At 57.0% G+C, this 56,966-nt stretch carries 62 protein-coding genes and 1 riboswitch (2 of these 63 cut by a window edge); of the genes, 54 read left to right on the top strand and 8 right to left on the bottom strand.

Features of this window, described 5'->3' with window-relative positions:
• Together speB and C7445_RS04520 are read left to right on the top strand one after the other, a co-directional pair.
• Positions 1-204 carry the end of an agmatinase gene (speB, locus tag C7445_RS04525; protein WP_134158844.1) on the top strand. Its footprint begins 684 nt before the window's first position, so the window shows 204 of its 888 coding nt (coding positions 685-888); its start codon lies beyond the left edge, outside the window; the stop codon is at positions 202-204.
• Positions 205-258: 54 nt separating this feature from the next.
• Positions 259-669: a YwiB family protein gene (locus C7445_RS04520; protein ID WP_208320836.1), complete on the top strand. Its 411-nt coding sequence runs from the start codon at positions 259-261 to the stop codon at positions 667-669.
• Positions 670-694: 25 nt separating this feature from the next.
• Here the strand turns inward: C7445_RS04520 and C7445_RS04515 are convergent, their stop codons facing one another.
• A complete protein-coding gene (locus C7445_RS04515) occupies positions 695-1,525 on the bottom strand; it encodes a glycosyltransferase family 2 protein (RefSeq protein WP_208320835.1) in 831 nt (276 codons plus the stop codon).
• A 69-nt stretch (positions 1,526-1,594) separates the two neighbouring features.
• Here C7445_RS04515 and pxpB point away from each other — a divergent pair, with 69 nt between their 5' ends.
• From pxpB to rho, 9 genes are all read left to right on the top strand, one after another.
• Positions 1,595-2,314: a 5-oxoprolinase subunit PxpB gene (gene pxpB, locus C7445_RS04510; protein WP_243834941.1), complete on the top strand. Its 720-nt coding sequence runs from the start codon at positions 1,595-1,597 to the stop codon at positions 2,312-2,314.
• Positions 2,289-3,332, top strand: a complete 1,044-nt coding sequence (locus C7445_RS04505; protein WP_134158842.1) for a 5-oxoprolinase subunit C family protein — start codon at positions 2,289-2,291, stop codon at positions 3,330-3,332. Before pxpB ends, C7445_RS04505 begins: the two co-directional genes overlap by 26 nt.
• Before the next feature lie 15 nt (positions 3,333-3,347).
• Entirely contained in the window at positions 3,348-4,112 is a 765-nt protein-coding gene (locus C7445_RS04500; protein ID WP_134158841.1) for a 5-oxoprolinase subunit PxpA, read from the top strand.
• Between the two features lie 19 nt (positions 4,113-4,131).
• The gene (locus C7445_RS04495) at positions 4,132-4,920 is read left to right on the top strand and encodes an enoyl-CoA hydratase/isomerase family protein (RefSeq protein WP_134158840.1); all 789 of its coding nucleotides are present in this window, start codon (positions 4,132-4,134) and stop codon (positions 4,918-4,920) included.
• 223 nt (positions 4,921-5,143) lie between these two features.
• Entirely contained in the window at positions 5,144-5,665 is a 522-nt protein-coding gene (rpoE, locus tag C7445_RS04490; RefSeq protein WP_134158839.1) for a DNA-directed RNA polymerase subunit delta, read from the top strand.
• A gap of 99 nt (positions 5,666-5,764) precedes the next feature.
• The gene (locus C7445_RS04485) at positions 5,765-7,381 is read left to right on the top strand and encodes a CTP synthase (protein WP_134158838.1); all 1,617 of its coding nucleotides are present in this window, start codon (positions 5,765-5,767) and stop codon (positions 7,379-7,381) included.
• Positions 7,382-7,507: 126 nt separating this feature from the next.
• Complete coding sequence (locus tag C7445_RS04480; protein ID WP_006445927.1) at positions 7,508-7,870, top strand: response regulator; 363 nt, start codon at positions 7,508-7,510, stop codon at positions 7,868-7,870.
• A gap of 167 nt (positions 7,871-8,037) precedes the next feature.
• A complete protein-coding gene (gene fsa / locus C7445_RS04475) occupies positions 8,038-8,685 on the top strand; it encodes a fructose-6-phosphate aldolase (protein WP_134158837.1) in 648 nt (215 codons plus the stop codon).
• Positions 8,686-9,084: 399 nt separating this feature from the next.
• Positions 9,085-10,380 carry a transcription termination factor Rho gene (gene rho, locus C7445_RS04470; RefSeq protein ID WP_134158836.1) on the top strand — a complete coding sequence of 432 codons (1,296 nt, stop codon included), beginning with the start codon at positions 9,085-9,087 and terminating at the stop codon, positions 10,378-10,380.
• Positions 10,381-10,497: 117 nt separating this feature from the next.
• Here the strand turns inward: rho and C7445_RS04465 are convergent, their stop codons facing one another.
• Positions 10,498-10,683 carry a hypothetical protein gene (locus C7445_RS04465; protein WP_134158835.1) on the bottom strand — a complete coding sequence of 62 codons (186 nt, stop codon included), beginning with the start codon at positions 10,681-10,683 and terminating at the stop codon, positions 10,498-10,500.
• Between the two features lie 250 nt (positions 10,684-10,933).
• Between C7445_RS04465 and rpmE the strand changes: the two genes are divergently transcribed.
• The 6 genes from rpmE to C7445_RS14515 all read left to right on the top strand — a co-directional run bounded on the left by rpmE (position 10,934) and on the right by C7445_RS14515 (position 15,573).
• Complete coding sequence (rpmE, locus tag C7445_RS04460) at positions 10,934-11,143, top strand: 50S ribosomal protein L31 (protein ID WP_134158834.1); 210 nt, start codon at positions 10,934-10,936, stop codon at positions 11,141-11,143.
• Between the two features lie 132 nt (positions 11,144-11,275).
• Positions 11,276-12,346 carry a peptide chain release factor 1 gene (prfA, locus tag C7445_RS04455; RefSeq protein WP_134158833.1) on the top strand — a complete coding sequence of 357 codons (1,071 nt, stop codon included), beginning with the start codon at positions 11,276-11,278 and terminating at the stop codon, positions 12,344-12,346.
• Positions 12,343-13,257 carry a peptide chain release factor N(5)-glutamine methyltransferase gene (gene prmC / locus C7445_RS04450; protein ID WP_134158832.1) on the top strand — a complete coding sequence of 305 codons (915 nt, stop codon included), beginning with the start codon at positions 12,343-12,345 and terminating at the stop codon, positions 13,255-13,257. The genes prfA and prmC overlap by 4 nt, the downstream gene beginning before the upstream one ends.
• A gap of 119 nt (positions 13,258-13,376) precedes the next feature.
• A complete protein-coding gene (spoIIR, locus tag C7445_RS04445) occupies positions 13,377-14,069 on the top strand; it encodes a stage II sporulation protein R (RefSeq protein WP_134158831.1) in 693 nt (230 codons plus the stop codon).
• A gap of 43 nt (positions 14,070-14,112) precedes the next feature.
• Positions 14,113-15,201: an L-threonylcarbamoyladenylate synthase gene (locus tag C7445_RS04440; RefSeq protein ID WP_134158830.1), complete on the top strand. Its 1,089-nt coding sequence runs from the start codon at positions 14,113-14,115 to the stop codon at positions 15,199-15,201.
• A 207-nt stretch (positions 15,202-15,408) separates the two neighbouring features.
• Entirely contained in the window at positions 15,409-15,573 is a 165-nt protein-coding gene (locus tag C7445_RS14515; protein ID WP_166668993.1) for a hypothetical protein, read from the top strand.
• Positions 15,574-15,734: 161 nt separating this feature from the next.
• On the opposite strand, the gene C7445_RS04435 is transcribed toward C7445_RS14515, so the two are convergent.
• Positions 15,735-16,505: a hypothetical protein gene (locus C7445_RS04435; protein WP_134158829.1), complete on the bottom strand. Its 771-nt coding sequence runs from the start codon at positions 16,503-16,505 to the stop codon at positions 15,735-15,737.
• Between the two features lie 185 nt (positions 16,506-16,690).
• Here C7445_RS04435 and C7445_RS04430 point away from each other — a divergent pair, with 185 nt between their 5' ends.
• Positions 16,691-17,428 (top strand): YoaK family protein, encoded by a 738-nt coding sequence (locus C7445_RS04430; RefSeq protein WP_243834960.1) that lies wholly within the window; start codon positions 16,691-16,693, stop codon positions 17,426-17,428.
• Between the two features lie 11 nt (positions 17,429-17,439).
• Here C7445_RS04430 and C7445_RS04425 read toward each other — a convergent pair whose 3' ends face one another.
• Complete coding sequence (locus C7445_RS04425; protein WP_208320834.1) at positions 17,440-18,342, bottom strand: C40 family peptidase; 903 nt, start codon at positions 18,340-18,342, stop codon at positions 17,440-17,442.
• A gap of 178 nt (positions 18,343-18,520) precedes the next feature.
• On the opposite strand from C7445_RS04425, the gene C7445_RS04420 reads away from it, so the two are divergent.
• The 27 genes from C7445_RS04420 (at position 18,521) to fabZ (ending at position 41,132) form a co-directional block, all read left to right on the top strand.
• Positions 18,521-19,066, top strand: coding sequence for a manganese efflux pump MntP (locus C7445_RS04420; protein WP_243834959.1), 546 nt, complete (start codon positions 18,521-18,523; stop codon positions 19,064-19,066).
• A 106-nt stretch (positions 19,067-19,172) separates the two neighbouring features.
• Entirely contained in the window at positions 19,173-19,667 is a 495-nt protein-coding gene (locus C7445_RS04415) for a low molecular weight protein arginine phosphatase (protein ID WP_134158825.1), read from the top strand.
• Positions 19,642-20,295 carry a TIGR01440 family protein gene (locus C7445_RS04410; protein WP_134158824.1) on the top strand — a complete coding sequence of 218 codons (654 nt, stop codon included), beginning with the start codon at positions 19,642-19,644 and terminating at the stop codon, positions 20,293-20,295. Before C7445_RS04415 ends, C7445_RS04410 begins: the two co-directional genes overlap by 26 nt.
• 150 nt (positions 20,296-20,445) lie before the next feature.
• Positions 20,446-21,657 carry a serine hydroxymethyltransferase gene (locus C7445_RS04405; RefSeq protein WP_243834958.1) on the top strand — a complete coding sequence of 404 codons (1,212 nt, stop codon included), beginning with the start codon at positions 20,446-20,448 and terminating at the stop codon, positions 21,655-21,657.
• Positions 21,658-21,726: 69 nt separating this feature from the next.
• Positions 21,727-22,356, top strand: coding sequence for a uracil phosphoribosyltransferase (upp, locus tag C7445_RS04400; protein ID WP_134158823.1), 630 nt, complete (start codon positions 21,727-21,729; stop codon positions 22,354-22,356).
• A gap of 84 nt (positions 22,357-22,440) precedes the next feature.
• Positions 22,441-23,583 carry a non-hydrolyzing UDP-N-acetylglucosamine 2-epimerase gene (wecB, locus tag C7445_RS04395; protein WP_134158936.1) on the top strand — a complete coding sequence of 381 codons (1,143 nt, stop codon included), beginning with the start codon at positions 22,441-22,443 and terminating at the stop codon, positions 23,581-23,583.
• Positions 23,584-23,897: 314 nt separating this feature from the next.
• Entirely contained in the window at positions 23,898-24,245 is a 348-nt protein-coding gene (locus C7445_RS04390; RefSeq protein WP_243834940.1) for a hypothetical protein, read from the top strand.
• Positions 24,242-24,643: a hypothetical protein gene (locus C7445_RS04385; RefSeq protein WP_040288645.1), complete on the top strand. Its 402-nt coding sequence runs from the start codon at positions 24,242-24,244 to the stop codon at positions 24,641-24,643. The genes C7445_RS04390 and C7445_RS04385 overlap by 4 nt, the downstream gene beginning before the upstream one ends.
• An 8-nt stretch (positions 24,644-24,651) precedes the next feature.
• Complete coding sequence (gene atpB, locus C7445_RS04380) at positions 24,652-25,416, top strand: F0F1 ATP synthase subunit A (protein WP_134158822.1); 765 nt, start codon at positions 24,652-24,654, stop codon at positions 25,414-25,416.
• 146 nt (positions 25,417-25,562) lie between these two features.
• The gene (gene atpE, locus C7445_RS04375; RefSeq protein ID WP_006445901.1) at positions 25,563-25,811 is read left to right on the top strand and encodes an ATP synthase F0 subunit C; all 249 of its coding nucleotides are present in this window, start codon (positions 25,563-25,565) and stop codon (positions 25,809-25,811) included.
• An 80-nt stretch (positions 25,812-25,891) separates the two neighbouring features.
• Complete coding sequence (atpF, locus tag C7445_RS04370; protein ID WP_134158821.1) at positions 25,892-26,386, top strand: F0F1 ATP synthase subunit B; 495 nt, start codon at positions 25,892-25,894, stop codon at positions 26,384-26,386.
• Positions 26,380-26,943, top strand: coding sequence for an ATP synthase F1 subunit delta (atpH, locus tag C7445_RS04365; RefSeq protein ID WP_134158820.1), 564 nt, complete (start codon positions 26,380-26,382; stop codon positions 26,941-26,943). Before atpF ends, atpH begins: the two co-directional genes overlap by 7 nt.
• Positions 26,940-28,448, top strand: a complete 1,509-nt coding sequence (gene atpA, locus C7445_RS04360; RefSeq protein ID WP_134158819.1) for a F0F1 ATP synthase subunit alpha — start codon at positions 26,940-26,942, stop codon at positions 28,446-28,448. Before atpH ends, atpA begins: the two co-directional genes overlap by 4 nt.
• 106 nt (positions 28,449-28,554) lie before the next feature.
• Positions 28,555-29,415, top strand: coding sequence for an ATP synthase F1 subunit gamma (gene atpG, locus C7445_RS04355; protein WP_134158818.1), 861 nt, complete (start codon positions 28,555-28,557; stop codon positions 29,413-29,415).
• A gap of 38 nt (positions 29,416-29,453) precedes the next feature.
• The gene (gene atpD / locus C7445_RS04350) at positions 29,454-30,860 is read left to right on the top strand and encodes a F0F1 ATP synthase subunit beta (protein WP_134158817.1); all 1,407 of its coding nucleotides are present in this window, start codon (positions 29,454-29,456) and stop codon (positions 30,858-30,860) included.
• Between the two features lie 33 nt (positions 30,861-30,893).
• Positions 30,894-31,340, top strand: a complete 447-nt coding sequence (gene atpC, locus C7445_RS04345; protein WP_134158934.1) for an ATP synthase F1 subunit epsilon — start codon at positions 30,894-30,896, stop codon at positions 31,338-31,340.
• Positions 31,341-31,452: 112 nt separating this feature from the next.
• Complete coding sequence (locus tag C7445_RS04340; protein WP_134158816.1) at positions 31,453-31,716, top strand: DUF1146 family protein; 264 nt, start codon at positions 31,453-31,455, stop codon at positions 31,714-31,716.
• A gap of 158 nt (positions 31,717-31,874) precedes the next feature.
• A complete protein-coding gene (locus C7445_RS04335; RefSeq protein ID WP_134158815.1) occupies positions 31,875-32,756 on the top strand; it encodes a YwmB family TATA-box binding protein in 882 nt (293 codons plus the stop codon).
• Between the two features lie 65 nt (positions 32,757-32,821).
• Positions 32,822-34,117, top strand: coding sequence for a UDP-N-acetylglucosamine 1-carboxyvinyltransferase (gene murA, locus C7445_RS04330; RefSeq protein WP_134158814.1), 1,296 nt, complete (start codon positions 32,822-32,824; stop codon positions 34,115-34,117).
• 213 nt (positions 34,118-34,330) lie between these two features.
• Positions 34,331-35,365 carry a SpoIID/LytB domain-containing protein gene (locus C7445_RS04325; protein ID WP_243834939.1) on the top strand — a complete coding sequence of 345 codons (1,035 nt, stop codon included), beginning with the start codon at positions 34,331-34,333 and terminating at the stop codon, positions 35,363-35,365.
• Between the two features lie 75 nt (positions 35,366-35,440).
• A complete protein-coding gene (locus C7445_RS04320) occupies positions 35,441-36,130 on the top strand; it encodes a M23 family metallopeptidase (RefSeq protein WP_134158813.1) in 690 nt (229 codons plus the stop codon).
• Between the two features lie 281 nt (positions 36,131-36,411).
• Entirely contained in the window at positions 36,412-36,720 is a 309-nt protein-coding gene (gene spoIIID, locus C7445_RS04315) for a sporulation transcriptional regulator SpoIIID (RefSeq protein ID WP_134158812.1), read from the top strand.
• Between the two features lie 94 nt (positions 36,721-36,814).
• Positions 36,815-37,834 carry a rod shape-determining protein gene (mreB, locus tag C7445_RS04310; RefSeq protein ID WP_134158811.1) on the top strand — a complete coding sequence of 340 codons (1,020 nt, stop codon included), beginning with the start codon at positions 36,815-36,817 and terminating at the stop codon, positions 37,832-37,834.
• A 48-nt stretch (positions 37,835-37,882) separates the two neighbouring features.
• Positions 37,883-39,094: a flagellar basal body rod C-terminal domain-containing protein gene (locus C7445_RS04305; RefSeq protein ID WP_134158810.1), complete on the top strand. Its 1,212-nt coding sequence runs from the start codon at positions 37,883-37,885 to the stop codon at positions 39,092-39,094.
• A 125-nt stretch (positions 39,095-39,219) separates the two neighbouring features.
• Complete coding sequence (locus C7445_RS04300) at positions 39,220-40,008, top strand: flagellar hook-basal body protein (RefSeq protein ID WP_134158809.1); 789 nt, start codon at positions 39,220-39,222, stop codon at positions 40,006-40,008.
• A 125-nt stretch (positions 40,009-40,133) separates the two neighbouring features.
• Positions 40,134-40,673, top strand: a complete 540-nt coding sequence (locus C7445_RS04295; RefSeq protein WP_134158808.1) for a CDP-alcohol phosphatidyltransferase family protein — start codon at positions 40,134-40,136, stop codon at positions 40,671-40,673.
• A 15-nt stretch (positions 40,674-40,688) separates the two neighbouring features.
• Complete coding sequence (gene fabZ / locus C7445_RS04290) at positions 40,689-41,132, top strand: 3-hydroxyacyl-ACP dehydratase FabZ (RefSeq protein WP_134158807.1); 444 nt, start codon at positions 40,689-40,691, stop codon at positions 41,130-41,132.
• Positions 41,133-41,225: 93 nt separating this feature from the next.
• On the opposite strand, the gene C7445_RS04285 is transcribed toward fabZ, so the two are convergent.
• Positions 41,226-42,026, bottom strand: coding sequence for a sigma-70 family RNA polymerase sigma factor (locus C7445_RS04285; protein ID WP_134158806.1), 801 nt, complete (start codon positions 42,024-42,026; stop codon positions 41,226-41,228).
• Positions 42,027-42,177: 151 nt separating this feature from the next.
• Between C7445_RS04285 and C7445_RS04280 the strand changes: the two genes are divergently transcribed.
• The gene (locus C7445_RS04280; protein ID WP_243834938.1) at positions 42,178-42,729 is read left to right on the top strand and encodes a hypothetical protein; all 552 of its coding nucleotides are present in this window, start codon (positions 42,178-42,180) and stop codon (positions 42,727-42,729) included.
• 10 nt (positions 42,730-42,739) lie between these two features.
• Here the strand turns inward: C7445_RS04280 and C7445_RS04275 are convergent, their stop codons facing one another.
• Positions 42,740-43,414, bottom strand: a complete 675-nt coding sequence (locus C7445_RS04275; protein ID WP_243834937.1) for an IMPACT family protein — start codon at positions 43,412-43,414, stop codon at positions 42,740-42,742.
• 655 nt (positions 43,415-44,069) lie between these two features.
• On the opposite strand from C7445_RS04275, the gene C7445_RS04270 reads away from it, so the two are divergent.
• The 6 genes from C7445_RS04270 to C7445_RS04245 all read left to right on the top strand — a co-directional run bounded on the left by C7445_RS04270 (position 44,070) and on the right by C7445_RS04245 (position 52,258).
• Positions 44,070-46,607 carry a beta strand repeat-containing protein gene (locus C7445_RS04270; protein WP_134158805.1) on the top strand — a complete coding sequence of 846 codons (2,538 nt, stop codon included), beginning with the start codon at positions 44,070-44,072 and terminating at the stop codon, positions 46,605-46,607.
• 223 nt (positions 46,608-46,830) lie between these two features.
• Positions 46,831-48,282, top strand: a complete 1,452-nt coding sequence (locus C7445_RS04265) for a glycosyltransferase (RefSeq protein WP_134158804.1) — start codon at positions 46,831-46,833, stop codon at positions 48,280-48,282.
• Positions 48,283-48,638: 356 nt separating this feature from the next.
• Positions 48,639-49,355, top strand: coding sequence for a glycosyltransferase family 2 protein (locus tag C7445_RS14955; protein WP_208320833.1), 717 nt, complete (start codon positions 48,639-48,641; stop codon positions 49,353-49,355).
• Positions 49,356-49,557: 202 nt separating this feature from the next.
• Positions 49,558-49,643: riboswitch (cyclic di-GMP riboswitch) on the top strand.
• Between the two features lie 46 nt (positions 49,644-49,689).
• Entirely contained in the window at positions 49,690-50,445 is a 756-nt protein-coding gene (locus C7445_RS04255; protein WP_134158802.1) for a hypothetical protein, read from the top strand.
• Positions 50,446-50,825: 380 nt separating this feature from the next.
• Positions 50,826-51,236 (top strand): DUF5684 domain-containing protein, encoded by a 411-nt coding sequence (locus tag C7445_RS04250; RefSeq protein ID WP_243834957.1) that lies wholly within the window; start codon positions 50,826-50,828, stop codon positions 51,234-51,236.
• Between the two features lie 77 nt (positions 51,237-51,313).
• Positions 51,314-52,258 (top strand): aminopeptidase, encoded by a 945-nt coding sequence (locus C7445_RS04245; RefSeq protein ID WP_166669000.1) that lies wholly within the window; start codon positions 51,314-51,316, stop codon positions 52,256-52,258.
• Positions 52,259-52,314: 56 nt separating this feature from the next.
• On the opposite strand, the gene C7445_RS04240 is transcribed toward C7445_RS04245, so the two are convergent.
• The gene (locus tag C7445_RS04240) at positions 52,315-53,568 is read right to left on the bottom strand and encodes an MFS transporter (protein WP_134158801.1); all 1,254 of its coding nucleotides are present in this window, start codon (positions 53,566-53,568) and stop codon (positions 52,315-52,317) included.
• A gap of 357 nt (positions 53,569-53,925) precedes the next feature.
• Complete coding sequence (locus C7445_RS04235; protein ID WP_134158800.1) at positions 53,926-55,365, bottom strand: MFS transporter; 1,440 nt, start codon at positions 55,363-55,365, stop codon at positions 53,926-53,928.
• Positions 55,366-55,490: 125 nt separating this feature from the next.
• On the opposite strand from C7445_RS04235, the gene C7445_RS04230 reads away from it, so the two are divergent.
• Positions 55,491-56,375: a LysR family transcriptional regulator gene (locus tag C7445_RS04230; RefSeq protein WP_134158799.1), complete on the top strand. Its 885-nt coding sequence runs from the start codon at positions 55,491-55,493 to the stop codon at positions 56,373-56,375.
• A gap of 265 nt (positions 56,376-56,640) precedes the next feature.
• On the top strand, positions 56,641-56,966 hold the 5' portion of the coding sequence (locus C7445_RS04225; protein ID WP_134158798.1) for a LacI family DNA-binding transcriptional regulator. Its footprint extends 724 nt past the window's final position; 326 of the gene's 1,050 nt are visible here — the first part of the coding sequence; its start codon is at positions 56,641-56,643; its stop codon lies beyond the right edge, outside the window.

Below are 56,966 nucleotides of genomic sequence, written 5' to 3'. Positions count from 1 at the left end.
CCCGCGACAGCACCCGGCACAGGCACCGCAGAGCACGGCGGCATCTTTGCTCCGGAGGGCTTTCGCGCCATCCAGTACATGAGGTCGCTCAACGTCGTGGGCTTCGATCTCGTCGAGGTTGCGCCGCAGATCGATCCGACCGAACAGACGCAGATTCTCGCGTCCAAGTTGATTCGCGAGGCCCTGCTTGCGTTCGTATCGTGATGTGCGATGTATTGGTCAGCTGACCACGAGGATGCGGCAAAGCGGGTTTGCCGGGTGGTGTGGCGTCGTCACAGTGGCGCGACGGTGGAGGGCGAGGACGGATCGGAGTCAAAAGTGATCGAATCGGCTGTTTGGTATCAGCGCCGAGGCGTTCACTTCTTGCGCTGGCAGGAACGTGAGCAGGCAGGGGGATCTATCACGCTGCGCATTGAGCCAGACAGCGTGACTTGGATACGCCATGGGATGGTCGCGTGGACACACGTGTTTCGCGCCGGCGATCTCGCCGCGTCGCAGATGGCCGTCGGCGCGGGCGCCCTTGCCGTCGAGACGTTCACAGAACGCCTCACCATCGAGGTATTCCCCGTTGGCGGCACGATTCATCTCGTCTATCGCATGCGCATGGCAGGGCAGGGTGAACAGCCAGAACGTATAGAACTCGTGATCCGCTGGGAACGGCAGAGTTGATCCGTTCCCAGCCCATGGTGAATCTCTACGCCTTTGGGTGAAGTGTCTTCACATCCAACCAGCCTTCCGGATGTTCCTCCCATTCAATCTCGTATTCGTCTCCCCATTCGCGCATCATCCGTTCGTACATCTGGCGCTTGATGGCCTGAAATCGCCTGCGGTCACTCGGGTGTGTCATGTTGTGGCCATGTTGGCGGATGTTGTACAACTCTGCGTCGATATATGCGAACCGGCTATGTGCAATCAACTTCAAGAGGAGCAGCTTGTCCTCCAGGTAGCGGCCATGGCCCGCCGGATCGTTCTCGAAGCCCCCGACAGCGCGCACGTCCTCGGTGCGCAAGAAGCGGGGCACGAGATTCGGCCCGTACCGGAAAAAGTCGTACTTGTCCACAAACGCCCGTCCTTTTTGCACGCGATCTCGCCGCAAGTCACCGTCTTCCGTCTGAATCCAATACACCCCGTCCGCGCAGACGAGCGACACGTCCTCACCTTCCTGCTCCATCTTTGCCAAGCAGAGGCGAATGGCGTCTGGCGAAAACCAGTCGTCACTGTCGAGGATGACAAAGTAAGGCGTCCTCACTTGCTCTAACCCCGCTTGCAAGGCGTTGCCAAGTCCGCGGTTGTCTGTCAAGGCCAATACCTCCAGGCGTTCGTCTGCCTGGGCCAAATCCCTTGCCACCGCCAGTGTGTCGTCCGTCGAGCCATCGTCGATCACGATGCAACGCCAGCGTTTTTCCGTCTGCTCCCGTACGCTGGCCACGGCCGTTGGCAACAAATCCGCTCGGTTGTACACCGGAATCAGCACGGTTACCTGCGGCGTGCCGCCCTCCACCAAGTTTCTTCTCGTCTCCGACATCGTTCTCCACCCTTCTGCGCCTTGGATTCGCTAGAATGAGTGTAAACGATGGAGACAGGGGCGTGTACGGTGATTCGGACATGGGACGTCAGATGTGCGTGGATGGGCGATACGGCCCTGCTCCTTCGCCTGCAAGACGCCATGCCAAGTGGGATGGTCAGAGCCATGCCAGTTCTGCTTGCCATCGACAGCGCATTGCGAAATCGGCTCGCAGGGGTGCCGGGTGTGCGCGATTGCGTGTTAGCTTACCGTTCGCTTGCCATATATTTCGATCCGGACGTCATTGCGCCAGATGAACTTCGCGCTCGCGTCGACGCCGCGCTGCACGACGTGGATGCAGACTGTGCGAACGAGCAGGGATCTGCTGCAATCGCCATCCCGGTCTGCTATGGCGGACCGTTTGGGCCGGATTTGGAGGAAGTCGCGCGATTGCTCAAACTCGCTCCCGAAGAGGTCGTATGCCTGCACACGGCGGGATCGTACGAAGTGGCGATGATTGGTTTTGCCCCTGGATTCCCGTATTTGACAGGCCTTCATGCGCGCATCGCCGTTCCGCGGAAAACGACGCCGCGGGCGCGGGTGGCGGCGGGATCAGTTGGCATTGCCGGAGCACAAACGGGCATTTATCCGTTTGCGACGCCCGGGGGCTGGCAGATCATCGGCCGCACACCGCTGCCTTTGTTCGATCCGGAGCGCCGCCCCCCGGCCTTGCTGGAGCCGGGCATGCGCGTGACGTTTCGGGCTATCGACGAGGAGGAATACGATGGGATTCGCCGCGCGTACACATGATGATCGGCCATTGGCTGAGGCCATCGTGGAGCAGCCAGGGCTCTTCAGCACGGTCCAGGACGAAGGGCGGACGGGCTTCCGGCGCTTTGGCGTGCCCCTTGGGGGCGCGCTTGACACGGCGTCAGCCGCATTGGCCAACGCCTTGGTGGGCAACCAGTCTGAGGCAGCCGTGATCGAATGCACGGGCGTGGGGCCGGAGTTGTATTTTCCTGAGTGTACTGTTGTCGCGGTGTGCGGCGGCGAGTTTGCGCTGTTTGCGACAGATGGTACGCCGTTGCCGACGGCACGCGCGGTCTGGCTGACTGCGGGCAGCAGGTTGCGCATCGGTGCGGCCTCTCGCGGTTATCGGGCGTATCTGGCGGTGCACGGCGGATGGCAGACCGCGAGCGTGCTTGGCAGCCGCAGTACACTCGCCCGCTATGGAATCGGCAAGCCGCTGGCGGCAGGAGATAGACTTTTGTATCACCCTGTCGCACGCGATAAGCCCGAAACCGCGTGGCGAGAGGCGACCACGGGCGTCTATGTCGCGAAATGGTCGGCGGGATCGTGGGAAGACACGCGGGGGCAAGCACCTTTGGAACCTATTTGGGTGCGGGCGGTTGCTGGAGAGCAGGCAAGCGCATTCACGCAGGCGGCCAAGCGGGCCTTTTGGCACGAGCCCTTTCGCGTGGATGTCAAATCGGATCGCATGGGTGTGCGCCTGCTTGGACAAACCGTCGCGGCGCCTGTGGGGGAGATGACATCGGAGCCGGTGGTCCCCGGCAGTGTGCAGGTGCCGCCCTCTGGCCAGCCCATCGTGCTCTTGCGCGAGTGTCAAACTGTAGGCGGTTACCCCAAAATCGCGACCGTCTCAAGTGTCGATCTCGACCGCTTGGCGCAAGCAAGGCCTGGTTCCGTTGTCCGCTTTGGCGAGGTATCATTCCGCGACGCCGTCACACTCTATCGCCGTCACCGTCGTATGCTGCGCGCTTGGTTGGGCCAGGTACGCGCGCAAGCCGTGGCATTGATCACGGTGTGAAAGAGGGGGAACAGCTTGCCTGCTGTGGATTTGAACGCCGATCTCGGCGAGCGTTTTGGCGTCTATGACTTAGGGGCAGACGAGCAGTTGATGGGTTGCGTGACGTCGGCCAATCTCGCTTGTGGTATGCATGCGGGCGATCCGCAGGTGATGTGGAGGAGCGTCAAGCTCGCAAAAGACGCCCGGGTCGCTATCGGCGCCCACCCCGGCTACCCCGATTTACAGGGATTTGGGCGGCGCGACATGGCGCTGACGGCCAGTGAAGTGTACGTGTATGTGCTGTACCAAATCGGGGCACTCTCGGCATTTTTGCGCGCTGCGGGCGCGACGCTGCACCATCTGAAACCGCATGGCGCCTTGTACAATCGCGCCGCTGTCGATCCGGAGATCGCCCGCGCCATCGCACAGGCCGTCGCAGATTTCGATCCGGCGCTGGTGTTGTATGCACCGTTTGCGAGTTGTTTGGCAAGGGCTGGATTGACGTGTGGCCTCACCGTTGGTCACGAAGTTTTTGCGGATCGGCGCTATGAGGCGAACGGGCAACTGACACCACGGCGGCATCCGGATGCGCTGATTGAAAATTTGGAGGAAGCCTGCGAACAGGTGCTCACCATGGTCTGCGCGGGAAAGGTCCGTGCGCGAACGGGGGAGTGGCTGGAGGTGAGTGCGGACACGGTTTGTCTTCATGGCGATGGTCCACAGGCCGTTGCCTTTGCCAAGCGCATCCGCGAACGGCTCGCGGAGGCGGGCGTGCAGGTAAGGCCGTTTGCAAGATCTTGAGTGAAGGGATGGGGAAGAGATGGGAGAATCGTTGATTGATTGGCGCGTGGAAGGTGAGGTTGGCGTATTGACGCTGGATCGGCCGCAGTCGCGCAATGCGCTTAGTCGAGCCGTGTTGTCTGAGTTCGGAGCACGTCTCGCGATGCTGGTCGGCAACACCGATGTGCGTGCACTCGTCATTCGCGGGGAAGGCAAGATGTTCTGTGCGGGTGCGGACATCGCCGAGATGCAGGGCCTGTCACCTGCGGAGGCAGAGTCGTTTGCACGGCTCGGGCAACGGATTTTTTCCGCGCTTGAGCAGTTGCCCATTCCGGTCGTCGCGTTGGTACACGGCGGCGCCTTTGGCGGGGGGCTTGAATTGGCGCTAGCCTGTGATATTCGATTGGCAGCAACAGATGCACAGTTTGCGCTGCCCGAAGTCGGACTCGGCATCAATCCTGGTTTTGGTGGCACGTCGCGCTTGCCGCGCGCCATTGGCCTTGGCCGTGCGCTGCACATGATGTTGCTCGGCGAGCGGATCGACGCAGAGCAGGCATTCAGTTACGGCCTCGTGTCACAGGTGGTGCCGGCAGCGGAGCTCCTGGCGGCGGGCATGGCTCTGGCGCAACGACTCGCCGGGCAGTCCGCGTCCGCGGTGGCGGCCATCAAGCGCCTTGCGTATGCGGGCGTAGGCATGGATCCGGTGCGGGCCCAGGCCTTGGAGGCGTCGCAGTTTGGCCTTTGTTTCGCGGCGCCGGATGCACGCGAAGGGATGGCGGCGTTCCGCGAGAAGCGCAAGCCGCAGTTTGGCAGAACGAAACCAGTTTGACCGGTGCACACAGGGGGCGGTTATGGCACGTCGCGGGCCGATTGTGTAGATGCCCCTATAGTTGGGTAAAATGGCTGCAGATACTGACGGGTAAACCGATTTCACATGCCGATTTGGTGGCGAATGTGCATAGCGCCGCCATCTTGGCTGTGCTATAATCCATGTATTTGTGATGGGTAGGCGTGGTTGGTGTAGCAGCCCGGTGAGAAGGGAAGGTCGTAACATGGCAATTGCGTTGGCGCGGCCGGATCACGAGATTCAACAAATGCCTTTGGTCGAACTCGTGTACGAGATTCTCAAGGCCCGCAAGGAGCCGATATACTTTCGTGAAATCATGAAGGAAATTCAGGACTTGCGCCATATGTCAGACGATGAAGTCAAAGAAGTTATTGCGCGAGTCTTCACAGAGATCAACATCGATGGGCGGTTTGTCTGCATCGGTCATAACATCTGGGGACTCAACCGCTGGTATCCGACCGATAGAACGGCAGAACGGCTTAGCGGCAAGAAGTTTATCCGCAAGACGGGCGATGCCTTCGGTGATGAGGACGAAGACGAAGAAGAATTTGAAGATAGCGTGCTCGATGAAGAGAGCGAGTACGAAGAGGTGCCGGCTGACGACGAAGTTCCGTTCGACGACGCTGTTGACGGAGATGAGGAAGAAGTGCTGGCAGAAGACGAAGACTATGAAGAATCACCGCTGTTCGACGAGGATGAGGATGACGAAGAGGAAGAGGAGGACTGACGTCCTCCCCTACTTCTTCGCTATGCGTTCTGGATGCATCCGGAACGCTGTTTTTGTGTGTCTGTAGGCCATGGGACCAACTTGAGGAGGACGGGTGTGATGAGTGCAAAGTATATTTTCGTGACCGGTGGCGTGGTTTCCGGGTTGGGTAAAGGCATCACCGCCGCCAGTCTCGGCCGGTTGTTGAAAAACCGCGGCCTCAACGTCACGATTCAGAAGTTTGATCCATACATCAACGTCGACCCCGGTACGATGAGCCCTTACCAACATGGCGAGGTGTTTGTCACCGATGACGGTGCCGAGACCGATTTGGACCTTGGCCACTACGAACGGTTTATCGATAACGATTTGAGTCAGGCCAACAACGTCACGAGCGGACGCATCTATTGGTCCGTCATTCAAAAGGAGCGCCGCGGTGATTACCTGGGCGGCACAGTGCAGGTGATTCCGCACGTCACCAACGAGATCAAGGAACGCGTCATGCAGGCTGCGAAACCTGATACCGACATCGTCATCACCGAGATCGGCGGCACGGTCGGCGATATTGAAAGCCAACCGTTCCTCGAGGCTATTCGCGAAATGAAGGGCGAAGTCGGGCGCAACAACGTGCTTTATATCCATGTGACGCTGATTCCATATTTACGCATGGCGAGTGAGGTCAAGACCAAGCCGACGCAGCATAGCGTGGCGTCTCTGCGCAGCATCGGCATCAGTCCGAACATCATCGTCTGCCGCACAGAAGTACCGCTCAGCCAGGACGTTAAACGCAAGATTGCCCTGTTTTGCGATACGGACGAAGACAGTGTGATCGAGGCGCGGGATGCTGATGTTCTGTACGAGGTTCCGCTTTGGCTGCGGGAAGAGGGGCTCGACGATATCGTCCTGCGCCACTTCGGCATCGTCGCGCCGCCAGCCGACATGCGTGAATGGGAGAAGATGGTCGAACGCATCAAGCGGCTGCATCAAAAGGTCGAGATCGCAATCGTGGGTAAATACGTGGCATTGCCAGACGCGTATGCCAGTGTCGTCGCTGCACTCCAGCACGGCGGCTTTGAGAACGACGCGCAGGTACAAATTCGCTGGGTCAACTCAGAAGACGTCACCGTGGACAACGTGGACGAGCTCCTTTCCGGCGTAGGCGGCATTTTGGTGCCGGGGGGCTTTGGGGACCGCGGTATTGAGGGCAAGATTATCGCCTGCCGCTATGCGCGCGAGCGCAACATCCCGTACTTTGGCATCTGTCTTGGCATGCAGATCGCCGTGATTGAGTACGCTCGCAACGTGGCGAAGATGGCGGGGGCGCATACAAGCGAGATCGATCCGCGGACACCGTACCCGGTCATCGACCTGCTTCCTGAACAGAAGGAAGTCGAGGACAAGGGAGGCACGATGCGGTTGGGTGCGTATCCGTGCCGCCTGCTGGACAACTCGAACGCGCGTGTGGCGTACCAATCCGAATGGGCGTCCGAGCGCCATCGCCATCGGTACGAATTCAACAATGACTTCCGGGAGACGTTAGAGTCACACGGCTTGCGCGTCACGGGTACGTCGCCAGACGGACGCCTGGTCGAGATTGTAGAAATTCCGGAGCATCGCTGGTTTGTCGGTGTGCAGTTCCACCCAGAATTCAAATCGCGGCCCAACCGTGCACAACCACTGTTCCGCGAATTCGTGACGGCGAGTCTCCGGTATCAAAACGATCAGCAGCGCCCTTGAGCATGAACGATTGAAGGATGGCCGTCTCGCTTGATCTGGTGTCGTGTGGACAAGCGTGACAGGAGTTCTTTTCGGGCGTGCCGAACATAACTCGTGACGAGTTGAGCTAATGAAGAGGGTGTTTGCATGGCGTACAAGGTACTGGTTGTCGACGACCAGTTTGGCATCCGAGTCCTTCTTCAGGAAGTGTTGCAGCGGGAAGGATATGAAATTTTCCAGGCGCCAAACGGGGTGACTGCACTGCAAATCGCGGAGCAAGAAAAGCCTGACCTCATCCTGCTGGACATGAAGATTCCAGGGATGGATGGGCTCGAAATTTTGCGCAACATCCGGAAGCTCGAGCTGGACTCCAAGGTCATTATGATGACGGCGTACGGCGAATTGGACTTGATTCACGAAGCGATGGAAATGGGGGCCGTCGCGCATTTTACGAAGCCGTTTGACATTGATGAGCTGCGTCGAGCTGTTCGATCGCAGTTGGACAGTTAGCCGGGCGAGTTTTACAATGGACAGGGCTGCTTCGGAGAGATGATTCCGCGTGAACATGGTATGATATATCCGTAGAGAAGTCGTCCGGCGGTTCATCTCGCATGAGGAGAGCGGCCGCAACCACCCTGCGGGCGGCTCCATAAACAGTCTAGGAGAGGATGAGGAGCATGAAGTTTTTCATTGACACCGCGAATGTCGACGAGATCCGTCGCGCGGCTGAGATGGGGATTTTGAGCGGCGTAACGACGAATCCGAGCCTCGTGGCGAAAGAAGGGCGCGACTTCGTTCAAGTCCTGAAGGAAATTGTCGAGATCGTCGACGGGCCCATTAGCGCAGAGGTCGTCAGCCTCGATGCGAAGGGCATGGTGGAAGAAGCTCTCCCACTCGCGGAAATTCATAAAAACATCGTAATCAAGGTGCCGATGACGGTCGAAGGCCTCAAGGCCGTTCACCAATTGGCGCAGCGCGGCATTCGCACAAACGTGACGCTCATCTTCAGTGCGAACCAAGCGCTGATGGCTGCTCGCGCAGGTGCCGCATTCGTCAGTCCGTTCATTGGCCGTTTGGATGATATCAGCGTCGATGGCGTCGAGTTGATTGCCGACATCGCTCAGATTTTTGACATCCACGGCATTGAGACCGAGATCATTGCAGCGAGTGTGCGCCACCCGATGCACGTTACGCAGGCTGCGAAAGCAGGTGCGCACATCGCGACGATTCCGTTTGGCGTGTACGACCAGATGGTCAAACACCCATTGACGGACCGTGGTATCGAACGCTTCCTGGCAGACTGGAGCAAGCTGCAAAAGAAGTAAAATCGACGGGCACCGGATGAGCCGGTGCCCAGTTCTTTGTCTCTTCATCAACGAAATGCGTCCACCGCTTGTGAAACGGCCCGCACCTGTTTATACTACATATAGCCGCAGAATCATTCGATTCCGTGGGGGGATACGCTTCAACTTCCGTGCACCTCATCATCGGCGCACACATACACCTCTCTCATCTCGTTTCCTGATGTGCTGAATCGGACAATGAAAGAGTGTAGATAGAACGCCTCAAACATCGAAAAGCCAATCCGGTCCCCAAAAGTATATGGATACAAACGCTTGCATGCAGACGGCTGTGTACAGAACAGTCGGTTTGTTTGACATAGATGTACAAATGTAGGTCCGATGTTGTGATCAGACAGCGCAAGAAGAATGTGAGGGACGATTTTGGATATCCGTGAACTTGAAGAGAAAAAACTCACAGAGTTATACAAGTACGCGAAGGAATTCCAAATCCCGTATTACGGGACGATGAAGAAAAAAGAACTCATTTTTGCTATTCTCAAGGCGCAAGCGGAGCGCGATGGTTTGATGTTTGCCGCCGGCGTGCTCGAAATCATGCAGGATGGGTACGGTTTTCTGCGGCCAGTAGGTTACCTTCCGAGCCAAGAAGATATCTATGTGGCGGCTTCGCAAATTCGCCGTTTCGACCTCCGCACTGGCGATCTCGTCAGTGGCAAGGTGCGTCCGCCCAAAGAAAATGAGCGGTATTTTGGCTTGCTCCACGTCGAGGCCGTCAACGGCTACAGTCCAGAGGCTGCTGCTGAGCGCCTGCATTTTCCGGCCCTGACCCCGCTTTTCCCCAGCGAGCGAGTTGTCATGGAGACGACGCCCGACAAAATTGCAACGCGGCTGATTGATCTATTTGCCCCTATTGGATTTGGACAGCGCGGGCTGATCGTCGCGCCGCCCAAGGCGGGCAAGACCGTCCTCCTCAAGGAAATCGCCAACAGTATTGCGGCCAATTATCCGGATGCGCATCTGTTTGTTCTCTTGATTGATGAGCGTCCAGAAGAAGTTACGGATATGCAGCGCTCCGTCAAAGGGGAAGTGGTGGCTTCCACGTTTGATGAACTTCCTGAAAATCACATTAAAGTCTCTGAACTGGTGCTGGAACGGGCGCTTCGCCTCGTCGAACACAAGCAAAACGTGGTCATTCTCCTCGACAGTCTGACGAGGCTTGCACGGGCCTATAACCTTGTCGTCCCGCCGTCCGGCCGCACCCTTTCTGGCGGTATTGATCCCGCTGCATTCCACCGGCCCAAACGCTTCTTTGGTGCTGCGCGTAACGTCGAAGAGGGAGGCAGCTTGACCATCCTCGCGACCGCTTTGATCGACACGGGATCGCGCATGGATGACGTCATTTACGAAGAGTTTAAAGGCACTGGCAATATGGAGTTGCATCTCGACCGGAAGCTGGCCGAGAAGCGGGTCTTCCCGTCTCTCGACATCCGCCGCTCGGGCACGCGCCGTGAAGAGGCGTTGATGCCGAAGGAAGAATTGGAGAAAGTGTGGGCCATTCGGAAGTCGATGGGCGACAATCAAGACTTTACAGAGATGTTCCTGCGTAAGTTTAAGCACTACAAGACAAACAAAGAGTTTCTCGACAGCCTGTCCCTCAACCGTCCCGCTGAGCGCAAACCCGCTGCGCAGACGAATCCGCCTGTCGGCGCGCAGAACTGATTGCGTTTGATTGGCCGCGGATATACACGTTCATCCCTTGGCAACTCGCGTCTCTCCACCAAAAGAGCCCACAGGCGGGCAGGCCTGTGGGCAATCCGGGCGGGTGTCAGGCGCTGGTTACTCCCAATCGTCATCCGGCCAGTCGGGCAGGAAGCCGAACGACGGGTTCGCGGTCGACGTCGTTGCGGTTGCAGGAGATGCGACGGGCGCATCATGGTTCGCAGCCGCCGCGTAAGCGGGACTGGCCATGACTAATAGCGATCCAATCACGCCGAGACAAGAAAACACGAATTTGCTCTTCATCTGCATCCATCCTTTGCAATGTTTTGTCGTGCAAATTCAGGATATCGAGCAGCCTGTCTCGTCTCCATTACGTGTAGGAAAACTGCATATCCTGTTGAAGAAGTTCTCCAAAGTTGCATGAGTTTTTGCGATCTGTGAAATGTGAATGCACGTATATTCCAAAAAGCAGATGGCCATATTGCGTGACATATCACTGCATCTTTGTTATAATTCATTGCAGTGTGTTTTAACGAGATAGGGGTGAACAAACATGAAAACGGGTATTCATCCGTCCTACCATACAGTCACCGTGACCTGTGCTTGCGGCGAAACGTTTGAAACGGGTTCGACCAAAGAGGCCATTCGTGTAGAAATCTGCTCGAAGTGCCATCCGTTTTTCACGGGCAAGCAGAAGTTGATCGACGCCGGCGGACGTGTGGACAAGTTCAACAAGAAGTACGGTTTGCAAGCGCAACGGTAATGAGCGTGCAGCGAAAAAGCCATGGTTGGCTCCATGGCCGCCCGGCGACGGCGCGGCGAGCAGCGGAGTTGACTTTGGCTTTTTTGTCATGCACGCATGTTTGCGATCTCGATGAGGCGGGAGGTGATGGCGATGTTCGAGCGCCTGGCAAGCATGGAGGAGCGTTTTGAGCATCTGAGTGATTTACTCTGCCGCCCTGAGGTGATGAATAACCCTGGTGATCTGCGGACGTACGCGAAGGAGCAAGCAGATCTGGCGGAGACGGTTGCGGCGTATCGCCAGTGGAAACAGGTCGTCGGCGCGATCGAAGAGGCCAAGGCGATGCTGCAGGAGAAGCTGGACGACGAGATGCGCGACTTTGTACGTGCGGAACTCGAAGATTTGCAGGCCGAGCGATTGAGGCTTGAGGAGCAGTTGCAAATTTTGCTGTTACCCAAGGACCCGAATGACGATAAGGACGTGTTTCTCGAGATTCGCGCGGCAGCTGGCGGTGAAGAGGCAGCATTGTTCGCCGGTACGCTGTTGCGCATGTACCAGCGTTATGCCGAGGCCAACGGCTGGAAGGTCGAAGTCATCGATGCCAACTACACCGACATGGGCGGCTTTCGCGAAGTCACGATGGCCATTCACGGCAAGGGTGCGTTCTCGAAGTTGAAGTTCGAGAGTGGGACACATCGCGTCCAACGCGTTCCCGTTACCGAGTCTGGCGGTCGCATCCATACTTCGACAGCGACGGTCGCGGTTCTGCCAGAGGTCGAAGAGGTTGAGATCGACGTTCAGGAAAAGGACATTCGCATCGACACGTTTTGCTCCACGGGGCCAGGTGGACAAAGCGTGAACACAACGCAATCGGCCGTGCGGATCACACACTTGCCCACGGGTATTGTCGTCTCGTGCCAGGATGAGAAATCGCAATTGAAAAACCGCGAGAAGGCGATGCGTGTCTTGCGTGCGCGCCTGTATGAAAAGGCTGCGCGCGAGCAGCAGGAGGAACAGGCGGCGGCTCGCCGGAGTCAAGTCGGGACAGGGGATCGCAGCGAACGCATTCGCACGTACAACTTTCCGCAAAGCCGTGTCACCGATCACCGCATCGGCCTGACATTGCACAGGCTGGAGGCCGTGCTCGACGGCGACTTGGACGAAATCATTCAAGGGCTGATTGTCGCGGATCGGGCGGCCATGCTGCAGGCGGAAGAGGCATGACAAAACCAGTGCAAGTCGCGGCGCTCTTGCGAACGCTGGCGGAGCGCTTGTCATCGTCGTCGGCATATGCCCATCTCGCCCCCGGTGAGCGAACCCATCAGGCACAGAGTGAGGCGGAGCAGATCCTGCGCCGCGCAGCTGGTTGGACCCGTCTGCAAATGCTGCAATCCTTGCGCGATGAAGTCACGCCGGAAACAGCGGGAGCGGCGGTGGACATGGCGGTGCGCCGTGCAGTCGGCGAGCCTCTCGCCTATATCCTTGGCAGCGTCGATTTTTACGGGCATACGTTCACCGTCCGTCCGGGGTGTTTGATTCCCCGGCCGGATACGGAGATCCTCGTCGATGCTGCAGTGCAGTTTGTCCGTTCACTGCCGGTTGGGGCGCAGGTCCTCGACTTCGGCACGGGCTCCGGCTGCATTGCCATCTCCTTGCAGCTCGCCTGTCCGCATTTGCGTGTAACAGGAGTCGATCTCGCCTGCGATGCGCTCGCCGTTGCACAAGCAAATGGCGAACGTTTGCAGGCTGACGTCGAGTGGATACTTGCCAACGGGCTGGAATGGTTGATGGCAGAGGCCGAAGTGGGGCGCAGGTGGCATGCCATCGTGTCGAACCCCCCATACATACCCAGTGTGGACGTAGAGGGCCTGGAGCCCTCGGTGCGCGCCTATGAACCGCGCCTTGCGCTCGATGGCGGCGCCGATGGACTTCTGCTATACAGGCAACTGGCCGCTTTGCCGCCAGGTGTATTGGCCGACGGTAAGGCTGGCGTGTTCCTTGAGGTTGGTTGCGGGCAGGCGCCAGACGTGGCGGGCCTATTTGCGCATTGGCAGGCAAACGGCTTTGCCATCGAGGTGATTCGGGATCTCCGCGGGATCGAGCGCGTCGTGACGATTGTGCGCCACACGACGTAAGCAGGCAACAGCATGCCCGAGGGTGCATGCAGGCGACTCTAGTATCTTTTCTACCAGCCTGTTTAACTTCGCTAGCTTCTGACCATACTGACTGCTAGAGAATGCAGGAGGGATGGCAGATGGGAGTTGCGAAGCGCTGGATTGGTTTTTTGATGGCAGCGGCGTTATGTATCGGGGCAGGGCGGACGGTGATGGCACACACGGCAGGCAACGAGGCAAACGACAATCTGTTGCACGGCATTGCGACCCCACATGCCCAGACCATTCCGCAGGACGCACTGCGCTTGCGCATCATCGCAAACAGCGACAGCCAAGCGGATCAGACGCTGAAGCTCGAGATTCGCAACGCCGTGGTAGAGCAGGTGGGCCAGCTTGTGCAGCATGCGACGTCATCCGCCATGGCCAAGGAAATCGTCGAATCGCATTTGCCGCAAATTCAAGCGACCGCGATCGCGGTGGAACATCAGCATGGCGTGTATGAACCGATTACGGCGAACGTTGGCGAGGTTCCGTTCCCGACCAAAATATATGGAAATGACGTGTATCCCGCAGGCAACTATGACGCCTTGCGGATTATCATCGGTAAAGGGCAAGGCGCGAACTGGTGGTGTGTGCTTTATCCGCCGCTTTGTTTCGTCGATATCACGGAGGGAGACGCGGTGCCAAACACCGGATCGTTCCCGGATTTGCCGCCGCTTGAGACCATCGACGTGCCGACAGCTTCCGGCAAGAAGCAGCCTGTGCAGGTGCGGCTCTGGACGGTCGATCACGGTGAAGAAATCTACCATGCGTTGACGCACATGTTTCACTGATTGTTGTTTGTCTTTTCCCTGACGACAGTTGAGGAGGTTGGCCATGAACAGGTGCGCAATCGACGATCTGCGTGACGAAGTCCAACTGCGGCGGCGTGTGGCAGCGCCCGCGGCGAGCTTGCGAGCGGGCGGCCTAGTTGCATTCCCGACGGAGACGGTGTACGGCCTTGGCGCCAACGCGCTTGACGACACGGCGGTGCGCCGTATTTTTGCAGCCAAGAGGCGGCCTGTCGACAATCCGCTCATTGTGCATATTGCAAGCGAAAGCCAACTCGACGCCTGTTTGCCGGTTGGTTATCAGCTGGATGCGGATGCGCGCAAGCTGATGCAGGCCTTTTGGCCTGGTCCCTTGACTTTGCTTCTGCCGGCAGGCCCAGAGATTGCGCCATCGGTACGGCCAGGGCAACAACTCGTCGGCGTGCGCATGCCAAACCATCCTGTCGCACGCGCGCTGATCGCAGAGGCCGGTGTTCCGGTTGCCGCACCGAGCGCCAATCTTTCCGGTCGCCCGAGTCCGACGACGGCCGACGAGGTGGCCGCAGACTTGGCCAACACCATCGATTGGCTCATTGACGGTGGGGCGACTGCCATTGGCGTCGAGTCGACCGTGTTGTTGCTTGAGTCCGATTGCGCGCGCATCTTGCGCCCAGGCGGCGTCACGCAAGAGATGATCGCAAAGACCATACAGCGTCCGGTTCTGTTTGCCGCAGATGTGTTCGATCTCGACGCCGTCCCGCTTTCACCAGGTATGAAGTATCGCCACTATGCGCCAAATGCGCGGGTCCATGTGTGGTGGGGCAAGGAGGTGGCCATCGCGTCCGCCATGCGTGCATTCCTTAACAGGGAAGGCGACGGGACGGATGCAGCATCGCTTGTTCCAGCGCTGATCGCGCCGCAGGACTTCGTCAGCCGCTTCGAATGGCGCGTGCCAGCGGATCGCCTGGCTGCATTGCCAAGCGACGACTACGCCGCAGCTTTGGCCCGTTCTTTGTACGAGCTGTTGCGCAAGTTCGACAGGGCCGGAGCAACGGACATTCTGGTGTACGGTGTCGATCCCGCACATGGCATCAGCACGGCCGTCATGAATCGCCTGCAGAAGGCTGCATCAGGCCGCGTCCGGCGAGTCGATTGACGCGTCGAACGCGGTTCCGGATCGTTTGCGGAATGGGCGGTACAGTACTTCCATACAAAATCATACAGATGTGTGGCGAAAGTTCGGCGCCGATTCGAACAAAGTGCGACAAGTGTTTTGAAGCCGTTTTCATCGCCTGACTTGCGCAAAGTGAGCCGATATAATGGCCTTGCCAAGCAGGAAAGATGCAAACGGGAGATGAGAAGGATGCAGATCGTTTTGACGGTCATTACGGTCGCGTTGATTGTGGTTGTGGGTTCGGCGTTGTTGATTGGCAACAAGATGGTTGACAAAATGGTGCATAAAGACTCCGAGGAAGCAGAGGCGCTGTTGGCGCAAGTAGCGGCCAAAGGCCAGCGTACATCGGCCTGAAGCGGGTTGCACACGCGACTCAACATCACAGTTTGCATTCATCATATAGATTTCGGTACGAAAACAGGCTCGCCGGGCATTTGCCGCTGCGAGCCTGTTTTCGTTGTTACTTCGGCTGTTACCCGGCAGACGGAGTGAGTCGCTTTATTCGCAGAACATTGTTATTGCGCGGATGCCTGCGAAAGCGCTTGACTCGGCGCCGCACTGCTCGCCGTAGGGCTTGAGCCCGATACACTCATCGGGCTCTCTGAGCCGGTGCTTGTCCCATTGATGGGAGATCCCGTGTGCGAGGTGCCGGTGCCACCTGTGGCGATGGTCGTGTTGGAACCTGTTGTCGAGTTTGTGTTTGGGCTTTGCGCCGTCTGATTGCCGGTTGTCCCACTGCCTGTTTGCGAACCGGTCTGTGCAGGCGTTGATCCAGAACTGTTGTTCGTCGAGTTCAGACCGCCTACCGCCGACGTACCAGGCGACGCCGTGCTCGAACTGCCGTTCGTAACGCCCGTCACGTTTGTCACGCTGGTGTTGCCAAGCGACGTGCTATTGGTTGGGGTACTTGTCGTGTTTGCCGTGTTGTTAGCCGGCGTCGCTGACCCAGTAGACGTCGTGTTTGTTCCTGTGCCTGAGCTTGTTTGAACAGGCGTCGGGCTCGGTTGGCTCGACGTCGGTGTCGACACATTCGGTTGTGTCAAGAGAGGATTGGTGGCTGCGTCGGTCACCGTTTCATTCGGAGACCATGCAGGTTCATTGGTTGGAACCAGATGAATCGGGCCTGTCGCCGGGGTCACGGCGACTGTCGTTCCCACGTTGTTCGCCTGTGACGATCCGCCGCTTACATCCCAAAACGCGCAGACCGCAACGGCGATGGCAGCCGCGGCGCCGATCCCGACTTGCCAATATCGTTTTTTATCAAATGTGAATGGCCGTTTGAACATGGCCCATCGCCTCGTTTTGTCAAATTTATAGTCATTATCCCGCATTTCGTCGAAGATTGCGAGGGGGATTCACCAGGGGATGCGTGGTATGATAGAGCAAAGATCGGGAAACTGACGAAATTTTCTCTTCGCGTTTCTTTCACTTACGAGATCGCCCGAAGGGTGTGAGAGACTCTGTGCTGACCATGCCGACTACGCGCGTGCTGTTAATGTTGTTGACCGTGGTTTCGGGCTGTGTCGACGCCATCAGCTTCTTGAGGCTTGGCCAAGTCTTCACCGCTGCGATGACCGGCAACACGGTTCTCTGCGGGATTGCCGTCGCCGCTGGCCACGGCTGGCTCGCCTTGCGCTACGCCGTCGCGCTTCTCGGATTTGCCGTGGGCGCGGCAAGCGCGGCCCTCGTCATGACTCGCCGTCGCCGTGAAAACGGCTGGAGCCACGCCGTGACAGGCACCCTCTGCCTTGAGTTGGCAGCGTTAATTGCTTTCTGGGTGCTGACGCAGTGCCTGACGGCCGCGCAGATTAAGCAGATTGTCAACCTGCTTCTGTTTGTCTTGGCCTTCGCGATGGGGGTACAAGGCTCGACTGCTCGCAGAATTGGTGTGAATGGGATCACCACGACGGTTATCACCAGCACACTGACAGGGTTGGTCGAAACGGCCGTCTGGAAAGCCGTTGGCAGGGCGCGACATCATTCTGCCGCTCTCGAGGGCAAGCCGTTCGAGTCGACATCCGTCGCGATGGTCTGGATGTGGCTCGGCGCCATTGTCGCGTACGGCATTGGCGCCGCCATCTCGAGTGCACTCATTGCCAAATGGTCCTATGAAGCGGTGTGGGTTCCCATTGGCATCGTTGTGATAGTGCTTTTGACCGGCCATCTCCAGGGCCGCGCGCAAGCCCAACACATGTCCATGCAGTCATGACCGTGCGGACCTTAATAGAGTCTGCGCACGTCTGCAATTCGCTTGCCCCAGTTGCTCTCAGGACCAATGGATACACGAGCGACGGCGCCCAATTGGGCGTCGCACGCTATCATCTGATCGCCACCGCAATAAATGCCCACCACTGACCCATTGTCGAAGAAGACGAGATCGCCAGGGTGCAAGTCCCACACCGGCACGCTGACACCGACCGTATCCCACAGCTGCATCAGATCGTCTGGCAGGATGTAACCAAGGGCATGGCGGTACACGTAAGCGACGAACGTCGCTGGGTCGCATCCTGCTTCACCCGCTTCGAGGTTAGCTCCCCAAACGAGTGGTTTGCCAATCTGTGCTTCCGCTGCATTGATAATGGCCGATGTTTTCGCCGCATCGGGTGCAGATACCGCGGCCATCGGCTGCAGTTGCGGATCGAGCGTCGTGCCAGGCGGAGGCAGGGGCAGCGATTGACCGAGCGACAGCTCGGCGCTTTCGTCGTCGACATCTGCGGCCACGCGCTGCGGCTCACCGACATTTGCAGCCCCGACGATGTGCCCGGCTTGATCGACGGCAAGGATGCGCATGGCTGTTGCCTTTGTGTCCTTTGGCCGATGTGCGTGCGCGTAATTCGCCAAGCCTTCGCGGTGCCAGACGTCGATCGCGCCATCGCCATGATCACCAACTGCGGCGGGCGAGACGACAAGCACCAGCGAGTGATCCGACACATCGACATGGGTTGCAAGCACCCGCACGAAGTGGGGCGTCCCAGCTACTGGCATCGCCACATGGGAAGGCCCTACAGGCGTGGCCGGTGTCGCGGCTGCGGCAGCTGGCGCCCGCAGGGAGAGTGAACTTGCGAACAGGCAGAGGACAACGGGAATGATTGCGCATCGGGCGAATCGCTGCAACTCGGACACCAACTTCCTATAAGTGGAATGCATACACAGGTTGTGTGGAATCGCGGCCAATTATGCTCCTTACGCAGGGAGGGAGGTCGCCGTTTGCCCGCTTCCGCCGTGAGCTTGCCCGCATGACCCCACATGGCGGTGCATACACATGGGACTAGTTAGCAAAGGAGGCGCCGCTTTGTCTCATGTGGACGATCTCTTTGAAATCATGATGATGTCCCTTGCCTTGGGTATGGATGCACTGTCTTTGAGCATTGGGGTAGGCCTTGGCTCCATTTCGCGCAAAACCGCAGTGCAACTGTGCGGATTCATCGCAGTATTTCACATTGCGCTGACGCTCGTTGGTATCGGCTTCGGCGATTGGTTGGGTGATTACTTGGGGGCCGTTGCGAAGTGGTTTGGCGCTTTGCTCATCATCGGGCTCGGTGTACATATGGCGTATCACACGCTTTTTTCAAAAGAAGAGAAGCGCCCGCGGGCCCTTGACGGCCTGCTGTCCATCGCGGTGTTTGCGGGGAGCGTGTCCATCGATGCGCTCTCCGTCGGATTCAGTCTTGGGCTGCGCAGTGCTGCTTACGGAGCCGCATCCGCCATCGCATTTGGCGTAGTCAGTTGTTGCATGTGCGGTGTCGGCCTGATGATTGGCCGCAAGTTCGGCCGGGCCATCGGCCACTATGGCGAACTGGGGGGGGCATGCATCCTGATACTTTGCGGTATAGGTTTCTTGCACTAAGGCGGCATTGAGCGTTCGTTGCATCGGTCAATCTGGCGCGGATATACTGAAAACAGAACCTCAAAGAACATGACATGACACGAACGCCATAATCCAGGTGAAGAAGATGAACATCCTATTTGTTTGCACCGGCAACACGTGCCGCAGTCCCATGGCTGCGGCCTTCCTGCGCCATTTGGCGGCACAGGAAGGCGTCCTGTGGAACGTCGATTCAGCCGGTCTGTACGCACTGGATGGACAACCGATGACGCGCCATGCCGTCGATGTCCTGATCCGTCGGCACGTCGTCGCGCCGACGCATGCGGCCAAGCGCTTGACGCACGAGCTCCTTCAGCAGGCTGATGTCGTCCTCGTCATGACCCAGGGACACCGACAAGCGTTACTTGAGATGTTTCCGGGGGCTGCACACAAGGTTCACACGTTGACTGCGTTTGCGCGTCGGTGGCCGGAGGAACAGGCAGAGGACGTGATCGATCCGTTTGGCGGCGGCGCACATGCGTACGAGGCTTGTGCCGATTCCTTGTTCGAACTGGTACAGCAGGCGTTTCGCCGACTGCGGGAGGAGGCTGCGCAAGATGGCGGATCGAACGAAGCAAACTGAGGCTGCGAGTGTGCAAGCGTTGGCCGTCGAGCAGGTGCGCCGCGATTTGCCGATCGCGCTGGCCGACCTCTACCAAGCGGCCCACATTGGCCGCGATACGCTACTGGTGGTTGGCGCCTCGACGAGCGAAGTCGTGGGGCAGCGTATCGGCACCGCGACGTCCATGGCCGTCGGGCACGCGATCGTCGACGCCGTTCTGGCATTTGCCGCAGACGCGGGTTGCCAGGTCGCTTTCCAATGTTGTGAGCACCTCAATCGCGCGCTCGTCGTCTCACAGGCGTATGCAAAGCGGAGGGGATGGCGCGAAGTATCTGCGCTTCCTGTGCCAGGCGCTGGCGGCGCCGTCGCGGCTGCCGCGTTTTGGGCCATCGCTGACGCCTGCTTGGTCGATGCAGTCGAGGCAGATGCGGGTATCGACATCGGCGACACGTTGATCGGGATGCACTTGCGCCCGGTGGCTGTGCCTGTGCGCAGTCAGGTGCGCGAGATTGGCAAGGCGCATGTGACCATGGCGAGATCGCGCCCGCCGCTCATCGGCGGAACACGCGCCGTGTACGATCGCGATGAAGCGCGCAGGCGCGCCGGGCTGGATGGTTCTCGCCATTCTTCTGCAGATATCGACAATTGACAAAACTCCCCTTGTGCACTCCGGCTCCGAACCGTAAGATGAAGGTGAACAAGGCTTGTGCAGCACGCCAATTTGCGTGCGCCAAGAGCGAAAGGAGTGCGCAAATTGACGAACAATCTGCAGCGTTTTGACGCTGATGTCGCGGCTGCTATGGAGCAGGAATTGAAGCGGCAGCAAGGGAATATCGAACTTATCGCATCCGAAAACTTTGTGAGCGAGGCGGTCCTGACCGCACTTGGCTCGGTGTTGACGAATAAATACGCCGAGGGCTACCCTGGCCGTCGCTACTACGGCGGTTGCGAGTATGTCGACGTCGTCGAGAAACTGGCTATCGACCGCGTCAAGCAACTGTTCGGTGCGGAACACGCGAACGTACAGCCGCACAGTGGCGCGCAAGCGAACATGGCCGTCTACTTCAGCGTGCTCAAGCCTGGAGACACGGTGCTCGGGATGAACCTCGCGCACGGCGGTCACCTGACACACGGAAGCCCGGTCAACTTTTCTGGCCAGCTATACCATTTCGTCGCCTATGGCGTCGATGAAACGACGCATCGCATCGACTATGACGAGGTGCGCAGATTGGCCCTGGAACACAAACCCCGCATGATTGTCGCGGGTGCGAGCGCGTATCCGCGCGTGATCGACTTTGCACAGATGCGTGCCATTGCCGACGAGGTGGGAGCTTATTTCATGGTCGACATGGCCCACATCGCGGGTTTGATTGCGGCAGGCCTGCACCCGTCGCCGGTCCCGCACGCGCATTTTGTGACATCAACGACACACAAGACCTTGCGCGGCCCGCGCGGCGGCCTCATTCTTTGCAAGGAGGAGTTTGCAAAGGCCATCGACAAGGCGATTTTCCCTGGTGTCCAGGGGGGGCCGCTGATGCACGTGATTGCGGCCAAAGCGGTTGCGTTTGGCGAGGCTTTGAAGCCGGCGTTCCGGACGTATCAGCAACAGATCATCAAGAACGCGCAAGCCTTGGCGACAGCCTTGCAACATCACGGCTTCACGCTCGTTTCGGGAGGCACGGACAACCATTTGCTGCTCATGGATGTGCGAAACGTCGGCCTCACGGGCAAAGAGGCGGAGAAGCGGCTCGACGAGATTGGCATCACGGTCAACAAAAATGCGATTCCGTTTGACCCTGCAAGCCCGATGGTGACGAGCGGCATCCGCGTTGGCACGCCGGCGGCGACCTCGCGCGGCATGGATGTCGGGGCGATGATGGACATCTCGCACATCTTTAAACTCGTTTTGCAGGGCGACTTCACGGACGAGGTTAAGGCGCAGGCGCGCCAACAGGTAGCGGAGTTGACGGCGCGCTTCCCACTGTATCCAAATCTGTCCTATGTAGAATGACAAACATAGCGAGTGACATCAAGAGCCGCCCGGAAACGGGCGGTGAACTTTCGTAAAGGGGCGTTCCTGTTGGGACAAGTCCACGTATTGGACCATCCGCTGATTCAGCACAAGTTGACACACATTCGGGACAAGCGTACTGGCACCAAGGAGTTTCGGGCCCTTGTGCAGGAAGTGGCCATGCTGATGGTGTATGAGATCACACGCGATTTGCCCCTGACGGAGGTCACGGTGGAAACGCCCGTGGCCACGGCGAAAACGAAGGTGATTGCCGGCAAGACGTTGGCGATTGTGCCAGTCTTGCGCGCGGGGCTTGGCATGGTCGAAGGTATTTTGAACTTAATACCGGCGGCCAAAGTCGGTCATATAGGTCTGTACCGCGACCCTGAGACGTTGCAGCCGGTTGAATACTACTGCAAGTTGCCAGCACAAGTGTCGGATCGCGATGTCATTGTTGTCGATCCGATGCTCGCCACGGGCGGATCGGCGGCTGCGGCGCTCACGGCCGTCAAACAGCGGGGCGTACGCGAACCGAAATTGATGTGCCTGGTCGCTGTACCCGAAGGCATTGCCACGGTGCAAGAGCAGCATCCGGACGTCGAAATATACGTGGCCGCTGTGGACGATCACCTGGACGATCACGGATATATCGTGCCAGGGCTGGGCGACGCGGGGGACAGGCTGTTTGGCACGAAGTGAAACCCTGCCCGGGATGCCGAGCGTTCGGCGGTCGGATGCAGGGTGAAGGAGGAACCACATTTGAGTACAGCGCCAGTGCGCGTCATGACCGTGTTCGGCACGCGCCCGGAAGCCGTGAAGATGGCGCCCTTGGTCAAGGCTCTTGAAAGCCACCCGGACATCGAATCACTCGTCTGCGTGACCGCGCAGCATCGCGAGATGCTGGATCAGGTGCTCGAGGTGTTTGATGTCAAGACGGATGACGATCTCGACATCATGGAACCGAGTCAGACGCTTGCCACCATCACCACCAAAGCTTTGCGCGGACTTGAGCGGGTGTTGGCGGATCGCAAGCCTGACATCGTGCTCGTGCACGGAGATACGACGACGACGTTCGCGGCTGCGCTCGCCGCGTTCTACCAGCAAATTGCCATTGGCCACGTCGAGGCGGGGCTGCGGACGTATCAAAAGTACAGTCCGTTCCCGGAAGAGATGAACCGGCAGCTGACGGATGTGCTCGGCGATCTGTTTTTTGCCCCGACCGATTTGTCGGCGGCCAACCTGGAGCGCGAGGGGCGTTCGGCGAACGCCATTTTCGTGACGGGCAATACGGCGATCGACGCGATGCGGACGACGGTGCGCGAACAGTACAAGCACCCGGTGCTGGATACGATGCCGGAGGGGCGCAGGCTCGTCTACATGACATCGCATCGCCGTGAGAACTGGGGTCAAAAGCTGGAGAACATCTGCCGGGCGGCGCGTCGTGTGGTCGATCTCGCCGACGACATCCATCTCGTCTATCCGGTGCATCTCAACCCGACGGTGCGGGATACCGTGTTTGCGATCCTCGGCGGGCATCCACGCATTCACCTGCTGGATCCGCTGGGCGTTGTCGACAACCACAACTTTATGGCGAGATCGACACTGATTCTCACAGATTCGGGAGGCATTCAAGAGGAGGCGCCATCTCTCGGCGTGCCTGTGCTCGTGTTGCGCGACACGACGGAGCGGCCGGAAGGCATCGAGGCGGGAACGTTGAAGTTGGTGGGGACCGACGAGGACGCCATCTTTCACGAGGCGCGCACCTTGCTGACGGATGCCGAGGTGTATGCGGACATGGCAGGGCGGAAGAATCCGTACGGCGACGGTCGCGCCTCCGAGCGGATCGTACAGGCGATTCTGCACCATTTCGGGCGTGCCGAGCGGCCGCAGCCATTTCGTTATTTGGAAGGCGAGAGGCTATTTTAAGCCAGGGGCTGCTGCTTGCGCTTTCAATTCCAGATATGGAGCTGCGCAAAGCGGCGGCCAATCGGGATTTGGCTTGGCCGCGCAATTGTGAACAAACGTAGAAATCCTGCCGTCATCGGCCAAACAGAAGCTTGATGGAGCCGTTGACAGCGAATTTCACGCTAGTGTACTATAGGCGAGGGTTCTGGCATTTCACCGTAAAAACCGGGTGTTTCACACTACGAGACAGGTGAGCTAGCGCATCCGTTTCTGGAAACGCCTTCCTTCGTATGGTTATCCTGGCTTGCAAACGGTAATCATATGAATAATGGTCGGTGAAATCGCACAACCAACACCGCGATGAGACTACATTCATCAATCATGTCCCTCTCTTCATCCTGTACTGGGTGGTGTGTGCGTTCGCAGACGAACAGCGTCCAAAGACGCGTGATGAGCGTCAAGAACAGCGTCAAGAACCTAGTGTCTGGAAAACGTTTGCTGTTTTCTCTGGGGCCATTCTGCAACTTGGAGGCAGTATTGTCGGGTTTGGCATCCTCGGACACTACATCGGCGCACAGACCCATCATGTCTGGCTGACGATTCTCGGGGTCATGGTCGGTGTTGTCGTCGGTGCTTCGGGGCTTGCGTTCCTCGCCAAACAGATTCTAGGAGACAGGCCATGAATGTAGAACGGTTGAACAAACGCCTGCGCGCCATTACCGTCTCTTGGTTGGTGTTTATGGGCCTGACTGCTGTATGCTTGGGTGTTCTGGGTGGGTTGCGGACCATCTTCAGTGGACTCCTGCTCGGAGAGTTCGGCGGTCTGTTTGTCGTGCTCAGCATGATTCGCCAAGGACATCACAACGACAATATGCAAGGGCCGGCTCTGTTTGCGTCAGGGATGCTGGGGATGTTCTCGCGCCTCGTGCTGATCGTCCTCATCATGATTATTTCCCTGAAATTTAAAACGCTGTTCAATCCGTACACTGCGCTCGTTGGGTATGTGCTGGGGTTCGCCTTCGTATTTGCCGGATTGTACAGTTATGCCAGGAACCCGAGTGACCAATCCACAGAAAAGTAGGTGAGACAGTGCCGGTATTCCCAACGCTATTCGCGGGGACGATTTGGCAGACCAATGTCACGGTGATCGCCACCATTTTTCTGACGGGGCTGATTATTTTCGTCGTGTTGCGTGTGGGCTTGGCCCGCATGGACATGCGGCGGCCACGCGGTTTGCAGAATCTGATCGAATGGGCGGCTGAATTCGCGACCAACATGGCCCGCGAGACGATGCCAACCGAACAATCGGTCAACTTCATTCTGCCGCTGGCGTTCGTCATGTTGCTCTTCCTGTTCGTCGCGAACTGGCTCGGGCTCATTATGAGCATCACGGTGCATTTCAATCCGCATATGTCCGTGTGGGGATTGAGCCCGTCCGATCTCGCTGGTTCCAAAGGCGATATCGAGTTGTTTGACTCGCCGACGTCGAACATGAGCATGGCGCTCGCTTTGGCGATCATGGTCTGGGTCATCAGCCACGCGCGCGGCTTGCGCCATCCGAAACAGTGGCTGCGCCATTTCTACTCCCCATCGCCGCTGGCGGTGATCGAAGAAATCACGAATCCGTTGACGCACGGCATGCGACTTTACGGTAACATCTTCGCCGGTGAAGCCTTGCTCGGCATCATGTTGCGCGCGCCATTTGCGCTCCACTGGATTCCGTGGCAGTTGCCGCTCATCGTGTTGTGGTTGTTCTACAGTGGGTTCGTCGCAACCATTCAAGCTTATGTGTTCTCGATCCTGATGTGCCTGTACGTCGGCAACAAATCTTTCGAAGGCCACGCACACCATTGACGATCGCGACGAAGTTGGCCGCGGTTCGGACATGCGTTCATACCCCTGCGGGGTGGTCTTGCGCGCAAAGCGCGGCTTAACCGCACCATGTGCGCAGTGTTGGCGCAATTCATACCATTCGCAGCGACTAAGGAGGATATCTTGACATGCAATTGGATTTGGTAAAAGCGATTTACGACATTGCCGTCGCACTCTTGTTGGGTTTGGCGGCTGTTGGTTCCGGTGTTGGCGACGGTCTTGTCATGAGCAAGTACGTGGAAGGCGTTGCGCGCCAGCCGGAAGCACGTGGTTCCATCTTTGCAAGCGCCCTGCTCGGCGTCGCGTTGGTTGAGGCATTCCCCGTCATCGCGTTGGCGTTCGGCATCATCATTCTCTTCACCAAGGGTGCGTTCTAATCTTGCCGTTGGAGCGATTCCACGGCGAGGCAGGGCCCTGGCGAAGCGCGAATCCATAGCAGAAGGGAGTGTCGTCGCACATGGGTGGCGTCTTTCAGGTCGGGACGTTTATCTTTTCCATCATTTCGTTCCTGATTGTGTTTTTCTTCATCCAGCGGTTTGCATTTAAGCCGTTGGCGAAGATGTTAGATCAGCGTAGACAACACGTAGAATCACAGATTACCGAGGCGGAAAAGAGCCGCGAAGAGGCGGCAAGCTTACTGGCTGAGCAGCGTCAGTTGCTCGAAGAAGCACGCAAGGAAGCAAAAAACCTGCTTGATGCGGCGCGCGTGCGCGCAGATGAGCAGGCCAGAGAGATTTTGTTGAAGGCGGAAGAAGAAGCCTCTCGCATTCTGGAGGAGAATCGCCAGGCTATCGTTCGCGAGCGCGACGAAGCCTTGGCAGCCGTGACACAGCGCGTTGCAGAGCTGTCTGTCGAGCTGACGGCGAAGTTGTTGCACAGCCACGTGTCGCCGGAACTGCATCGCGAAATGGTGGCCGAGGCAGAAAAGCGGTTGGGTGAACTCGTATGCTAAGCGGCGCAGTCGTCAATCGTTATGCGCGCGGCTTGCTCGCATTTGCACAAGAACACGGGGTGATCGACGAGATCGATGCCCAGCTTGTGCAAATTGCAGAAGCCATTCGCGTGAGCAAGCCGTTTCGACAGTTGTTGTCCAACCCGATTCTTCCGACAGATGTGAAGCTATCGACGATAGAGCGAATTGTGACCGGGTCGCTGCGCGAGGACGTGCGCCGATTCGTAGCGATTTTATTGAAGCGAGGACGCGGGGCATATGTCGGCGCGATCGCGGCGCGTTACCGCGAACTGGTCGATGAATTGCACGGCAGGCTGGCGATCGATATCGAGACGGCGCAGCCGTTGACCGAGGCGGAGGAGCAGGCGATTGTGACGCGGTTGTCGCAGGCGTATGGCAAGCAAATTGTCCCGCGCGTCCGCGAGAACGCCGAATTGATTGCAGGGTATCGGATCCAGGTGGGCAATCGCGTGCTCGACGCGACGACGCAAAACGCCCTCCGTCAGTTTCGCGATCGCCTGCTGCACGGTGCAGTCCGTAAGGAGGGAACACGTTGAGTATTCGTCCGGATGAGATCAGCTCCCTGATCAAACAACAGATAGAGCAGTTTGATGCGCAGGTGCAAGTCAGCGAGACTGGCACGGTGCTCTCCGTCGGCGACGGAATTGCGCGCCTGTACGGGCTCGACAACGTCATGTCCGGTGAATTGGTGCAGTTTGCAAGTGGCGCCTACGGCATGGCCCTGAACCTTGAAGAAGACAACGTCGGCGTCGTCGTCCTCGGATCCGTCATCGGCATCCAGGAAGGCGAGCAGGTGAAGCGCACCGGTCGCCTCGTGCAGGTGCCTGTTGGTGACGCCTTGCTCGGGCGCGTCGTCAACGCGCTTGGCGAGCCCATCGACAACAAGGGCCCCATCGAGACGACGATGTATCGCCCTGTCGAATCGCCGGCTCCTGGCGTCATCGTCCGCAAGTCGGTGCACGAGCCGCTCGAGACAGGCATCAAAGCGATTGATTCGATGGTTCCGATTGGCCGCGGTCAGCGCGAGCTCATCATCGGCGATCGTCAGACCGGTAAGACGGCCATCGCGCTGGACACCATCATCAATCAAAAAGGCAAAGACGTGAAGTGTATCTATGTCGCCATTGGCCAAAAGCAGTCGACCATTGCACAGGTCGTCGAAACGCTGCGCCGCCATGGTGCTTTGGAATACACGACCATCGTCGCGGCGAGCGCTTCGGAACCGGCTCCGCTTTTGTTCTTGGCACCGTATGCAGGCTGCGCGATGGCCGAGTACTACTTGTACAACGGTCAGCACGCGCTCGTCATCTACGACGACTTGTCCAAGCAAGCTGCGGCTTACCGCGAAATGTCGCTGTTGCTCCGCCGTCCGCCTGGCCGCGAAGCGTATCCTGGCGACGTGTTCTACTTGCACTCTCGCTTGCTGGAGCGCGCGGCGAAGTTGAACGAAGCCAACGGTGGCGGATCGCTCACGGCTTTGCCGTTCATCGAGACGCAAGCGGGTGACATTTCGGCGTACATTCCGACCAACGTGATTTCGATCACGGACGGCCAAATCTTCTTGGAAGCCGATCTCTTCTTCGCAGGCGTGCGCCCGGCGGTCAACGTCGGCAGCTCGGTGTCGCGCGTCGGTTCGTCGGCACAGACGAAGGCGATGAAGAAGGTCGCCGGTACGCTGAAGCTCGATCTCGCCCAATATCGCGAATTGCAGGCGTTCACGCAGTTTGGCAGCGATTTGGACAAGGCGACGCAGGATACCCTGCGCCGAGGCGAGCGCATGACCGAATTGTTAAAGCAGCCCCAGTACCAGCCGCTGACGTTCGATCGCCAGGTCGCTTCGCTGTGGACGGGTGTCAATGGCTACCTCGACGACATTCCTGTCGAGGCGGTGCTCAAGTTCGAGCGCGATTGGCTGGCATTTTTGGATCGCGAATACCCACAGGTGTTCGCACAAATGCAAGAGCGCAAGTCGTTGGAAGACGACACGGTGGCTCTTCTCAAAGAAGCGATTGGCAAGTTCAAGGCGACGTTTGTCGCCTGACGATAGAACGGTGACGTTGTCGGCGCGGCCCGGGATGTGCGGGCCGCGCGGCGCGAGTGCACGATATGGGGTCGGCGACGACCTCCCAAGGTGGTGAATTCGGACAATGCCACAAAACATGCGCGACATCAAACGCCGCATCAAGAGTGTGCGCAACACGTCGCAGATCACGAAGGCGATGGAGATGGTGGCGGCAGCGAAACTGCGCCGCGTCCAGGATGCTGTTCAGCAGTCGAAGCCATATTTGGCGAAGATGCAAGAAATGCTTTCCAACCTGTCGCAGTCGGCGCGACACGTCAAGCATCCTCTGCTCGCGTCCCGACCTGTGAAACGCACAGGTTATCTGGTCATCACCGCGGATCGCGGCTTGGCCGGACCTTACAATGCACAGGTCGTGCGCGCGGCGATGCAGGAATTTGGCAAGAGGGACAAGGCGACGTTTGCCATATATGCCGTAGGTAAACGCGGGCGCGATTACTTCCGCCGCCGCGGCTTTCCCGTCGCCGCCGACGTGGTTGATCTCGCGGACTCCCCGACATACCATTCCATCCGCCATCTCGCGGAGGCGATTGTCGGCGCGTACGAACGCGCGGAGTTCGATGAGCTGTACTTCATTTACAACGAATTTATCAATGCGGCTTCGCAGCGCCCCATCGTCAAGAAGGTGCTGCCGCTCGACAGCCTCGCCGACGAGGCAAAGGGCCCGCGTCGGATATACGAATTTGAGCCGGATGAAGAAGCGGTGTTGGCCGCTCTGTTGCCGCGTTACGCGGAAACGCTCGTCTATCAGGCTGTGCTCGACGCCAAGGCGTCGGAACACGCAGCGCGCATGACGGCAATGGGCAACGCGACCGACAACGCGAAGGAACTCATCTCGGACCTGACGCTCTCGCTCAACCGGGCGCGCCAGGCGGCCATTACGACACAGATTGCGGAAATCGTCGGCGGTGCGGAGGCATTGCGCTAATGCTCGCCCTGCGGCGATGTGCGTAAGGAGGGAACTTCGTGAGCAAAGGACATGTAGTGCAAATCACGGGTCCGGTCGTTGACGTCCGCTTTCCGGACGGGCAACTCCCGGCCATCAACAACGCCCTGCGCATCGATTACGATGGCGAGGTATCGATTCACCTGACGCTGGAAGTGGCGGTGCACCTTGGCGACAACGTGGTCCGCGCCATCGCGATGTCGTCGACCGACGGTCTGGTGCGCGGCGTCGAAGTTGTCGACACCGGTGCGCCCATCAGCATGCCTGTCGGTGCTGGCACGTTGGGTCGCATCTTTAACGTGCTTGGTGAAACCATCGACGAACAGGGGCCTGTCGAAACACCGGCACATTGGCCCATCCACCGCGAAGCGCCGTCTTTCTCCGAATTGACGACGAAGACGGAGATTTTCGAGACGGGCATCAAGGTCGTCGATTTGTTGGCACCGTACGTCAAGGGCGGTAAGGTCGGTCTCTTCGGAGGTGCCGGCGTCGGCAAGACGGTCTTGATTCAGGAGCTCATTCACAACATTGCGAAGGAACACGGCGGTTACTCCGTGTTCGCAGGCGTCGGCGAACGGACGCGCGAAGGTAACGATCTCTATCACGAAATGAAAGACTCCGGCGTCCTTGACAAGACGAGCATGGTGTTTGGCCAGATGAACGAGCCGCCTGGCGCGCGTATGCGCGTTGCCCTGTCCGGCTTGACGCTCGCCGAATACTTCCGCGACGTCGAGGAGCGCGATGTCTTGTTCTTTATCGACAACATCTTCCGCTTCACGCAGGCGGGCGCCGAGGTATCTGCATTGCTGGGCCGTATGCCGTCCGCCGTCGGTTACCAACCGACCTTGGCGACGGAAATGGGCCAACTGCAGGAGCGGATCGCGTCGACTGTCAAAGGTTCCATCACGTCGATTCAGGCAGTCTACGTGCCGGCCGACGACTACACCGACCCAGCGCCGGCCAACACGTTCGCGCACTTGGACGCGACGACGAACCTGGATCGCCGCATCGCGGACATGGGCCTGTACCCGGCCGTCGATCCGCTGGCTTCGACCTCGCGTGCGCTGCAACCCGACATCGTCGGACAAGAGCACTACGAAGTCGCGCGCGGCGTGCAGGCGGTACTGCAGCGTTATCGGGAACTGCAGGACATCATCGCCATCCTCGGCATGGACGAGTTGACCGACGAGGATCGCCTCATCGTTGCGCGTGCCCGTAAGATCCAGAACTTCCTGTCGCAGCCGTTCTTCGTCGGCGAGGTGTTCACGGGCATTCCGGGCAAGTACGTTACTGTACAGGATACCGTCCGCTCGTTCCGCGAGATCCTCGAAGGCAAGCACGACGACATTCCGGAGACGTACTTCCGCTACTGCGGCGCGATCGAAGACGTCCTCGAGAAGGCGAAGAAGGACGGCTACGCGTCGTAAGATGGCGACGTCTCGGAGAGGTAGGTGAGCGGGATGATAACCGTACCGTTGGAGATTGTGACGCCCGAACGCATGGTGCTTGCCATGGATGTACGCATGGTGACCTTGCAGGGGGGCTACGGTGAGCTCGGCATCCTGCCGCGTCACATGGCGCTCGCAACCGCGGTCAAGCCTTGCCTTGTGCGGATTAAGCTCGAGGACGGGCGTGAAGACGTCGTGCCGGTAAGCGGCGGTTTTGTCGAGGTGCTGCCTGACAAGATCACGCTGCTGGCCGATACGGCGGAATTGCCGGCAGATATCGATCCGGCGCGCGCCCAATTGGCGAAGGAGCGCGCCGAAAAGCGCCTGGCTCAAAGCGGCGAAGGGGTGGAAGCGGAGCGTGCTCGCGCCGCCCTGGTACGCGCCAACCTGCGTCTGGAAGCCATCGCTGAACATCAGCGCCTGAACGGATTTCTTGCGGCGACACCAGCGCGATCGTAAGATGTGGTAGGATGGAGATAGAGACAAAGCCGTCTCTCGCAGAATCGACATAGATGCTGCGCTGGGGCGGCTTGTTTTGTATCGCGCTGCGGATGGAAAGGGGAAGCTGCCCTTGAACACGACGATGCCGGGAACCGCACACGTGAATGTGACGCTGGCGGCGGATGGAATGCTCGTGTTGTTGCTGTTTTTCATCGGCGTGATTGGCGCGTGGTGGGCGCTTGGCAGTCTGAAGTGGGAGAGCATCGTCCGTCAGCCGTTAAGCGGGCAGGCGCAGTTACTTCGCTTTTTTCTAGCTCTGATCGGCGGCATCCTCACCGTACTGGTCGCCGTGTTGTTGCTCGGTTCCATTCAACTCCTCAACGGCAGTTTGTGACGATTTCCGTAAGACGGACGACTTTCCGAAACAATCTACGAAACCTATCAAAGTTCGTGTGTCGAGGTTTAGACTGACGTGTTTCCGTCCAGACTGGGAACAGACAAAGGCGCGGCATGGCGCCCAATCTTCTCCCGGACTGGATGGAGGTTATCCACGTGGCACAAACTAAGGAAGAGCGGAGAGCGCGACTCGTAAAGCGGCGTATCAAGCGCCGCATGAAACAGGCGATGTGGGCAGGTATCTGCGTGGTCATTGGGGCTGCGGTGGTGCATCACCCGGCGGCTCCGAATGTGCAGGCGGCCACCACCTCGGCTGTGACGGCAGTCTCACCCCAGAATGAAACGGATGGTGCGGCGCAGTACGCGTTTCTCGATGCGGCCTTGGCGGCGACGCATGCCGAAGCCACAGGATATGGCATACACGATTGGACCACGCTCAACAATGAATTCCTGCCTGTAACACAATTGGCGTCGATTGGCGGGCAATTGGTGCAGGAGTTCGGTCTGACAAACGCGAACATAACTTCTCGGCAATTGAGCAATGAATCGTTCTGGCAAGTGGACGGACAATGGCCAAATGCGACCAATGTGCAATTGGTATTGACGAGTCTGCCGGGTGCGAGCGGCAACGGTGTGGATTCGGCGGCACAGACGGTGCTGACCATCACGGCGTTGGGATCGAGCTTGACGCAGACGGTGTTTTCGTCGCAATATGACCAAGTGGAGCACATGGTGGCAGCGGTGGATGGAACGCCGCAGATGAGCGCCTACCTATCAGGTTTCTATCCGCAGGAAGTCGATGAGGCGGATGCGGATAGGATGGCGATGGCCGCGCTGACGGCGGTCAAGGCGAGCACGGTGGAAGGCTTGCGCACGCCGTTGGAGACCAGCATCTCCGGGTACAGCGCCAAGGCGCCTGTGTATATTCTCACGGGCGACAACCGGCGCATGAACGTGCAGGCGGCCATTCACCAGGACTCGTTCCGGCACGGAACCGACGTCTACGTCGGATCGCCCATCATCACCACCGCGTACTAATACGACACGTCCACGTAACGCTTCGTGACGAGGATGTCGAAGAGAGCCTTTGCGGAGGTTACGGCATGGCAAAAATAGTGATTCAAGGCGGGTGCCCGCTTGAGGGCACAGTTCGCGTCAGTGGGGCGAAGAATGCGGTACTTCCCATTTTGGCCGCCAGTTTGCTCGCGGAGAACGGCGTGAGCCAAATTGAGGAGGTTCCGCACCTGCTCGACGTCGAAAACATGGCCAATACGGTGGCCGCGCTCGGCGCGAAGATCGACTGGAAGGGAACGACCGTACGCGTCGACGCGCGCAGCCTGTTCAGCGTGACGCCCCCGGCGGAGCTCGTTCGCCGCATGCGGGCGTCGTTCGTCGTCGCCGGGCCGCTTTTGGCGCGCTTTGGCGAGGCGATGATCGCGCTGCCAGGCGGTTGTAACATCGGGCCGCGCCCGGTGGACTTGCATATTAAGGGGCTCGAGGCTCTCGGTGCGACGAGTGTCGTCGAGAATGGGTTCGTCCATCTGCGAGCGCCTCGCGGCGGTCTCCGCGGAGCGCGCATTTATCTCGACGTGCCAAGCGTTGGCGCAACGCAGAACATCATGATGGCGGCGACCTTGGCCAAAGGCCAGACCATCATCGAGAACGCCGCGAAAGAACCTGAAAATGTAGACCTCGCGAATTATCTTAACGCGATGGGCGCGCGCGTGCGCGGAGCAGGAACGGACATCATTCGGATCGACGGCGTTGACGCGCTGAGTGGCGCGACACATGCCGTGATTCCGGATCGGATTGAGGCGGGGACATTCCTGGTTGCCGCCGCGTTGATTGGACGCGGGGTGTACGTCGAGAACGCGTTGTCGCATCATTTGATGTCGCTGATCGCGAAATTGGAGGAAGCGGGCGCAACGATTGAGGATAGGGTCGATGGCATCAAGGTCTGGCCGTGTCCAGGTGGCCGCATGCGGCCGTTGGATGTGAAGACGCACTATTATCCGTCGTATCCGACTGACATGCAGGCGCAAATCGTCGCGGCGTTGACGGTGGCACAGGGAACGAGCATGGTCACGGAGACGGTGTTCGAGAATCGCTTCATGCATGTCGCGGAATTGCAGCGCATGGGTGCCAACATTCATATCGAGGGGCGCACGGCCGTGATTGACGGCGTTGCGCGGCTGACTGGCGCGCGCGTGACCGCAACAGATTTGCGCGCTGGCGCGGCCTTGGTCATCGCCGGACTGATTGCGGAAGGCGAGACCGAGGTGCATGGGTTGCACCATTTGGATCGCGGATACGACAATCTCGTCGCCAAGTTCAAGAGGCTTGGCGCGACCATCGAGCGCTTTGAGGACATGGGGCAGACGGCCAAGTCGGTCGGCTGAACCGTATTGCTTCCGACAGATAGCGCAAGCACAGCAGATCATCGACGCTCTTGGCGGCCACGCCAAGGGCGTTTTTTCTGTTGTTGACCCGGATTTCGCGGATACAAAGACATATTTGGCGGCTGTTCGGCATATCTCTTGGCAACAGGTTGTCCGCTGTGCGACACACACAGAGCCTAGTCGCCATTCGTACGCAGAGAGGAGACCCAGCCCATGTCCCAGCCCACGCCGCATCAGCAGCCAGTCACAAGCGGCCCCCTGCAATTTGCCGTGCGCGTTGGACTCGCGTTCATCGTGATGGTCCTCTTGCCCATCGGGATTGGCAAGCTGTTTCTGCGAAGCCCGATGCCCAATGTCGCGGCCTGGATCCAAAGCCCGGACGCCACGACCGACATTCGCGTCTACGATCCGTCGCAAAACCAAGTTTCCACCCTCCCGCTCAACACGTACATGTTGGAGGTACTCAGTGCCGAGTGTTCACCGGATGCACCTCTTGCAAGTCTAGAAGCGGCCGCCGTCGCGACGCGAACGTACGCGCAGCGGGCCATTGCCAGCCCCGCGCCGCTCGCCCGCAAATACGGTGCAGACGTGACGGACGATCCGTCGCTCGATCTCCCTTTAGTCACCGAAGACGAACTCGAATCGGCGATTGGGACGAGCCGCGCCTTGGCCTGCATCACACGCATTCAAACCGCTATTGAAATGACGGCCGGGCGGATTCTAACGTTCAACCAGCAGCCTATTCTCGCCTTCATGTGCGCCATCTCGACCGGGCGGACACGTACAGGCCTGGCGGCGTTTGGACAAGCGATACCCTATTTGCAGGCGGTGGCGTGTCCGGATGACGAGGCGAGCCCAAGCGAAACCGCAACCAACACGTTTTCCATCCCGGCACTCAACCAAGCCCTTGGCACGAATCTCTCGTCGACGCGGTCATTCCAGTTGCAGCGTGGCGCAGACGGCTTTGTTACCGCCGTGCACGTCGGCAGCAAGACCATGACCGGGCAGTCGTTTGCGAATCTACTGCAACTCCCATCGAGTGACTTTGTTTGGCACCTCGCGCCAGACGCCGTGTCCATTACCACCTATGGACGAGGCAGCGACCTTGGCATGAGCCTGCATGAAGCTTCGGCCTTGGCAGCCAAAGGCTGGACGTGGCAAGCCATACTCTCGCACTTTTACCCAGGCGCAAAGCTGTCGCAAGCCTCTGGAGACATCGGCTACCATCTGGAAGAAAAGGGTAAGTAAATCTAGCCAAATTTTTCGTCCCTAGGTATAGACTCTAGTTTTCGTGGCGAGACTCACTACTGAGGTGAGCGCCACATGGATGATAAACAACATCCAAACCATGAAAATCAGACGCCGGACGCACCGAACGGGCGCCCGAGCAATGCGAAACGATGGATGTCAAAGCGTTGGCTGTATCCTGCAATCTATCTCGGTGCCGCGGCTGTCATCATTGGCTTGATGTACGCGAAAAGTCAGTCGGGCAGCACAACGACATCGGTGCAGCCGACCGAGACCAACACCACGTCACCGACCACGACGCAGACGACGTCTGCAGGCTTGGAACCTTGGCTGTGGCCATATCAGGAAGGCACAGACGCGAGCGTGACCATGGGCTTTTATCCCGTTCATGGTACAGCCGCACAGCAGGAAAAGGCTCTCGTTGACTACGACAATACCTACTATCCGCACAAGGGCATTGACATCCAAGCCAAGAGCGGGCAAACTTTTACGGTCGTCGCTGCGCAAAAAGGGACCGTAGAATCGGTAACCAACCAGCCCTTGTACGGCTATGAAGTTGTCGTCAGCTCTCCCGATGGCTATACGGAGACGTACCAATCGCTCGGGTCCGTCGATGTCAAGCAAGGTCAGAGTATCGAGGCGGGAGACACCATCGGCACCACGTCGACCAACGTGTTTGAACAAAGTCAAGGCAATCACTTGTACTTCCAAGTCAATCTGAACGGTTCGCCCATCGATCCTGAGACGGTATTGCCAAAGCAATAATCGCAATTCGGGCCGTGCCAGCGGACCTTCCGCCCGTATCCTACGGGCGGCTTTTTCTTGTCACAGCAAGGATTGTCCGATCCCGCTCCTTGTCCGTGTTCCCCTCTATCCTCTCTATTTCCCGGAAATTCGACCTCGTTCGGCTTCGATTTATTTCCCAGGAAGTATTCTGTCGAATATGCACAGAGAATTCGAAATGGCCAGGCTCTCCGCGCATACGGTGTACACCCCCTCATATACATGTAACAGACCAACTGACCTGCAGTGGGGAGGCGAGGGGAGTGCATGATTACATCAAGGAGCGTACTCTTAAAATTGGAGAGTACATTGTCGAGACGCGTAACACGGTGCGCACAATCGCGCGCGAATTCGGCGTCTCGAAGAGCACCGTGCACAAGGACTTGACTGAACGCCTGCCAGAAATCAATCCCGACTTGGCGAATCGTGTCAAAGAAATTCTCGAATATCACAAATCCATTCGCCATTTGCGCGGTGGCGAGGCGACCAAAATGAAGTATCATAGGGATGAAGAAGTGCAGGCGGGGTCGAAAAACTTCGAATCGCGCAGAGGAGTTTCAAGCGGGCTGTAGAACTACATCCTTGCATTCCCACTCTATATGTTCGAGGATACGAACGTCTTTCCCTCAATCATGCACGCTCTAATCTTAGGAGGACTCGCTGCAAATGTTTTCTAGGGATGTTGGTGTCGACTTGGGAACCGCAAACGTGCTTGTGCACGTCAAAGGACAAGGGATTGTACTCGATGAACCTTCCGTCGTTGCGATAGATCAGGTGACGAAGCAGGTGGTTGCGGTCGGCGAAGAGGCTCGTCGCATGCTAGGGCGCACGCCGGGTAACATTGTGGCCATCCGGCCGTTGCGCGAAGGGGTGATCGCAGACTTTGAAATCACGGAGATCATGCTTCGCCACTTTTTAAATAAAACAGTAGGTAAAAGCATGTTCGGCAGACCGCGCGTGATGATCTGCGTGCCGGCCGGCATTACGTCGGTCGAGCAAAAGGCCGTGCGCGAAGCGGCCGAAGCGGTCGGCATCAAACAAGTGGATTTGATTGAGGAGCCAAAGGCTGCCGCCATCGGAGCGGGACTGAACATTTTCGAACCGAGCGGCAGCATGGTGGTCGATATCGGAGGCGGTACGACCGATATCGCGGTCTTGTCCCTGGGCGACGTCGTTACGTCGACGTCGCTGCGCATCGCCGGGGACAAGCTGGATGAGGCCATCGTCAAACACATTCGCCGCGAATACAACTTAATGATTGGCGAGCGGACCGCGGAAGAACTGAAGAAAGAACTGGCGACGGTATATCCGGGCGGACGCACCAACAGCACAGATGTGCGCGGGCGCGATATGGTGACGGGTCTGCCGAAGACCATCACGGTGCATGCGGAAGAGTTGCGCGAGGCGTTACAGGAGCCTGTCATCTCCATCGTGCAAGCGACGAAGTCTGTGTTGGAGCAGACGCCTCCGGAACTTGCGGCCGACATTTTTGATAAAGGTGTCATGCTGACGGGAGGCGGGGCTTTGGTCGACGGCTTGGACAAGCTCATGAAAGACGAGCTGCAGGTGCCGGTACACATTGCGGAAAACCCGATGCACTGTGTCGTCATTGGTACGGGGCGCGTGTTGGAGAGCCCGGAGTGGAACAAGTATCGCGACAAGGGACGCAAGCGGGCGCGGCGCTGACGCAGCCCGCGCATAGGTCTTTCGCACCTGCAAATTGGAGGTCTGACCATGATTCCGGGACTTACGACGGCAGCGGCCGGCATGGATGTGAACGAACGTCTGGAGCAGCTTTTATCCAATAACTTGGCGAACCAGGAGACGCCCGGGTTCAAAGAGTCGCTTGGCGAACTCATGGAGGATCCTGTACAAAACATGGAGCACGTCAGCTATGGTTCTGGGGCAAGTGGTACATACATTGGCCAAATGGGGACGGGTGTCGTCTTTCAGGAGGGCGTTCCGGTGTTCTCCGAAGGGGCCGTCCAAATGACAGGCCGTCCGCTTGATCTGGCCATCATCGATTCCGTGCCTGCAGGCCCGATGGCGTATGTGCAGGGTGCCACCGGTGCCCAGCCGGCATCTGGGTCGGTGCGTGTCGGTGCAAACAATCGCCTGTCCATCAACAGTCAAGCGCTTGCCGTGTATGATGCAAACGGCCAATCAGCCGCTGGACTTTACGCGGTGCGCAACCCGAAGTATCAGGGTAACGAGCTGGTCGGCTCTGATGGTTCGCCCGACTATGACGCCGCCGGCAATCCATCGTACGTCATTGAGGATGCGCAAGGCCGGATCGTCTACACGCCAGGCACGGAGACGACAGATCCATATTCGCTTCGCGTTGGCACGACAAACGATATGGGCTATCACTCGTTTTTCCCGGTCAACTACACGGACGCAAACGGCACCAAAGGCATTGCCGTGACTCGCGACGGCGCCATGCAACTCGATGCGAACAACAATCTTGTCGATGCCGCGGGGCATACCATTATGCCAATCGGGCCGAATGGGCAGCTTATTGTCGGTGGTCGCATCGAGGTCAACCCGGCGTACACGGGCACACAGTTGTTTGGTGCGAATGGACAAGCCCTGTACGATGCGAACGGACAGCCGTCCTATCGCGTCTATGATGCCAACAACCAATTGGTTCAAGGCGGTCGCCTTGGCCTGGTGAATGCGGATGTCACACAAGTCTCGCCGCTTGGCGAAGGCGAGCTGATGGTCGGTTCCAGCTACATCCCGGGCAACGTTTTGCCCATGTTGCAAACGGGTACGGGACGTCTGGAAACCGAGGCACTCGAGCAATCGAATGTCGATCCGACGTCGACCATGACACAGATGCTTAACGCCGTGAACGTGTATCAGGCCAACCAGCGCGTCGTGCAAACGGTGGATTCGTTGCTGAACACGGCTGTCAACGACATTGGCAAAGTGAACGGCGCCTGATGCGAGGAGTTCTGACAGAGGAGTTCTGACAGAGGAGTTCTGACATCAGACAAGGGGCGCACCCGATGGGTGCGTATGTTCAACATGGGGCGTCCGCGCCGCTATGACCAGGGGAGAGGATAGACATGGGGCAGACGTTGTACAACGGCCTCAGCGGTCTCACAGCAGCCAACCAGTGGCTGGACCAAATCGGCGACAATCTCGCGAACCTCGAGACGCCCGGCTTTGCGCAAGATCAAGGGACGTTTGCCGACGCCTTGACGATGCAGGTCTATGGCTACGAGACAGATCCAAGCGCCGCCAACCGTGTGACGCCACCGGGATGGCGCGGTGGGTCAGGCGTGATTGCCGAGAGCGAAGGCCGCGACTTTACGAATATGAATCTTGAGACGACAGGCAATCCGATGGACGTCGCCATCAACGGCCCAGGCTTCTTCGTGGTACAGGGGCCGCAGGGCAAATTGTACACGCGCGCCGGGGACTTCATCTGGAGCCAACGGCCTGACGGGCGGTTCCAGCTTGCCACGCAAACGGGAGAACCGGTCTTGTCCACAACTGGCCAACCGATCATCAAGCCGGCGAACGCGACCTCGATGACGGTCAGCGCGGATGGTCAAATCATGTACGGAACGCAAGCGGGGCCGCGGATTGCCTTGGCTGAAATCGGTCAGCCGTCGGCACGCCTCATCCCCGAGGGGAACAATCTGTACAGTCTTGGGGCGGGTGGTCAGGCCAGCCCGGCGACGCAGTCGAAGCTCGTGCAAGGAGCCTTGCTCACCAGCAACGTCAACGAATCGGAACAGATGACGAAGATGATTGAGGCGCAGAATCTGTACGACGAGAACGCTGAGAGCGTGAGCATCGCCAATCAGATGCTGAGTATCGCCGATACCATTCGCCAAAACGGCGGTTGATACCAAGACGAGCCGGGGGCGTCAGCTGGCTCGTCTTTGCCGTCCTAACAGCAATTGCTATAATGGGTATGCTCGTCGGCGCACCTGCCGACAGATGGCCATTTGGGCTGGGGAGGGTAGAACGCGTGAATGTGCCGAACTTGCTGACGTTGCTCCGCCTGCTCTTAATTCCATGTTATGTATGGTCTTTTTACGCCACTGCGAGTCCTCATAAGATTGTTGCGCTTTGTGTTCTCTTGTTCGCCGGCCTGACCGACGTCCTCGACGGCTACATTGCCCGCACCTACAAGCTTGAAACGTATACCGGGCAATTGCTCGATCCGCTTGCCGACAAACTGATGATGGTGGCGGTGCTGTTCACCTTGATTGCTTCTGGGCGCGTGCCTTGGCTGGTCGCGGGATTGCTCGTCTTGCGCGACGTGCTGATGATCCTTGGCGCCGCGTTTTTCTACTTTCAGGGCAAACGCGCGGTGCCAAAGGCGAATGTCTGGGGCAAGGTGACCACATGTTTTTATTATCTCGCCATTTGTTCGTCCATTCTTGCTTGGCCAACCATCCAAAGCGGCGAGATGGTACTGTGGTTCACGGTTGGCTTGTCCTATGTTACGACCATTCGTTATGTGTTGAGTATGGAAATCATCGCGGTGCGCCGCCGCGTCTATTGATGGAGGGTTTGCCGATTGGAACTGTCACTGCCCTTGTATATTGAAGAGATTCAGAAGATCCTGCCGCACCGTTACCCGTTTTTATTGGTGGATCGCGTCACAGAGATCGACGGTAGCAGGGTCAAGGGTTACAAGCTGGTGACGGCAAATGAGCCGCACTTTACGGGTCACTTCCCGGAATACGCCATTATGCCTGGCGTGTTGATCATCGAGGCGATGGCGCAGCTTGGGGGCGTCGCGATTCTGTCGCAGCCTGCGTTTGCTGGCAAGCGCCCGCTGCTTTCGGGCATCGACGGCGCGCGCTTTCGCGGTCAGGTGCGCCCTGGCGATCGATTGGACATGGAGGTCGAGATCGATCGCTTAAAGGGCCGCATTGGTCGAGGGATTGGCAAGGCATACGTCGATGGCACTTTGGTTGCGGAAGCCACCATTCTGTTTGCCCTGGTCGACGCGGATTGAAGTCGTAATACAAGGCAGCCTGCAGGTCGCCAAGAGGCGGCTGCAGGCTGCTTTGCTTTGATGCCAGATGTGGCGACTTGTGCAGCGGCGGCGTCACAATACCTCGCTCGCCGTGAGTCCCGCCCTTGCCGCGGCTTGCCGCAACTTCTCCATGCCGCGGCGACGCCATGTCTTCGCCGTGTCATAGCTGACTCCATGCACGTTCGCAAGCTCCTCTGTCGTCTGGCCAGAGAGCGCTGCGCGGAGCCAGATGCGCTCGCGCGCAGACAGCCCAGCACACGCGGCCAATCGTGCGATCACGTCCTGCAACAGGCACCTGTCCACCGCATCGTCGCTTGTGCCATCCGTCATGGCGGCGATCACGTGAGCAAGCGTATCACCGATGTCATGGGGGGCGGATTCGTCCTCGCCAAACGCCGGTGGCGCGAATGCCTGCCGTGCCGCTGCGGTCCATAACCGCCGCATCGCGGTGCGTACGTCGCCGTGGACACGGGCTTTCGCATAGGCGGGAAACGGGCCTGCCTCCGGTCGATACGTCGCGATGGCGCGGAGCAGCCCGAGACATGCCTCCTGATACGCCTCGTCATAGCCTGCGACATCCTGGTACATTCGTGCCACACGCTTGAGAAGCGGCGCAAAGGCAGTCAAAATCTCCTGTCGTTGTTGTTCGGCGCACGGATGCTGTGCCATGAGCACCGTGTCTGTCAAATCCATCTCCATCCAGTCCACGTAAGCCTCATTTCCCCAGGCCGGCCCGGTTCTGTTTGCATGCAGGATGAGTGTAGCGAGGGAGAGGATGTTCTGCGCGAATCGAAAGGTGGAGAAGACTTGCCGCGAAGACCAATGCTGGGGGCCTGCAAACGGCTTGGTTGCATGGGCGTGGAACGAGTTCACGGGAAGTCTCCTATTGTAATTATTCAAATACAAAGAATAAATTGACAATATTGGACGAATTGCAATAAACTTTGTCGATAGAAGACGTTACCAAAGTTGCTTGCAATGAAGAGAATGAGAAGACCGATATCCAATGGAAGGAGTCTACAGCGTGAAGAAGATCATTGTTGACGGAACGGTGCACCCGGTTGCTGGCGCGGAGGTGTACACGCGGGGAGACGCACCGGGCATTGCCCAACTGGCGGAAGATTTGTTGGCCTTTATTCCAGTGTATTGCAATGGCAACCGGACGATGGTGGTGACATCCCGGAGCTTGTTTTACCTGCCATGGCGGTGTCAGTGGGTGAAGACGAGGGTCCTGCAACACTTCGCCATTTCCCAGCGCGATCTCCGACGGGCTTGTGAGGAAGATTTGAATCTGTCGCTCTTTACGCCCTTGGCGATTGCAAGCGCGAGCGTCGTGTACGCGCCGATAAAAGTGCGTGAGCCCATCAGCCGCAACGACGGTGCACACGGTTACTTTCGCATTGACGCCATTCGATCCGCGGATGCCATCTCGGCGCACACCACGCGTCTTACGATAGACGAGATAGCCGCCATCGACGTTCTCATGCCGCGGACGAAAGTGCTGGCACGGGTTCGCGAAGCGAGATCATCTCTGATTTTACACTGTGCGCGCAACGTCCCGTACCCGAGTTTGTGAGCGGGAACGATTACGAGGGAGGATCGATCCATACGTCGCGAATCACGTCCCCGTTTGGCGTAATGCCCATGTATTCAGCGGGACAGACGTCGCACCTGGCCTGCCCGCCGGTCCAATCGGCGAACTGTTGTGCCGTTTGCTGCGCATGTTCATCTGGGACGATGACGCGGAATGAGACGGTATCAGCGAAGTTGGGATCTCGCAGGGCGATTCCGGCCTGCGCCAGTTGATATTCCAACTTCCCATAGTGACTGTAATCACAGGTGACCACGATTTCCACCATGGGTTGACAGCGCAGTTTGGGTGCGGCGGTGAGTGCGGCTGCGGCCGCTTCGGTGTAGGCGCGGACAAGTCCGTTCGCGCCGAGGAGAATGCCGCCGAAATAACGTGTGACGACGACCAAGGCGTTGTCGATGCCCTGCCGGCGCATTACTTCCAGCACAGGGCGGCCAGCGGTGCCTGACGGCTCGCCGTCGTCGGAGAATCGCTCGTACGGCACGCCGACGCCGATGCGATACGCGTAGACATGGTGGCGCGCAGCAGGGTGGGCCTGACGAACCGCCGCTATGGCCGCTTCCGCGTCCGCAACCGAGCGGATGGGAAACGCATCGGCGATGAAGCGCGACTTCTTTTCGATGATGTCGGCGGTGTGATGATGTGCAAGTGTGGTAAACACCATATCCATAACGCCCTCCCATACGGACTGTAGCAGGAATTGCGGGGTGGATCAAAAAAGTTTACAGAAGGGTGAAACAAAAAACGGTTGTGAAGCGTCTAATCCGGTAGTCGTGGCAGACTGGGCAGGCGTACAGAAAATGCTGCGTAGATGAGAAAGAATTATGGAACGACGGACATAAGTAGGATCCCAATCACGAAATTTGTCTATGTATTGGGCGTAGAGAACATAAGATACCGATTTCATGGCTTCCACCACGTCCTGTATGGTAAGAACACGGTGATTTGCGCTTTCGCGCTTTACCTACTTGGCAAGAAAGCGTATAATGCGACACTGAGGCCATTTCCTTGGATACATAGTCTCAGATTGCTATGAGATGATTAGGTAGCAACAACCTGTTGAGCATAACCAGCCAAGCGGCTGATTCGCATGTGGTGGCATGAAACCACTGAAGGGAGGGATGTCTTCCTGCGTGTTGGAATTGCAAACGAACCTCAGCTAAAACTTTCTTGCTGCATGGGACGGATTCTTGTAGCGGGAGTTGCGCTTGCAGGATGATTGCATGGATACGCGGGGACAGTGACGCAGGCCAGTCTCTGCAGGTGACCTTCGTCACCAATCTTCAGTACTCATCTCACTTGTTTAGCATGGGAGGAGAAACATTTTGAAACGTACGCTTTCTAGCATTTCGGCTGCGGCTATCGTGCTCGGCACGGGCATTCCGATGGTACTCGCGGATACTACATCCACCACGCCTTCATACACACAAGTTGGTACGGTTGCGTTCCAGTTTAACGGACAAACGGTTGCCAACCCGTATATCCTTGACTCACAAGACTCGGGCAACACGACTGCGTTTGCTCCGGTCTACTACTTCAACCAATTGCTCGCTAAGGCTGGTATTCAGGCTACCTGGAACGGCAGCACGCATACCTGGGCTTTGACGGCTCCAAACATTGACGCCTCAAAGGTTCAGGTGGCTGGCGGTGTTGGTACGGGTAACACGACCATCACGCTGAACGGCACCACCATTAAGATGATCAACACCTTTGCTGCGCAAGATCCGGCTGGCAAGAAGGGCGACATCACCACCTACTTCCCGGCTTACTATGTCAACAACTTGTTTGCAGCGCTTGGTATCAGCGCAACCTGGAACGGTTCGACGGGTCTGGCTGTCAACACGCAGGCGACCGCTTTGACCGCAAAGCAGACGGCTGCAACGAATGTTGAAGTTAACTTCAACGGTCCTGTTGCTTCCGGCACAACCGTTACCCTTTCGCAAAATGGCGTCAACTACACGACCACGGCAACTTGGTCCGGTACGACGGAAGTTACGCTCAATACGGGTTATAACCTCCCGGCTGGCACCTACACGGTTACGGCTGGTAGCCTCAGCGGCACGGTGACGATTGCCGAGGCCGTTCCGACGTCGATTGAGATTACGACGAAGGGTTTGGCAACTGTAAGTGGGGCTGCCGTCAACTACACTGTTCTTGATCAGTTCGGTAACCCGGTTGCAAACCCTGGCAGCATTACCGTAAGTGCCTACGATTCGACGAATGGTAGCCTGATTACAGGTTCTGCTGCTGGGTCATCAAACAGTGTTTCGTTGAACTTGGCTTCAGGCGTTGCGAAGAATGACAACGTCGTCGTGACGGTTTCGGATCCTTCCTATGCGCTTACGGCCACGACGGTTATCCCGGTGGTTGGCGTCACGAACATTGCCTCAATTAAACTGGGTGCTGCAACAGAGAATGGTACTACGAACCTGACGACCGGCACGGTGACATTAGCTTACACGGCTACCGATGCGGCCGGCGATTCGGTTCTCCTTACATCAGGTGTCGCTTCTAACGGAATTATCGACGGAGTGCAGTTCCTGTCATCGAACTCAGGGGTGGTAAACCCAAGCTCGTTACAAGTCGATGGCAGTGGCAACCTCACCTTTACTGCGGCAGCGACTGGCACGGCGACGATTACTGCGGTAGATTTGGCGACAGGGCAAACTTCATCCGTCGTGGTGAACATTGCTGACGCAAACGCCGTGAACAGTTTCACTTTGGCTGCACCATCGACCATGGTGGTCGCAGGACAGGCAACGACGATTCCGTACTCTGCCACAAATGCGTTTGGGCAGGCAATTACACAGTCCAGCTTCGGCCCAAGCTATCAGGGTGACATCACATGGCAAACCTCGAACTCGACTGTCTTGCCGGTGTCCGGAGTGAGTTGGAATGAGTCGAACAATTCCCTGGAAGTGACCCCAACAGGCTCTGGGACCGTAACCTTGTACGCGCTCGACGGTGGTACCATCGAGAGTAGCCTCACTTTGAATGTTAATCCGGCAGCTTATGCGTACGCCATTTCGGGCACGGACATCCCGTCTGAGTTCGAGCAGGGCGCAAACTACACCTTTGGGTCCAGTGATTTCACCGTCAAGAACCAATACGGCGGGACTTACTCTGTCCCAATTGGAGACAGTTGGACTGTTACGAGTTCGAACCCGAGTGTGATCGCTGTAAGTGGTAATACAATTATGGGCGGATCTGAGTCTGGTACCGCTACTCTGACCTTCAGCTTGCAGGATGGGAACAATAAGGTTTCCTATAACTTCAATGTAAGCGAGGTTCCATCATCGGATGTTGCTACGTATACGCTTAGCGCTCCGTCGACGATTTATGCTTCGTCGAACTCTGCTTACTATGGTGCCGTTTCTGTTACAGGCAAAGACAGCAGTGGTAACACTGTAGCCGTCAACAATTCTGCAACTGTTGCACAGTTGCTGACGTCGAACAGCGCTACCGTCGCGATTGTATCGAACTCTCAGATTGAAGGCGTGGCTTCGGGAACGGCGACAATTACGGCACTGAGCTCCACCGGCTCTGTGCTTGGGACTGCTACCGTAACGGTGAGCACGACCCCGCCGGCACCTGCGTCGGCATCGTTCAGTGAGGCTTCCTTCACGGAAACTACACCAAACACTGCAACGGCAATTACTACCGCACTACAGAATCTTCTGAGCGTCAAGGATCAGTATGGCGTAGCGGTAAGTGGCGCATCAGGGTATTGGTTCTCTAACAACTCGAGTGTGGTAGCAGTAAGCGGCAGTACAGTATATGCCGAGCCTGAAAAGGGTACGGCCACCGTCACATTTGTGACTTCAAATGGAGTTACGGCGACCATTCAAGTTGTTAACAACTAACTTGCTAGGAGCATTACCTGTATTCGAAAGGAGCTGTTCGGATTCCGAACAGCTCCTTTTTGAAGGAGGTGTAGTTGAACTCGTGAGGTCGTGTATTGTCAGATTGGAATCATCTTCTACTACTGTTATTCGCATGATCGCCCTTGCAAACTTTGATTTGTAAGCTACACTCTATGTGCATACCATTCACTGCGCTTTACTATGCTCGGGGGTGCTAGGTAACGTGGTTCCTGCTGTCGATGCAGTTAAGGATCAACTCTTGCGGGGGGGCTATGGTGAAGCTAAAACTTTGGCTGTAGAATCGTTACGGGATAAGGGGAAGCTCAACGCCCAACTCTGGGAGTTTCTTGGAGAATCGCTTGAGCATTTAGGAGAATATGATGCCGCTTGGGCGGCATATAATCGCGCATGGCTCTTGGATCCCCAGGCAGAGTGGGCAGAACCTGCGAGGATGCGCTTACGCGAGCGACTGACGGGAAAGACGCCGGTCTGGATTCAAGAACTGTTAGCCGTCCCGCACGTCACGATTTCGGCAGCAATGATCGCCAAAAACGAGGCCAGAACCATTGGCAAAGCAGTAGCCGCACTCTCTCCTGCAGTCGACGAAATTATCGTTGTGGACACAGGAAGTACCGACGACACGGTTGCAATTGCGGAGGCCGCCGGTGCGAAGGTGTTTCGGTACGAGTGGAACGATGACTTCGCCGCTGCCAGGAATTTTGCGCTGGATCAGGTATCGTCTGATTGGGTTCTCTGGGTAGATGCCGATGAGGTGTTGTTCGAGGAAGACGTCGAGAATCCACGTATCGTCGCGGGGTTGTTTAACCAACTTGAACCTCCCGCTATCCTTCGCATTGGGCAGATCAATGTATTCGATGATCGCGTTGAGCCAAACTACGATATGTCTCGCTTATTCGCGGTGCGGACAGGCCTGCGTTGGCTGGGACGTATCCACGAACAGATCGGCCTGCCGGAGGGCGGCGTATTTGCGGGCAACTTTGTGAGACCCGCTGTGCGCATTCGCGTTCGTCACGATGGCTACAAGCCGGAGGTCATGAATTCGAAGCAAAAGCTTCAGCGGAACATCCACTTGCTGCGTGCCGCGGTACGTGATAATCCAAACGATATCGCGTCATGGGGATTCCTTGGTCGCGATTTACTCTTGGCCGGTCACGTCGAGGAGGCTGTCAATGCTCTTTATACGACCGAGCGGCTTGCTCCGAGCAATCCGCAGTATGCTCGTTTGCCTGAGGTTCGTATGTTCCTCATCGATGCCCTTGTGGCACTCGGCCGCCGCGCTGAGGCCATTGCGGTTGGAGAGCGGGCAAAGGCGGAGCATCCGAATTATCCAGGTACATGGTTCGCGTTAGGACGTGCTCTGATGAATACCGCGATACATGAGCTAGGGCAGGCGAAAGAGGCCTTTACGAAGGCGCAGGAGAGTGCGGTAGGCTACCGGGGGATGGTGGCGTTTGACCCGCAAATTCTCACATGGCGTTCGACGGCAGCGATCGCGGATGTGGAAAAGTTACTCGGCAACAGTTACAACGCGCTCAAGCTATACGAGGATGCTTTGTCACGCTCACCGGAAAACGCCTCTATAGCGGGGCAGATTGAATGGCTGCGAAATCAAGCGCGAATGATTCAACAAGAGCGGGACAAACAGGGCGATTAGAGTGGATCTGGGCCTTCCCACACCAAATGCCTTGGCATTGAGCTAACTGTGCGCACGGTCAACAGATACCATAATCCTCTGCTTAGAGCGTTATTTTTTGTTTCGTGGACGTCTCCAGTAGTTGTACGGAGGCCTCCTGGAAAGGTCCCTAAATTGGGGAGGGTGAAGTTACTACTTATGCTGCTCAGGGGACCCTGAATCTGAAGTGCGCGCGTGTACCCCAAAAGGTGCAGCGCTGTGGCATTGGGTGCGATCCTTTCATCTTATATTGTGTCAATTTCTGTTGATTTCAGTTATGCTTGTTGTGATGGTTTCTTTTTTCAGACGCATAACTTTTTTCTAAGTGGTGGTGGTTGGTGTTGAGGTTTGCAGTGGTGACGCCGTACTTTGAAGAACCTATCGAAAAGCTCGCACGGTGCCATCGTAGTGTTCTTGATCAGTCCTACAAAGACGTCATTCATATATTCGTTGGAGATGGGCGGAGACAGGAAGACATTGACTCATGGCCGAGGACGCAACATATAACGCTCCCATTACCGCACAGTGACTTTGGCGATACCCCTAGGCTTATCGGAGCAGCGTCCGCAGCCGGACTGCAGTTTGAGGCTGTTCTATTCCTTGATGCCGACAATTGGTATGCTGAAAATCATATTGAGACTTTGTACTCACTTGGACGCTCAAGCGGTGCGGACGTGGTGACCTCATCTAGATACCTCTGTCGGCCAGACACAGGAGAGGTTCTAGGCGTCTGTACAGAGTGCGACGGCCTAAATTTCGTGGATTCCAACTGCTACATGTTTTTCGATAGCGCTTTCTACATTTTATCCGCCTGGGGATTGCGAGGCAACTCTGCAGTAAGGTCAGGGGTGTCGGTAATTGGGGATAGAGTCCTCTGGCACGCGATTCAGAACAGCAACCTACAGCGCACACATAGTATGCGGCCAACGGTATTCTATGAAACGTCGTTTGCTGCCCATTATCTGGCCAGAGGGATCGATGTTCCTGGATTTGCCAAGGTTATTCGTTATGATAAGAATCAAAACAGGTATTGCATCGAGCCGTATGCAGGTTGATGGCAAGTGAACACTTTCCTGACCGGCATGTAACCCGCTTACAGGAGCAAAGGCCATCGAGGAATGGCCGCTTTTTTCAAACAAATCCGGTGGTCTTGCTCCTTCGTGGCGCTTAGACTGGTCTTCAGCGTAGTTTTCGGGAAGGCGGTTTAGTTAGGCAGCACGGCCACATATCTCTACTAGTCTTCGAATAGTCTACTAGGCAGGTCAAAAGCAAACCATGCGAAAGTATGGGACGCAAAGCTACAGGGGCTTCATCCCTATGGATGATGTCAGCCAGTTGCCCGCTTGGGCCCAATGACCGCCAATCGACTTATTCGGGAGGATTTCAGACATGGGCCGCATGACAAAGAAATCTATGATGTCTATCGGAGCCGCAGTGATTGTCATTGCTTCTGCTACATCGGTCGCGTATGCCGCGACGCGGGGTAACGTGCATCCTGCCCATCCTGGACATGGACAAGGGTGGACGCTGTCCACGGACATCAACGCGAATTCCACGTCAAATGCCGCGTTGGGCACTTCCACTGCGAGCACATCTACCAGTGAAGGTGCAACCGCGAATACGAGTGGAGATGACGTGCGTGGACACGGTAAGTGGCAAGACAAGGACGACAAGCGCGATGCAAAGGATCAGCAGAAAAAGGGTGATGATGATAAACAACCCTTGGTCCTGATGCAGACGGCAAATCGGCTAACTGCGGAGACGAATGTGAAGATTGCACAGGCGCATGGACAGCTTGAGCGTGCCATTGCCAAGGCGAAAGGCAATCAAGCAGCCATCACGGCCGCGATTACAACCTATGAAGCACAGGTGCAACAAGCACTCGCACAACTACAAGCCAACTGGAGCAAGGCTGAAGCTGCCGTTCAGGCATCGAGCAGTACGAATGCGACTGGCGGTGTGACGGTAAGCACGTCGAATGGCACGAGCAACGACACCACGCCTACGAGCAACAGCACCAACACCACAAGCAATACAACGACGAACAGCACGGGTGGCGTGACGGTGACGACGAGCAATACGACAGGGAACACTTCTTCCAATGCGACGGATGCGTCAAACGGCACAACCAATTCAGCAGGTTGATACAATCAAGAGCAGAATGTGATATACGAGCCCGCTCGAAATGAGCGGGCTTTTTGTCGGTGTGTAGCAACGTAGTCGCCATGGAACGGTAAACAGTTGCTTTCTAGCGATGCCCTAGTTACAGTGTATGATGGTGTAATCCAGCCCAATCTGCAGGGGAACGTTGTCCTTGAGATCACGGGTGGGAAGTGTCAGCGCAGACAGCGGTTCGAACACAGCTTGATCAGACAGATAGAGAGGAATGGTCATCCGTGCCGACTTGACGGTCTTGACGCTGTATCAATATCCAATCATGCCCTGGCCCGAACATATTATGGTATACTCTGAGTATAATGCATAGAAAATACATGGTTCTGGGTCGGGAGGGTTGGTTGTTCGTGATGGTTGCGGTTTTTGTTTTTTATATGATCGCCTCCTATCTCATCCACAGCGCGACATGTTTTGTGTTGTACGGTAAGGCTGGGACGGCTTTACGGTGGTTTGCCTGGATTCCCGTGTTAGGCGCGATTCCGTACATGTGGACGATACGAAAATCGGCGTGGAATCTATTGTTTCTGTTAATCCCAATTGCCAATGTTGTTTTCGCAATCATCTGGTATGTCAAATTCCTCAATGCCTTCGGGAAAAGTGGCCATTGGCTATGGTTCATGCTGTTGCCGTATGTCGGTGAAATCATTCTGTTCATTCTGTGGATTTACATGGCTGCTTCCGATCAAGTCAAATACGTGCTCGGTGAACCAAGGCATAAGGGTGGCAAAGGAAATATCTCCATTTCAATTACCATCAATTGAATCCTGATGTGAAAAGGCTAGCGATGATGACCCCATCCGGTGACGGGTGGGGCTTTTTGAAAGGAAAGATGAGCGCGATGGCACTCTTGGATTCAGCTCGTAACATGCTGTTGCACGCGATGGGATTGCAGGCGGGCGAAACATTGTTGATTGTCTCAGATGGGACACGGGATGCCATTTGCCGCAGCCTGTGCCAGGCTGGTCGGGACATCGGTGCGGAATCGATCATCATGGAGATGGAGCCGCGGGAGAAGAACGGGGCAGAGCCGCCGGCGGTCGTTGCGGCAGCGATGGCCGCGGCTGATGTCGTGGTCTGCCCAACATTGCGATCGCTCACGCATACGCAGGCGCGCAAGCGGGCATCGGAAGCAGGGGCGCGCGTGGCGACGATGCCCGGTGTGACGGAGGATATGTTTGAGCATGGACCGATGTCGGCGGACTTTTCGGCTGTGGCGGCATTGACGCACAAGGTGGCGGATCGGCTGACGCGGGCGCGGGTTGCACGCATTGAAAAGGATGGCGCCGTGTTCACCTGCTCCCTGGCGGGCAGGCAGGGGATCGCGAGCACGGGTGTCTATCGTCATCCGGGAGAAGCAGGCAATGCGCCGTCAGGCGAGGCGTATCTCGCACCGGTGGAAGGAACGGCAACAGGGGAGCTGGTGGTGGACGGATCGCTGGCGGGAATTGGCCTTCTTAAGAGTCCGGTGCGGCTCACGGTGCGCGAAGGATTGCTTGTCGCCGCGGAGGGTGAGCGCGCGGACGAGTGGCTGATGATGCTTGGAGATACGCCCGCCGCACGGAACGTCGCGGAGCTTGGCATTGGCACGAACGATAAGGCCAGGCTGACGGGCGTCATTCTGGAGGATGAAAAGGCGCTTGGGACGGTGCATGTGGCGTTTGGCAGCAATGCGACGTTTGGCGGCACGGTTGAAGCAGGGGTGCACCTGGATGTCGTGATGCTGGCGCCGACGCTGTATCTAGACGATGAAATCGTGATGCAGGACGGACAACTGCTCGTGTAGCCATGGCGGAGAGGGATGTGCTCTGTTGCGAAAAGCGCCGCGAGGAACGCGTCATTCTACAATCCGCTCATCTCATCCGTACGCTCGTACGACGCATGGGGCGCCTCTTGTGCTAACCGTTGCTGCACGATGAAGGCCATGACGGCACCAGCACATGCGCCAATGGCCACCCAGAGAATCGGAGGAAGGCCGGCGTGATCGAACAACGTGCCAAACAAGACGGGGCCAATGAGGCGGCCGACGCTGGCGATACCGCCGGACACGCCGAGATAAAAAGCGGCATGCTGGCGAGCAGTCGCGGTAATCAGCGCCGGAACGGTGGGGGCGATGAGCATTTCGCCGAGCGTGGCAACCACCATACCCACGATGAGGAACGCATAGGTCGCGTGGGTCGTCCACATGATCGCATAGGCACAGCCATAGAGTACAGCGCTTGCAGTCAGCCGCGACGGGAGGGATGGTGTCAGCCGCCGGTTGATGAAGGCGGTCATCGGTTGCCCTACGAGAATGACGATGCCGTTCACGGTCCATAGCAGGCTGTATGAAGCAGGTGGCTGCCCAGCCTGATTCAGATACGGCGCGACACCGGAGTTCCAGGCCGAGGTCGCCAGGTTCAAGAGCATGTAGCCGATGCCGACAAATGCGTACAACTGGTACCGGGTGAGCAGGAGCTTGGGGCTTTCCTGTCGTGCAGTGCCGAATCCTGCCTGCCAGTCCTCCAACTCGTCGGTCGAGAACCGGCGCATAAATATGGTGAGGAAGCCTGCAAAGATCAACGTGGAGATGCCGTTGATGAGAAACGTAAACGAAAACGAGATGGACGCCAGGATTCCTGCAAGCGTGGTGCCGATGGCTACACCTACGTTGTTGCTGACGTACATCACGTTGAAAAGTCGTGTGCTCACGGCCCGCCATCTTTGTCCAACAAAGCCGCTGACTGCGGGCATCGTGATCGCAATGAGAAAGGCGTTGACGGTCATGGCGCAAACATATGTCGGCCATGTGCGGGCGAAGATGAGACTCCACTGCGCACAGCCAGTCAGGACGAGCGAACCGATGATGAGCTTGCGTGGGCCAAGACGGGCATAAAGTGCCCCGCCCATCACCTGGCCGACGATGGTGGCAAGTGATTGAAAGAATAATGCGATCCCGGCATCTGCGTAATTGCGGTGCAGAACATTGTGCACGTAAATGGTCGTGAGCGGCCAGATGAGGGCACTGCCAATCGAATTGACCAGACTTGCGAGGATAAACGCATACGACTCTTTGGGAAGAGGCTGTGTGTGGGTCAGGTTGCGCGATCGATTCATACGTGTGGGCTCCCCACCTGCAGGATAGGCACCCCGTTTTGTCGCATGGGCGCCAGTTTCCAACTTAGCGCTTGTCTGCGTCAAGCGCAATGGGTGACCGGACCGTGTGTTTTGCTTGTATGGTTTACTGGTGTGGTGGAAAAGCGATTGATGCCCCTGGTCTCCGACATGCAGCGTATGGCACGATGCGTTCCGGCGGAGGGCTTTCTGCGGTTCTCATTCTGAGGTAACGGTAGCGAATGCGCAATAAACCGCTCCTTTCAAACTGCATAAACATCGAAAACGCAGCATATCAGAGCGCTGCGTTTTTCTGCATCTTTAAGCTGAGGGGGATGCTGGGAACAGGTGTGTTTCATGTTATTGGTTCCGTAATATCGTTTTGAGCCTTTGCGGACGCAGCAAAAAGAATCCGAGTAGTAAGGCGACCACGAAGAATAAAGTGTACATTCGAAACCCCGTGTCCGTCACATGCACGAAGGCACTCTTCGTGGTTATGGTCTGCATCCCCATCCCAATGAACATTTGAGATGCGATGCGAGGTGTTACGCTAAGCTCAACCATCATGAGTGCAAGTGATTGACTCACAGCCCGACCAATATTGTAAACCGTGTAGAACATTCCTGATGCCAATCCTGCTTGTTCCTGGGGCGCAGCGGAGAGGACTGCTTTCGCTAGTGATGGCCACGCCAAACCGTTCGCCACGGAAATGATGAACAATGGGATAGTAATGTATGGAATAGATGTTCGCTCTCCGATGTTTCCGAGGAGTAATACAGCGAACGCAATCACGGTTATTCCGACGAGTAGCAACCTTACAGGGCCGAGACGGTCAGCTAATTTGCCGCCAAACGGGCCCATCAACAGTTGAGGGGCTGACAATGGCAGAAGTAGTAGCCCCGACCGGAACGGGCTTAGGTGTTGTGCGCCTTGTAGGTATAATGCGAGTAACGTGCTTATGGAAAAATACCCGATGCAATAGCACAGAGTCATTCCTAGTCCCGTCGTGTAATGTCTGTAAGAAAATAACTTGAGGTTGAAAAGTGGATCCTGGACCTTGGATTCCACGATGACAAATGCTATCCAACACAATCCGGTGATTCCGAAGAGTCCTAGAACGCTCATGGATGTCCAACCCCAAACCGGCGCTTGAGAGAACGCCATCAACAGTGAGGTCAGTCCCAATCCAAACGTGAAAGTACCCGTCCAATCCGTTTTGGATCGTATTTGTGCAGTCGGTTCTTTTCGTAGGAGCCATCCCCCAAGCAATCCTATGAGCGCAAATGGGGCGGAAACAAAGAAAATGGAACGCCATCCGAAACCACTAATGAGAGCGCCTCCGGCTACCGGACCTACGATGGAGCCAATCACCCATGAGGTCGAGTTGATTCCAAGTGCGAATCCGAGTTGCTCGCGTGGGAATGTTCGGATGATGATGGGTGTGGCCGTGGCCAAGGCTAATGCCGCACCTGCTCCCTGAATGAGTCGAAAACCAATGAGTGTGGCACTGGAATGAGACAGGCCGCAACAAATTGTAGCCATCGTGAAAAGCGCAAATCCCCAAACAAAAATTCGCTTTGTTCCAACTACATCAGCCCACCGGCCTGCGGGAAGTAAAAATATCGTGCTTGTAACCAGGTATGAAGTGATGGTCCACATACCTGTTGCAATCGTCATTTTCAAATCGCGTATCAATGTGGGAAGGCCGATCACGACGATGGTTGCGTCCACGTTTGTCACAAACGAAACAAGTGTAACGACAGCCAAAATGGCCCACTTGCGTGTATTTTCCTTAGTCACGCATAACTCCTCCAATATTGTGGCTTTGTCTGTGCACGAATGTACATGAGGAAAAGTATCATGTAAAATGAATATAAGTGATATTTTGATTCGGTTTTTACGATAGATGTGTTGGGGGTTGTAAAATGGAGAGTAATGAGCTGCGGATTTTTCGGATTGTTGCAAGAGAGGGTAGCATTACAAAGGCGGCTCAAATCCTTGGTTATGTACAATCGAACGTAACAGCTAGAGTGCAACAACTGGAAGCTGAGTTACATACACAGTTGTTTTACCGACAACGAGGTATGGTGCTAACTCCGGCAGGTGAGAAGCTGTTAGATTATGCGGAACGAGTCGTGCGTTTGCTCGATGAGGCACATCAAGTGCTGAACGACGCCTCGGAACCCACGGGTCGGCTCAAACTAGGAGCTCATCACACGTTATCCGCGATACATCTCCCAATGATTCTTGCAAAGTACCATAAAGTCTATCCCAATGTGGAATTGTCACTCACAACGGATTACTCAGACGCGTTGGCTCACAAGGTCCGCCACTTCGAACTCGACGGGGCATTTGTGAAATCAGGCTTCGAAGACGCCAACATCGTGCAGGAGCTCGTATTTGAAGAACAACTCGTGCTGATAAGCAGACCTGAGAAGGAGGATGTTCAATCGGTATGCAATCAACCCTTTCTCATGAATACAATAGGTTGCCCGCACCGGGAACAGCTTGAGATTTGGTTGAAATCAATAGGTATTCGTTCCATACGGTATCTGGAATTCAATCATCTTGATGCCATTATCCAAGGCGTCATCTCGGGCCTCGGGGCGTCCTTTGTACCACAGTCTGCAATTCAAAAATATGAAGAGAAGGGTTTAGTACGCTCTTTTGCCGTACCAGCTCAATATAGTTCCTCCAAAACGTATTTCATTCGACACAAGGATACGCTGATGACCAGCGCACTGAAGGAGTTTACCAATATGCTGCAACAGAATCCCCTTCGCAGTCTGCCAATTCAACAATACACATGACGCAAGAAGGGCGGTCATTCAGACTGCATCGTGAGAAGCGGTGTGTGTTCGTGCTGTACCGAATCTGTTGGAAAAGAACTTGTAGCTTATATGCCATTGGCGTGCCAATGTCTGCTTTCTGTCTGGTTCGATGAGATTGACACCCCAGCCGCCGCCATCCTATATTGGTGGTATGAAACCGATTTCATACAGGTGCCCGCAGACTGTCTACGCGCATCGCTCGCCAGCGACCGCGTAACGACACGAATACCGAGGTGATTGCCGGATGAGGGATAGTCGTCGTCGACCCACCATCGCCGATGTAGCGAAAGCAGCAGGTGTTTCCAAGACAACCGTTTCTCGCTTCTTGAGTCACCAAACGGAATATATTGCCGAAGAAACCTATCGCAAGATTGAGCAGGCCATACAAGGGTTGCATTACGAGCCCAGCCAAATGGCAAGAGGATTAAAGGCAAAGCGAAGCAGGCTGATTGGCATCATTGTCGCCGACATCGCCAATCCGTTTACGACAGCTATTCTACGTGGAGCCGAGGACGTTTGCCACAAACACAACTATAGTCTGCTTGTCTGTAACTCTGACAACGATCCCGC

It is taken from the genome of Alicyclobacillus sacchari (genome assembly GCF_004366795.1).
In the GTDB taxonomy this organism is placed as follows: Bacteria; Bacillota; Bacilli; order Alicyclobacillales; family Alicyclobacillaceae; genus Alicyclobacillus; species Alicyclobacillus sacchari.
This window is presented reverse-complemented; position numbering and strand designations above follow the sequence as displayed.

Excerpts from the sequence above, each read along its gene's own strand:
- C7445_RS04515 (WP_208320835.1), bottom strand. The coding sequence starts at position 1,525 with ATGTCGGAGACGAGAAGAAACTTGGTGGAGGGCGGCACGCCGCAGGTA.
- C7445_RS04505 (WP_134158842.1), top strand. The coding sequence starts at position 2,289 with ATGGGATTCGCCGCGCGTACACATGATGATCGGCCATTGGCTGAGGCC.
- C7445_RS04495 (WP_134158840.1), top strand. The coding sequence starts at position 4,132 with ATGGGAGAATCGTTGATTGATTGGCGCGTGGAAGGTGAGGTTGGCGTA.
- rpoE (WP_134158839.1), top strand. The coding sequence starts at position 5,144 with ATGGCAATTGCGTTGGCGCGGCCGGATCACGAGATTCAACAAATGCCT.
- C7445_RS04485 (WP_134158838.1), top strand. The coding sequence starts at position 5,765 with ATGAGTGCAAAGTATATTTTCGTGACCGGTGGCGTGGTTTCCGGGTTG.
- C7445_RS04480 (WP_006445927.1), top strand. The coding sequence starts at position 7,508 with ATGGCGTACAAGGTACTGGTTGTCGACGACCAGTTTGGCATCCGAGTC.
- fsa (WP_134158837.1), top strand. The coding sequence starts at position 8,038 with ATGAAGTTTTTCATTGACACCGCGAATGTCGACGAGATCCGTCGCGCG.
- C7445_RS04465 (WP_134158835.1), bottom strand. The coding sequence starts at position 10,683 with ATGAAGAGCAAATTCGTGTTTTCTTGTCTCGGCGTGATTGGATCGCTA.
- rpmE (WP_134158834.1), top strand. The coding sequence starts at position 10,934 with ATGAAAACGGGTATTCATCCGTCCTACCATACAGTCACCGTGACCTGT.
- prfA (WP_134158833.1), top strand. The coding sequence starts at position 11,276 with ATGTTCGAGCGCCTGGCAAGCATGGAGGAGCGTTTTGAGCATCTGAGT.
- prmC (WP_134158832.1), top strand. The coding sequence starts at position 12,343 with ATGACAAAACCAGTGCAAGTCGCGGCGCTCTTGCGAACGCTGGCGGAG.
- spoIIR (WP_134158831.1), top strand. The coding sequence starts at position 13,377 with ATGGGAGTTGCGAAGCGCTGGATTGGTTTTTTGATGGCAGCGGCGTTA.
- C7445_RS04440 (WP_134158830.1), top strand. The coding sequence starts at position 14,113 with ATGAACAGGTGCGCAATCGACGATCTGCGTGACGAAGTCCAACTGCGG.
- C7445_RS14515 (WP_166668993.1), top strand. The coding sequence starts at position 15,409 with ATGCAGATCGTTTTGACGGTCATTACGGTCGCGTTGATTGTGGTTGTG.
- C7445_RS04435 (WP_134158829.1), bottom strand. The coding sequence starts at position 16,505 with ATGTTCAAACGGCCATTCACATTTGATAAAAAACGATATTGGCAAGTC.
- C7445_RS04430 (WP_243834960.1), top strand. The coding sequence starts at position 16,691 with ATGCCGACTACGCGCGTGCTGTTAATGTTGTTGACCGTGGTTTCGGGC.
- C7445_RS04415 (WP_134158825.1), top strand. The coding sequence starts at position 19,173 with ATGAACATCCTATTTGTTTGCACCGGCAACACGTGCCGCAGTCCCATG.
- C7445_RS04410 (WP_134158824.1), top strand. The coding sequence starts at position 19,642 with ATGGCGGATCGAACGAAGCAAACTGAGGCTGCGAGTGTGCAAGCGTTG.
- C7445_RS04405 (WP_243834958.1), top strand. The coding sequence starts at position 20,446 with ATGGAGCAGGAATTGAAGCGGCAGCAAGGGAATATCGAACTTATCGCA.
- wecB (WP_134158936.1), top strand. The coding sequence starts at position 22,441 with ATGACCGTGTTCGGCACGCGCCCGGAAGCCGTGAAGATGGCGCCCTTG.
- C7445_RS04385 (WP_040288645.1), top strand. The coding sequence starts at position 24,242 with ATGAATGTAGAACGGTTGAACAAACGCCTGCGCGCCATTACCGTCTCT.
- atpE (WP_006445901.1), top strand. The coding sequence starts at position 25,563 with ATGCAATTGGATTTGGTAAAAGCGATTTACGACATTGCCGTCGCACTC.
- atpF (WP_134158821.1), top strand. The coding sequence starts at position 25,892 with ATGGGTGGCGTCTTTCAGGTCGGGACGTTTATCTTTTCCATCATTTCG.
- atpH (WP_134158820.1), top strand. The coding sequence starts at position 26,380 with ATGCTAAGCGGCGCAGTCGTCAATCGTTATGCGCGCGGCTTGCTCGCA.
- atpG (WP_134158818.1), top strand. The coding sequence starts at position 28,555 with ATGCCACAAAACATGCGCGACATCAAACGCCGCATCAAGAGTGTGCGC.
- atpC (WP_134158934.1), top strand. The coding sequence starts at position 30,894 with ATGATAACCGTACCGTTGGAGATTGTGACGCCCGAACGCATGGTGCTT.
- murA (WP_134158814.1), top strand. The coding sequence starts at position 32,822 with ATGGCAAAAATAGTGATTCAAGGCGGGTGCCCGCTTGAGGGCACAGTT.
- C7445_RS04325 (WP_243834939.1), top strand. The coding sequence starts at position 34,331 with ATGTCCCAGCCCACGCCGCATCAGCAGCCAGTCACAAGCGGCCCCCTG.
- C7445_RS04320 (WP_134158813.1), top strand. The coding sequence starts at position 35,441 with ATGGATGATAAACAACATCCAAACCATGAAAATCAGACGCCGGACGCA.
- mreB (WP_134158811.1), top strand. The coding sequence starts at position 36,815 with ATGTTTTCTAGGGATGTTGGTGTCGACTTGGGAACCGCAAACGTGCTT.
- C7445_RS04305 (WP_134158810.1), top strand. The coding sequence starts at position 37,883 with ATGATTCCGGGACTTACGACGGCAGCGGCCGGCATGGATGTGAACGAA.
- C7445_RS04300 (WP_134158809.1), top strand. The coding sequence starts at position 39,220 with ATGGGGCAGACGTTGTACAACGGCCTCAGCGGTCTCACAGCAGCCAAC.
- C7445_RS04275 (WP_243834937.1), bottom strand. The coding sequence starts at position 43,414 with ATGGATATGGTGTTTACCACACTTGCACATCATCACACCGCCGACATC.
- C7445_RS04255 (WP_134158802.1), top strand. The coding sequence starts at position 49,690 with ATGGGCCGCATGACAAAGAAATCTATGATGTCTATCGGAGCCGCAGTG.
- C7445_RS04250 (WP_243834957.1), top strand. The coding sequence starts at position 50,826 with ATGGTTGCGGTTTTTGTTTTTTATATGATCGCCTCCTATCTCATCCAC.
- C7445_RS04245 (WP_166669000.1), top strand. The coding sequence starts at position 51,314 with ATGGCACTCTTGGATTCAGCTCGTAACATGCTGTTGCACGCGATGGGA.
- C7445_RS04240 (WP_134158801.1), bottom strand. The coding sequence starts at position 53,568 with ATGAATCGATCGCGCAACCTGACCCACACACAGCCTCTTCCCAAAGAG.
- C7445_RS04230 (WP_134158799.1), top strand. The coding sequence starts at position 55,491 with ATGGAGAGTAATGAGCTGCGGATTTTTCGGATTGTTGCAAGAGAGGGT.